The sequence below is a fragment of the Pseudomonas sp. LJDD11 genome (assembly GCF_024584215.1).
Classification (GTDB): Bacteria; Pseudomonadota; Gammaproteobacteria; order Pseudomonadales; family Pseudomonadaceae; genus Aquipseudomonas.
Genome location: NZ_JANJFL010000005.1, coordinates 153329 through 210999 on the forward strand (window position 1 = coordinate 153329; position 57671 = coordinate 210999).

A 57671-nucleotide genomic window follows, 5' to 3' on the forward strand; every position below is an offset into this window, starting at 1 on the left:
CGACAGCGTTGCTGTCGGGGGCTTTTCAAGTGCCCATCACAAGCATGGGCCAACAGCGCCAAGCCTCAGAAGTCGAGGTTGGCGACCGCCAGTGCGTTGCTTTCGATGAAGTCCCGGCGTGGCTCCACCGCGTCGCCCATCAGGGTGTTGAAGATCTGGTCCGCCGCGATGGCGTCTTCGATCGTCACTTTGAGCATGCGACGGACAGTCGGGTCCATGGTGGTTTCCCACAGCTGGTCCGGGTTCATCTCGCCCAATCCTTTATAGCGCTGGATGGTGTGGCGCTTGGTGCTCTCGGTCATCAGCCAGTTCAGGGCATCCTTGAACTCGGTCACTGCTTTCTTGCGCTCACCCCGTTGCACGTAGGCGCCTTCATCCAGCAGCGAGCTGATCTGCGCGCCCAGGGTCGTGATGCTCTTGTAGTCATTGCTGCCGAAGAAGTCACGGTTGAAGGTGACATAGCTCGACAGACCATGCGAGATCAGCTCGACTTCCGGGAGCCAGATATTGCGCTCACGGTCTTCGCGCAAGCTGGCCTTGTAGACCAGACCCGACTTCTCGACAGAGCGCAGACGTTCTTCGAACTTGCCCAGCCAGGCTTGCATCGCGGCGTGATCCGAGAGCTGCTCCAGCGACACTGCCTGCAGGTAGATGAAGTGCTCGGTCAACTCCTGAGGGTACAGGCGCGACAAGCGCTTGAGGGTCTTCATCACCCCACGGAACTCATTGACCAGGCGCTCCAGCGCCTCGCCGGAAATACCCGGTGCTGATTCGCTGAGGTGCAGGCTGGCATCTTCCAGAGCCGACTGGGTCATGTATTCTTCCATGGCGTCGTCGTCTTTGATGTACTGCTCTTGCTTGCCTTTCTTGACCTTGTACAGCGGCGGCTGAGCGATGTAGATATAGCCGCGCTCGATCAGCTCTGGCAACTGACGGAAGAAGAACGTCAACAGCAGGGTACGGATGTGCGAACCGTCGACGTCAGCATCGGTCATGATGATGATGTTGTGATAACGCAGCTTGTCGATGTTGTACTCTTCGCGGCCGATACCGCAGCCCAGCGCGGTGATCAGCGTGCCGACTTCCTGCGACGAGATCATCTTGTCGAAACGTGCTTTCTCGACGTTGAGGATCTTGCCCTTGAGCGGCAGGATTGCCTGGGTCCTGCGGTTACGACCTTGTTTGGCCGAGCCACCCGCAGAGTCACCCTCCACCAGGTACAGTTCGGAGAGGGCAGGGTCTTTCTCTTGGCAGTCGGCCAGTTTGCCCGGCAGGCCGGCGATGTCCAGCGCGCCCTTGCGGCGAGTCATCTCACGGGCCTTGCGCGCCGCTTCACGGGCACGGGCAGCATCGAGCATCTTGCCCACGACAGCCTTGGCTTCGTTGGGGTTTTCCAGCAGGAAGTCAGAGAAGTACTTGCCCATCTCCTGTTCCACCGCGGTCTTGACCTCGGACGAAACCAGCTTGTCTTTGGTCTGCGAACTGAACTTCGGATCCGGCACCTTGACCGAGATGATCGCGGTCAGGCCTTCACGGGCATCGTCACCGGTGGTCGCGACCTTGTGTTTCTTGGCCAGACCTTCCTGCTCGATGTAGTTGTTCAGGTTGCGCGTCAGGGCCGAACGGAAACCCACCAGGTGAGTACCGCCGTCGCGTTGCGGGATGTTATTGGTGAAGCACAACAGGTTCTCGTTGAAGCTGTCGTTCCACTGCAACGCAACCTCAACGCCCACGCCATCATCGCGCTGGACGTTGAAATGGAAGACCTGGTTCACGGTGCTCTTGTTGGTGTTCAGGTATTCAACGAAAGCACGCAGGCCGCCTTCATATTTGAACAGTTCTTCCTTGCCGGAGCGCTCGTCCTTGAGGACGATACCCACGCCGGAGTTCAGAAACGACAGCTCGCGAATACGTTTGGCGAGAATGTCCCAACTGAAGTGGATGTTCTTGAAGGTCTCAGCCGAAGGCTTGAAGTGGATCTGGGTGCCGGTGGTTTCACTTTCACCGACGATTTTCATCGGCTCTTGTGGAACACCGTGGACGTAGGTCTGCTCCCAGATTTTGCCGCTGCGGCGGACGGTCAGCTGCAGTACTTCGGACAGGGCGTTAACCACCGACACACCCACACCGTGCAGGCCGCCGGAAACCTTATAGGAGTTGTCGTCGAACTTACCGCCGGCGTGAAGCACGGTCATGATGACCTCTGCTGCCGAGACGCCTTCTTCTTTGTGGACGTCTACCGGAATACCGCGACCGTTGTCGCGTACGGTAATAGACTCGTCCGGATGGATGATCACACTGATGTCGTCGCAATGGCCAGCCAGCGCTTCGTCGATCGAGTTATCAACCACCTCGAATACCATGTGGTGCAGACCGCTGCCATCGTCCGTATCGCCGATGTACATCCCGGGACGCTTGCGTACGGCATCCAGTCCTTTCAGTACCTTGATACTGGAGGAGTCGTACGTTTGGTTTTCGCTCATGCAATCACTCCCGATGGTCGTGGGTCTGGGTGATACGACCTTGTTCCACGTGGAACAAAGCAACTGGCGTTTCCGTTTGCCAGCCTTCGCTCAATAATTCGTGATCTACACAGGTGATGAACACCTGGCAGCGTAAGTCTTCCAGCAAGCGGCAAAGTGCACGGCGATGCTGGTCATCCAATTCAGATGGCAAATCATCTACCAGATAGATGCACTGGCCTCGGCGCGCCTGGCTAACCAGGTGTCCTTGGGCAATCCGTAAAGCGCAGACCACCAGCTTTTGCTGTCCGCGGGAGAGAATGTCTGCCGCGTTGTGAGCGCCCAGCCTCAGGCGCAGATCTGCTCGTTGCGGGCCGGCCTGGGTATGGCCCATCTGCTGGTCGCGGTGCAAAGAGGCGGCGAGCACCGTGCTCAGCTCTTTCTCTTTGTCCCACCCGCGGTAATAGCTGAGGGTCAGACCTTCCAACTCGACAAGATCGCTCAATGTCTTTTCAAAGACCGGTTTGAGTGCCTTGATATAAGCACGCCGGAATTCATCGATCTCGTTACTGGCCAGGCACAGTTCCCTGTCCCATGCTGCTTGCGAAGCGGTGTCAAGTGTACCACGCCGCAGCCACGAGTTTCGCTGCCGCAGGGCTTTCTGCAGGCGCTGCCAAGTGGCCATAAAGCGAGGTTCCACGTGGAACACTCCCCAATCGAGAAACTGCCGACGTATCTTCGGTGCGCCCTCAAGCAGGCGAAAGCTGTCCGGATTGATCAACTGCAAGGGCAGAGTTTCGGCCAGTTGCGCTGTGCTGCGCGCATTCTGACCATCAATACGAATCTGAAATTCCCCTTGCCGATCACGAGAGATACCCAGGTTGCTATGGCCACCTTCAGCCAGTTCGACCTGACCAAAAACCGTGCAATTGGGTTGCTCGTATTGAATGACCGGAAGCAGCCGGGTGCTGCGAAACGAGCGAGCCAGACCCAGCAGGTGAATGGCTTCCAGGACGCTGGTCTTGCCGCTGCCATTGGCGCCGTGAAGGATGTTGATACGTGCGGAGGGGGAGAAGGTCACCGGGTGCAGATTGCGCACCCCGGTGACCGAGACGCGGCTGAGAGACATCGACTGAGTCTGGGGTCAGTTACAGACGCATCGGCATGACGACATAGGCAGAGTCATCGTTATCCGATTCCTGCACCAGCGCACTGCTGTTGGAGTCGGAAAGGATCAGACGAACCTGTTCAGTGGTCATGACACCCAGCACATCGAGCAGGTAGCTGACGTTGAAGCCAATCTCCAGCGCACTGCCGTTGTACTCCACGCTGATCTCTTCTTCGGCTTCTTCCTGCTCAGGGTTGTTGGCCTGAATCTTCAACTGACCGGCTGCCAGCTGCAGGCGGATGCCACGATACTTCTCGTTGGAAAGAATCGCCGTACGGCTGAACGCTTCGCGCAATGCCTGACGGTCACCCAGTACCAGCTTGTCACCACCCTTGGGCAGCACGCGCTCGTAATCCGGGAACTTGCCATCGACCAGTTTGGACGTGAAGGTGAACTCGCCGGTGGTCGCACGGATGTGGTGCTGGCCAAGAACGATGCTGACCAGACCATCCTGCTCGGTGAGCAGGCGCGCCATCTCCAGAATGCCTTTGCGTGGCACGATGACCTGGTGACGCTCGGTCTCACCGATCTCTGCTGCCATCGAGCACATGGCCAGGCGGTGACCGTCGGTGGCCACGGCACGCAGGATGCCGGTGCTGACTTCCAGCAACATGCCATTGAGGTAGTAACGAACATCCTGCTGAGCCATGGCAAAGCTGGTGCGTTCGATCAAACGGCGTACCTTGCTCTGCACCAACTGGAAAGTCAGCGAGCCAGGGCCTTCTTCCACCGCCGGGAAATCATTGGCTGGCAGCGTAGAAAGCGTAAAACGGCTACGGCCAGCCTTGACCAGCAGTTTGGCGTCATCAAGCTTGATATCGATGAGCGCGTCGTTAGGCAGACTCTTGCAGATATCCATCAGCTTGCGCGCCGGTACGGTGATCTCACCCGGCTCGGCAGGCTCTTCCAGCTGGACGCGGCCAACCAGCTCTACTTCCAGGTCAGTACCGGTCAGCGACAGTTGCTGGCCTTCGACGACCAGAAGCACGTTGGAAAGCACCGGCAAGGTCTGACGGCGTTCGACTACGCCGGCGACCAATTGCAGAGGTTTCAACAAGGCTTCGCGTTGAATGGTGAAATGCATGGTCTAGTCCCTTGCCTCGATAAACAGCACTGGCGTCATCATGTGGTCAATGTACGCAGCAGGTTCTTGTAGTCCTCGCGGATATCCGCGTCGGATTCCTTGAGTTCGTTGATCTTGCGGCAGGCGTGCAACACCGTGGTGTGGTCACGCCCGCCAAATACGTCGCCAATCTCGGGCAGGCTGTGGTTGGTCAGCTCTTTGGAAAGCGCCATGGCCACCTGCCGTGGTCGGGCCACCGAGCGCGAACGACGCTTGGACAACAGATCAGAGATCTTGATCTTGTAGTACTCGGCGACAGTGCGCTGGATGTTATCCACACTGACCAGTTTGTCTTGCAGCGCCAGCAGGTCCTTCAGCGACTCGCGGATCAGCTCGATGGTGATGTCGCGGCCCATGAAGTGCGAGTGCGCAATAACGCGCTTGAGCGCGCCTTCGAGTTCCCGAACGTTGGAACGAATGCGCTGGGCAATGAAGAACGCAGCATCATGCGGCAGGTCGACCTTGGCCTGATCGGCCTTCTTCATCAGGATCGCCACCCGGGTTTCCAGTTCCGGCGGCTCGACCGCGACGGTCAGACCCCAGCCGAAACGGGACTTGAGCCGCTCTTCCAGCCCTTCAATTTCCTTGGGGTAACGGTCGCTGGTGAGAATCACCTGCTGCCCACCCTCAAGCAATGCGTTGAAGGTGTGGAAAAACTCTTCTTGGGAACGCTCCTTGCGGGCGAAGAACTGAATATCGTCGATCAGCAATGCGTCGACCGAGCGATAGAAACGCTTGAACTCGTTGATTGCATTGAGCTGCAGCGCCTTGACCATGTCGGCCACGAAACGCTCCGAATGCAGGTACACAACCTTGGCATTGGGATTCTTTTTCAGCAGGTGGTTGCCCACCGCATGCATCAAGTGAGTCTTACCCAGGCCGACCCCACCATAAAGGAACAGCGGGTTATAGCCGTGCTTGGGATTATCGGCGACTTGCCAGGCCGCGGCGCGCGCCAGCTGGTTCGACTTGCCTTCAACGAAGTTCTCGAAGGTGAAGGTGCGGTTCAGGTAGCTGGTGTGCTTGAGCGCGCCTTCGACCTGCACGGTGCGCTGTTCAGTGCGTACCGGAGCCTGTGGCGGGTTGGCACCGGCCAGCGGATCGAAACTGTCACGCGACGGTTCATCAAGACCATCGAGTGGCGGGGCCTGCACAGGTGCGGGCGCTGCCACAGGTGCCGGGGCTTGTACCGACGCAGATCCTGAATGGCTCGCCGTGTCGACGCTCGCCTGGGCGTTGTGCGAAGCAGCGGCAGCAGCAGCCGCTGCCAAAGGCGCGTTGGGTGCCGCACGGGGCGCCGAACTGCGCTTGCTGCCTATTAATAAGGAAAGCGCAGGCGCCATGCCTTGACCACGCTCGCCGAGAAGCTCGAGCAGACGCCCCAGGTACTTTTCGTTGACCCAGTCGAGTACGAAGCGATTCGGTGCATAGACACGCAGCTCGTCGCCTTCGGCTTCGACCTGTAGTGGACGGATCCAGGTATTGAATTGCTGGGCAGGCAGCTCATCGCGCAAAAGCTCCACGCACTGCTGCCAAAGTTCCACTGACACGGATATCCCCTGAGTTGAAAGCCGCTGAGGCAAAAACAGCCGCCATTGTAACGATCAGCCGCTGACTTATCCACATGTAGGTGGCTGCCGCTTCGTAAGAAATGATCATCGGAGCCATACATCAGCCGACGACCGGTGCCGGCTAAGCTCTGTGGATAACTGCCATTCAGCTCTTTGCATAACTCAGGGTCGAGCCCTGTGCATAACCTGGCTGTGCATAAAAAGCGCTTTCACACACAGCTTATGCGCACGCGCAGCACAGTCACAGCACCGTTTCTCGACAGACTTATGAATCGCTGTACATCATGATTTACGTGGCCTGTAATGAGTTATCCACAAACAAGGCGTTGACTAAACTTAACAAGCTTTGCAAAAAAGCTTTATATAGGTCCTCTTTTATTTCTATAGCTGAGTGGATCACCAAAGCGATCAGAATGATCCTGGTCATGGCTAATAAAGGAAAATGACCAGATAGAAGGAAAAGCTGGTTGGAAATTGACCTGCACGCCGGCTTTCACTAGAATCGCCGGTCTCTAAAAACGGGGCCATTCCGGCCTTCAGTGCACAAACCAGGTAACACGCCATGAAACGTACTTTCCAACCCAGCACTATCAAGCGCGCCCGCACCCACGGTTTCCGCGCCCGTATGGCCACCAAGAACGGCCGTGCAGTCCTGTCGCGTCGTCGCGCCAAAGGCCGTAAGCGTCTGGCTATCTGATTTCCGCGGCACAGGTGGTGAGTCAGGACTTCAGTCGGGAAAAGCGTCTGCTTACACCCCGGCATTTCAAGGCAGTCTTTGACTCCCCAACCGCCAAGGTTCCGGGGAAAAATCTCCTGATCCTTGCACGCGACAACGATCTGGATCATCCCCGTCTAGGGCTTGTGATCGGAAAGAAGAGCGTCAAGCTCTCAGTACAGCGCAACCGTTTGAAGCGCCTGATTCGCGACTCATTTCGCCTGCACCAACACAATCTGGTGGGTTGGGATATCGTGATCGTCGCGCGTAAAGGCATGGGTGACCTGGATAACCCTGAATTGATCCAGCATTTCGGCAAACTCTGGAAACGTCTGGCCCGTAGCCGGCCTGTTGCACCAGTCCAAACCGAACCTGCAAGGGTAGACAGTCCAGATGCGTAAGCTGGCACTCGTACCGATCCAGTTTTACCGCTATGCCATCAGTCCTTTGATGGCCAGTCACTGTCGTTTCTTCCCCAGTTGCTCCTGCTACGCCTACGAAGCCATTGATAATCATGGTCTTGTGCGCGGTGGATGGCTGACCCTGAAACGTCTTGGTCGCTGTCATCCGTGGAACCCCGGTGGTTATGACCCGGTTCCACCAGTTTCCAACCCCCGTTCTTCTTCGATGGCCGAGTAATCATGGATATTAAACGCACGATCCTGATCGGCGCCCTGGCAATCGTGACCTACGTCGGCGTTCTGAAATGGAACGAAGACTACGGCCAGGCTGCCCTGCCGAACCAGACTGTTGCTGCCAGCACCAATAGTGCAGCCGATGTACCTGCGGCCAGCAATGCGCCCGCGAACACCGACGTTCCTACCGCTCCAGGCAGTGCTCCGGCACCTGTCGAAACACCGGCGGTGGTCAGCAAGGATCTGATTCAGATCAAGACCGATGTGCTCGAAGTGGCCATCGACCCGGTCGGGGGTGATGTCGTCCAGTTGCGGCTGCCGCTGTACCCACGCCGTCAGGACCGCCCGGATGTTCCTTTCCAGCTGTTCGACAATGGCAATGAGCGGGTTTTCCTCGCGCAAAGCGGTCTGACCGGCACCAATGGTCCGGATGCACGCTCCATTGGTCGTCCTGTTTACACTTCGACACAGAAAAGTTATCAACTGGCTGATGGCCAGAAAGAACTGGTCGTCGAGCTGAAGTTCTCCGACAACGGCGTCAACTACACCAAGCGCTTCACCTTCGAGCGCGGCATGTACGACCTCAACGTCAACTACGTTGTGGATAACCAGAGCGCCCAGGCGTGGACCGGTAACCTCTACGGCCAGCTCAAGCGTGACGCCAGCTCCGATCCATCGTCGACCACTGCCACCGGCACTGCCACTTATCTGGGGGCGGCCCTGTGGACCCCATCGGAACCTTACAAAAAGGTCTCGATGAAGGACATCGACAAAGGCCAGGTGCGTGAAAACGTACAGGGCGGCTGGGTTGCCTGGCTGCAGCATTACTTCGTGACGGCCTGGATTCCAGACCATAACGCCAACAATGCCATGCAGACCCGCAAGGACAGCCAGGGTAACTACATCATTGGTTTCACCAGCCCGGCGCTCAACGTAGCACCTGGCACCCAGGGTGAAACCGGCGCGACGCTGTATGCCGGTCCGAAAAGCCAGGCGGTGCTCAAAGAGTTGTCCCCAGGCCTGGAGTTGACTGTCGACTACGGCTTCCTGTGGTTCATTGCCCAGCCGATCTTCTGGTTGCTGCAACATATCCACAGCCTGCTGGGTAACTGGGGCTGGTCGATCATCGTCCTGACCATGATCATCAAGGGCTTCTTCTTCCCGCTGTCGGCCGCCAGCTACAAATCCATGGCCCGCATGCGCGCCGTGGCACCGAAGCTGACCGCGCTGAAAGAGCAATACGGTGACGATCGCCAGAAGATGTCCCAGGCGATGATGGAGCTGTACAAGAAAGAGAAGATCAACCCGCTGGGTGGATGCTTGCCGATTCTTGTCCAGATGCCGGTATTCCTGGCCCTGTACTGGGTTCTGCTGGAAAGCGTCGAGATGCGCCAGGCGCCATGGATCCTCTGGATCACTGACCTGTCGATCAAAGACCCGTTCTTCATCCTGCCGATCATCATGGGCGCGACCATGTTTATCCAGCAGCGTCTGAACCCGACGCCTCCGGATCCGATGCAGGCCAAGGTGATGAAAATGATGCCAATCATCTTCACCTTCTTCTTCCTGTGGTTCCCGGCTGGTCTGGTTCTGTACTGGGTTGTGAACAACACCCTGTCGATCATGCAGCAGGCTTACATCACGCGTAAGATCGAGGCCGCTACCAAGAAGGCCGCCGCTTGATCTAACCTGTGATCGTGTTTGACAAGACGCCCCCTCGTGGGGCGTTTTGCTATCTGTCAGTTTTTCAGGAGTCCGCATGAACGCCCCCCGTGAAACCATCGCTGCTATCGCCACCGCGCAAGGACGGGGAGGCGTCGGCATTGTGCGGATTTCCGGCCCGTTGGCGGCCAAGGCCGCGCAAGCCATCACCGGCCGCGAACTCAAACCGCGCTACGCCCACTACGAGCCTTTTGCCGATGAACAAGGTCAGGTGCTCGACGAGGGCATCGCCCTGTACTTCCCGGGGCCCAACTCGTTCACCGGCGAAGATGTCCTGGAACTTCAAGGGCATGGCGGCCCGGTGGTGCTGGATATGCTGCTGCAACGCTGCGTGCAACTGGGCTGCCGTCTGGCCCGCCCCGGTGAATTCAGCGAGCGGGCTTTTCTCAATGACAAACTCGACCTGGCCCAGGCCGAGGCGATCGCTGACCTGATCGAAGCCAGCTCGACCCAGGCGGCACGCAACGCATTGCGCTCACTGCAAGGCGCCTTTTCCCAACGTGTGGATAACCTGACTGAGTTGCTGATTGGCCTGCGTATGTACGTCGAGGCCGCGATCGACTTCCCGGAAGAGGAAATCGACTTCCTGGCTGACGGCGTGGTGCTGGGCAAGCTTGATGCAGTACGTGCAATGTTATCCACAGTCCTGCATGAGGCCGGGCAGGGCGCCTTGCTGCGTGACGGCATGACCGTGGTCATCGCCGGTCGCCCCAACGCCGGCAAGTCCAGCCTGCTCAACGCATTGGCCGGTCGAGAAGCGGCCATCGTCACCGACATCGCCGGCACCACCCGCGATGTGCTGCGTGAACATATCCACATCGACGGCATGCCGCTGCATGTGGTCGACACCGCCGGGTTGCGCGATACCGACGATCAGGTCGAACTGATCGGGGTACAGCGCGCCCTCAAGGCCATTGGTGAAGCGGATCGCATCCTGCTGGTCGTCGATGCCACGGCGCCGGAAGCCACCGATCCGTTTTCTCTGTGGCCGGAGTTTCTAGAGCAGCGCCCAGATCCGGCCAAGGTCACCCTGATTCGCAACAAGGCCGATCTCAGTGGCGACCTGATCGGCCTGCAAACCAGTGACGACGGGCATGTCACTATCAGCCTCAGCGCCAAATCGGCCGGCGAAGGCCTGGATCTGCTGCGCGAGCACCTCAAGGCCTGTATGGGTTATCAACAGACCTCAGAAAGCAGCTTCAGCGCCCGCCGCCGCCACATTGATGCATTGAATCGCGCCAGTCGCCTGCTCGAACACGGCCACGCACAGCTGACCCTGGCCGGTGCCGGCGAACTGCTCGCAGAGGACCTGCGCCAGGCTCAGCAGGCACTCGGCGAGATCACCGGCGCGTTCAGTCCGGATGAATTGCTGGGCAGGATCTTTTCCAGTTTCTGTATTGGTAAGTGAATAGAGAGCCTTACGAGAAGAAATGCAGCGCATGTTCCAGCGTGCCGGGTTGGTGTATGCCGATGTAGTGCCTGTAACGAACACATCCGCTGTAGATATTGATGAAAAGGCCTTTCAGGCCTATTTCAATCGGCGTTATGGCCAGCAACAAGAGTGGATTGGCCTGCCGCTGGAGCAGTTGCTGCAGAATATCGGGCTCGGCGATGGCCAAGAGTTGAATCTCGCCGGGCTGATGCTGTTCGGGCGTTATCCACAACGTTGGCGCCCTGCGTTCGGCATCAAGGCCGTAGCCTTTCCAGGCACCCAACTGGCCGACACACGGTATCTGGACAGCGAAGATATTGGCGGCACGCTCGCCGAACAGTTCCGGGACTGCTTTGCATTCATCCGCCGCAACCTGCACCACGTACAACGCGGCCGTGGCTTCAATACCCTGGGTGAACTGGAGATTCCTGAAGCTGCTCTGGAAGAACTGTTGGTCAACGCCTTGATCCATCGTGATTACTTCACCAGTGCCTCGATCCGGCTGATGATCTTCACTGATCGCATCGAGATCGCCAGCCCTGGGCATTTACCCGACAGCCTCGATGTCACAGCCATCCTTCAGGGGCGGACCAATCGTCGTAATCCAACCCTGACAGAACATGCAGCGCATCTGCTGCCTTATCGCGGCATGGGCAGCGGCATTGCACGAGCACTGCAACAATGGCCGCGCATCGACTTGCTCGACGACCCGCGCGGCAATCAGTTCAGTGCCGTTATCTGGCGTCCTGAAGCCGAGTGGCAAGGGGCTACCCCCCAAGTCACCCCCCAAGTCACCCCCCAAGTCACGGACGAAGTTCAACGTCTGCTCGGTGTGCTTCAAGGTGAACTGACCCGCGCTGAAATTCAGACAGCTCTGGGCCTGAAAGACAGAAAGCATGTGCACAACGCCTATCTGCGTCCGGCACTGGAGGCGGGTCTGGTGGCCATGACCTTACCAAACAAGCCGCTCAGCAGACTGCAAAGCTACTACCTGACCGAGTTAGGCAAGAGCGCACTACAGCGTTAAGAAGTTATCCACAAGTCATGTCAAACACCGGCTTATGGGAATGGATTTTATCCTCGCTGTGGCTATTCGCGGCTGAAGCCGCTCCTACGGTGGGGGCTGCAGCCGCGAGCTTTCTCGTACCCTACAAACACCCGCTCATTGCTGACGCATCAGCCGCTCAAGCTCATTGAGCAATGCCGGAAACTCACTGTAGCCATCGTCCTTGAGAAAATGCCCACCTTGCGGCAGAAGAACAAACTGCGCGTCAAGCTGCCGGGCCAGTCGCTGGCTGAAGGGCGCGGGCACCACGACATCGTTCGCGGCTGCGATCACCATCCGCGTGTGGGTAACTCTGATGATCTTCGCGTAGTCCAGATCTGGACGCAGGAACGGGCCCAGCTCGGGGATATTCGACAAATGTTCATTGAAGCCAGAGACCAGCACGATGCCGCCAATTGTGGATAAGTCCTGGCGGTCAGCCAGATAGCGCAGCACCGCGATACTTCCCAGGCTATGGGTCACGAACCAGGTATTGCGGTCGGCGTGGATAACTTGCTGTTGCAGGGTCTGCTGCCATTGGTCGGGCCGGGGAGCAGCGGAGTTCGGCATATCGAGCACCGACACCTTCACGCCCTGACTTTGCAAACGCTGCTTGAGCCAGGCAAACCAATGGCTGTCAGGCGATGCGCCATAGCCGTGGACGATGTAGACCTGCTTGTATTGCGTCGGGGTCTCGGCAAAAACCGGCATGGCCAGCAACAAAGCCAACAAGGCAGTAATGATCCGCATGATTGGCACCTCGTGTGGATAACTTGAATGCTATTGACCACCGAGATTGAAAAATCGCCAATTGCAGAAAAATATCGCTACATTCCTGATCTTTAAGGACCATAGATCCTGAATCGAGGATGCTGAATGAACAGCCTGAACGGCTTTGGCGTGTTTGTGCAGGTGGCCGAAACCCGCAGTTTCGTCGCTGCGGGCCGTGTGCTGGGTTTTCCGCTTCTGCGGTGGGCAAGAGTGTGGCCCGGCTTGTGGAAAAACTCGGCGTGCGGCTGTTTCATCGCAGTACCCGCGGTATTGCCCTGAACGCAGAAGGGGCGATGCTGCTGGAACTAAGTCAGACGACTGCATAGCCTCAAGGTCGCCTGCGAATCAGCCTGCCGATGCTGGGACCGAGGTTCTTATCCACATTGAGCGATTTCGTGGCCTGTTATCCACAGATCGAACTGGATCTGGATTTCAGCGACCGGATCGTCGATGTCATTGAAGAAGGCTGTGATGCGGTGATCCGTACCGGTACGCCTGCAGGATTTTGCCGTGCAACAACCATTGGCCGACGGTCGGCTGTGCAGGGTGCCGCCCGATTACCTGCAGCAGACCCGCACCTTTCATATCCTGTGGCCGGCCAGCCGGCATTTGTCCCCTAAGGTGGGTGCCCTGGTGGACTTTCTTTGCGCCCGGCTGGCGGCCTGACAGTTATCCACAGTTACCAGTTATAAGACATCGTACCGAGCAATGTGCGGCTGTCGCCCCAGTAGCAACGACCCGCATCGTTACAGCCCGAGACGTACTCTTTGTCGAACAGGTTGCGGGCATTCAGATCCAGCGACCAATGGCGGTCGATCTGGTAGCCGATGGCGGCATCGACCAGGGTGACTTCACCGGCGTTCAGGCGGCCATACAGTGCGGGCTGGGTATAAGCGAAGGTGCTGTCAAAGTAGCGCACGCCACCACCCACCGACACACCGCGCAATGAGCCTTCGAGAAAGCGGTATTTGGCCCACGCCGAGGCCTGGTTACGAGGTACACCGGTCATCTGATGGCCTTCGATCAACGAACCTGGCGCGTCTTTGGTGACGCGCGCATCGGTGTAGGTGTACGAGGCGGTGAGATTCAGGTTGCGGCTGATATCACTGTTGATTTCCAGCTCCACGCCTTTGGAGCGGCTTTCGCCCACCTGCCGGTAAGTCGAGGTGGTTGCATCCAGGTAAGTATCGTCTTCTTTGCGCAGGTCGAACACCGATGCGGTCATGGCCGTGTTCCAGCCAACCGGCTCGTACTTTATCCCCAGCTCGACCTGGGAACTGGTGATCGGGTCCAGCGGTGCACCGCCATTGGAGATTTGCTGAACCGGCACGAACGCTGTGGAATAACTCGCATAAGGGGTCAGACCGTTGTCGAAACGGTACATCAGCCCGCCCTGCCAGGTGAACTTGCGGTCATCGCCGTTGACCCCGCCAGCCGGAGCCAGTTTGTTGCGAAAGTCGCTTTCAACCCAGTCCTGACGACCGCCCAGCAGAAAGATCCAGTTGTCCCAGATACTCTGCAGCTGGGTGTAAACGCCCTGCATCTGCTGGGTGAGCAGGGTGTTCTGCACGGCTATGGAGGTTACCGGGTCACGGGCGTAGACCGGGTTGAAGATATTGATCTGCCCGGCGGCACCGGCATTCCAGTCCTGATTGAACGAGGTCCGATCGTAGCTGGCGCCGACCAGCAGCGTATGGTCCACGGGACCGGTGCTGAATTTGCCCTCAAGCTGGTTATCCAGCGAGTAGACCATGGACTTGTTGAAGCGATCGTAGGCGGTAACGTTGAGCTGGGTGCCGTAGCCGCCGTTGTTCAGGCTGCCTGGCCAGGTTTCATGACGCGTGATGCGCGACTGCAGGTAGCGTGAATTCTGGCGGAACTGCCAGTCATCGTTGAAGCTGTGGATAAATTCGTAACCCAGACTCCAGGTTTCCCGCTCGAAGGTGTTCCAGCCTGGTACGCCCAGCATGGTGTCCTTGTCGAGCTTGCCGTTGGGGTTGCGCAGCAGGGTGCCAGCCGCCGGCAGCCCCAACTCCATGTTGGTATGGTCCTTCTGATAGTGGCTGAGCAGCGTCAGATGCGTCGCGTCGTCAATATTCAGGGTCAGGGAGGGGGCGATGTAGATACGATCATCCGGCACATGGTCGGTCTGGGTATCAGCCTTGCGCCCCAGCATCACCACGCGGCCCTGCACATTGCCGGCCTCGTTCAACGGCCCGGAGATATCCACAGCCAACTGGCGGCGGTTGTTGGAGCCGTAGCTGAGCTGTACTTCACCCTGTGGGGTGGCGGTCGGGCGTTTGCTGACCAGGTTGACCAGCCCGCCGGGGGCGTTTTCGCCATACAGGATCGAGGATGGCCCGCGGAAGATTTCCACACGCTCCAGCCCATAGGTATCGGTGGTGGTGTCATAACGATTGCCCTGCACCCGCAAGCCATCGCGTAACAGCCCATAGCCGTAGTCGGTGGCATTGAAGCCACGAATGAAGAACAGATCACCGGCCAGGCTGTCGCCGGCGGCGAAGGGCGGGGCGAAAATGCCTGGCACATAGCCCAGTACTTCCGTGAGGGTCTGGGCTTTCTGGTCTTTAATGCGTTGCTGGGTGACCACCGACACCGAGCGCGGCGTTTCGCTCAACGGCGTACTGGTCTTGGTCCCGGCGCGACTGTTCTGTGCCTTGTAGCCGGTATCGCTGGCGCTGTCCTGTGCATAACTGCTCAGCCCGGTGCCATGCACGTCAGTGTCGGCCAACACCACAGAGCCACCGGTCGGGATGGCTTGCAGCACATAGCTGCCCGGCGCCTGAGCAACGGCCTGCAAGCCGGTACCTTGCAGCAACAGGGCAAACCCTTGCTCGATCGAATACTGACCTTGCAGTCCCTGGGTACGGCGATTACCGGTTTGTGTCGGCGAGAACGACAGAATCACATTGGCCTGGGAGGCAAACTGGCTCAGCGCGTTATCCACAGGCCCGGCGGCCACTGCAAAGCGTTGTACGGTGCTTTCGGCCATGGCCTGACTGGCGAGCAGTGGATAAACAAACGTACCGCCCAGCAGCAGGCTGTAGGTGAAGCAGTGGCGACCCAAGTACTGACGACCATAAAACGGTATCGAAGCGAAGCGCATGCGTATGACCCTGAGAGTGACGAAAGTCCGCGGTGACCGCGATTAATGGAAGGGCCGGGCCAGAATCGAAAAAGATCACCTGCTGCAGAAATTTTTTCAGGTGGTGTGGCGCACCGTGATCAAGTAGCGGGTGAAGTAGAGCACTTCTATAGGCAAAGTCGCTTGCAGATTGGCCAGCACGGCATCAATGGCATCCAGACGCAGGGTGCCGGAAACCCTCAGCAGCGCCGCACGCTCGTCGCAGCGCAGCAGGCCTTGGCGATAACGTCCAAGCTCGGCCAGCACATCGCCCAAGCGGGCGTTGAGCACCACCAGTTGTTTATCGACCCAGGCCACATCCGAGGCGCGGTAGATACCCACAGCACGGCAGGCATGGCGGTCAAAGTCAGTGCTTTCACCAGCCTTGAGCATCAGCGGTTTATCCACAGTGGCATCAGGATGAATGCTGACCTGATCCTGCAGAACACCGACATGGGTCAACCCTGACAGCTGACGTACGGTAAACCGGGTCCCCAAGGCCTGCACATGGCCCTGGGCAGTGCGTACCCGCAGCGGTCGCGGATCGCCACGTTTGCTGGTCTGCAGCAGAATTTCGCCGCTGCGCAGATGAATCAAGCGTTGCTGTTGATCGAAATACACGTCGATGGCGGTATCGGTATTGAGATAGATCTGACTGCCATCGGCCAGTTCGATACGTCGCTGCTCACCCGTTGCAGTACGGTAATCGGCCCAATAGTCCAGATGCTGACGGGTATTCCAGCCCAGATAACCGGTGGCCGAGGCCAGCAGTACCAGCTTCAACACCTGACGGCGCTGACGGGTTGTGGATAACGCCCGACGGGTCATGTCACCGGGGATAACCCCCAGGCTGTGCTGCAATTGTTCGATCTGATTCCAGGCCATCCGATGGGCAGGATCACTGGCCAGCCAGCACTGCCAGGCCAGGGTCTGCTCTGCCGTGGCCGGTTGCGACTGGAACTGCACATACCAGGTCGCCGCTGCTTCCAGAGTCTTGCGATCCATGCCCTTGGCCATCACAGCTCAGCCATGACCAGCGAACACTCGGTAAGCGCCCGGACCATGTGTTTCTTGATCGAGGTCAGCGACAATCCCAACTGATCGGCGGCTTGTTGATAAGTCAGCCCGTCGACCTGGGTCAGCATGAAAATCTTCTGGGTCCGAGCGCCCAGGCTGGCCAGCGCCTTATCCACTGCCATCAGTGTTTCGATAATCAACGCTTTCTCTTCTTCGCTGACCACCAGCACCTCAGGCATTGCCGCCATGCTGTCCAGCCACGCCTGTTCAATGGCCCGACGCCGGTAGCGGTCGATCACCAGGCCTCTGGCAATCGTCGCCAGATAGTCACGAGGCTCACGAATCTGCCCCGCATTGCGTGCAGCCAAGACCCGCACAAAAGTGTCATGGGCCAGGTCGGCGGCATCGCTGGTGCTGGAAAGCCTACCTTTGAGCCAGCCATACAGCCACGAGTGATGCTGTTCGTAGATCAATCGGACGGCAGCCATGTGGATGGAAGAGGACATAAGCGGGCATCAGCAAGAGGGTTAATGATAATGGCTATTATTAGCCTCTGAAGGGCAGTGGAACAATAGCCGATAATGCAGGTTTATCCCCAATGCGCTTATGCACAGCCACCCAGTGGCCCACTCCGTCCTACCCGTGAGAAAAACTCAATCTGTTATCCAGAGGCCAAAATAAGCCCTGTGAATAAGTCGGCCTTAGCCCAGTTGATAAGCCTGCTCGAAACCTGAAGAAAACTGCCCCTGTGGAAAAGAAGCACTTTAATCCACAGGCTCAAACAGGTTATCCAAGCCCCTCAAGGCCACATGGTCACAGACTTCAAAACCTCTGTACAGTACGGATTACAATGCCTACAGAGCTTTATCCACAGAAAGGGCGGTGCATAACATAAGCATTAAAAACAAGGTTTTATAAACTTTCTTTCTTTTTTATTTTTTTAATCTCATGTCTCGTCAGCACAGCTGGTCATTTTTTGGTCACCGGGTTTCATAGAAGGGCGGGAAGTCTCTATACTTGTCAGTTCCCTATTTCTCATCACAACAGGCACGAGGTGCGTGGTGGATTTCCCTTCCCGTTTTGAAGTGATCGTCATCGGTGGCGGTCATGCCGGTACCGAAGCGGCACTGGCTGCGGCACGCATGGGCGTCAAGACCCTCCTGTTGACGCACAACGTCGACACCCTTGGTCATATGAGCTGTAACCCCGCCATTGGCGGTATAGGTAAAAGCCATCTGGTTAAGGAAATCGATGCACTCGGCGGTGCGATGGCAACGGCCACCGACCTGGCCGGTATTCAGTTTCGTGTGCTTAACAGCCGCAAAGGCCCGGCCGTACGTGCCACAAGGGCTCAGGCTGACCGCGCCTTGTACAAGGCGGTGATCCGCGAAACCCTCGAAAATCAGCCCAATCTGTGGATATTCCAGCAATCGGCGGATGACCTGATTGTTGAACAGGATCAGGTGCGCGGCGTTGTCACTCAGATGGGGCTGCGGTTCATGGCCGACTCTGTCGTGTTGACCACCGGTACCTTCCTGAGCGGCCTGATCCACATTGGCATGCAGAATTATTCCGGCGGCCGGGCAGGTGATCCGCCGTCGATTGCCCTGGCTCACCGCCTGCGTGAATTGCCGTTGCGCGTTGGTCGCCTGAAAACCGGTACGCCGCCACGAATCGATGGCCGTTCGGTCGATTTCTCGGTAATGAGCGAGCAACCGGGCGATACGCCTATCCCGGTGATGTCGTTTCTTGGCAACAAGGAGCAGCATCCACGTCAGGTCAGTTGCTGGATTACCCACACCAACGCCCGGACCCACGAGATCATTGCCGCCAACCTGGATCGCTCGCCGATGTATTCGGGCATGATCGAAGGGATCGGCCCGCGCTACTGTCCATCGATCGAAGACAAGATTCACCGGTTCGCCGACAAGGACAGCCACCAGGTGTTCATCGAGCCCGAAGGCCTGACCACCCATGAGCTGTATCCGAACGGTATTTCCACTTCGCTGCCGTTCGATGTGCAGTTGCAGGTGGTGCGCTCGATTCGTGGTATGGAAAACGCACACATCGTGCGTCCTGGCTATGCCATCGAATACGACTACTTCGATCCGCGCGACCTGAAATACAGCCTGGAAACCAAAGTCATTGGCGGGTTGTTCTTCGCCGGGCAGATCAACGGCACCACCGGTTACGAAGAGGCCGGTGCGCAAGGGCTGCTTGCCGGAACCAACGCCGCATTGCGCGCCCAGGGCAAACCAAGCTGGTGCCCGCGCCGCGATGAAGCGTACATCGGTGTACTGGTCGATGACCTGATTACCCTGGGAACCCAGGAACCGTACCGGATGTTCACCTCCCGGGCCGAGTACCGCCTGATTCTGCGCGAAGACAACGCCGATCTGCGCCTGACCGAAAAAGGCCGTGAACTGGGCCTGATCGACGACAGCCGCTGGGCCGCCTTCTGCGCCAAGCGCGAAAGCATCGAACGCGAAGAGCAACGGCTGAAAACCACCTGGGTTCGTCCGGGCACCGAGCAAGGTGATGCCATTGCTGAACGATTCGGCACACCGTTGTCTCACGAATACAATCTGCTCAGCCTGCTGACCCGTCCGGAAATCGACTACGCCAGCCTGGTAGAACTGACCGGCGCCGGTTGTAACGATCCACAGGCTGCCGAACAGGTCGAGATCCAGACCAAGTACGCCGGTTATATCGAGCGTCAGCAGGAAGAAATCGCTCGTCTGCGGGCCAGCGAAGATACCCGTCTGCCGCACGACATTGACTATTCGAACATTTCCGGGCTGTCCAAAGAGATTCAATCCAAGCTGGGGATAACTCGTCCCGAGACGCTTGGGCAGGCATCGCGTATTCCCGGCGTCACACCGGCGGCGATTTCGCTGTTGATGATTCACCTGAAAAAACGCGGTGCAGGCCGCGAGTTGGAGCAAAGCGCTTGAGTGCCATGGTGACACCGCAACATGCCGAGGAATTATCCACAGGCGCCCGGCAATTGGGCATCGAGCTCAGTGAAACCCAGCACAGCCAGTTGCTGGCGTACCTGGCCCTGTTGATCAAATGGAACAAGGCCTACAATCTCACCGCGGTGCGCAACCCGGACGAGATGGTTTCCCGGCATCTACTCGACAGCCTCAGCGTACTGCCCTTTGTTGACTCAACGTCGATCAACGCCGAACGCTGGCTGGATGTGGGCAGCGGTGGTGGCATGCCCGGCATCCCGCTGGCGATCATGTTTCCAGATACCCGCGTTGCGCTGCTGGACAGCAATGGCAAGAAAAGCCGCTTCCAGACTCAGGTAAAACTTGAATTGAAACTGGATAACCTTGAGGTTATCCACAGCCGTGCCGAAAGCTATCAGCCTGCCGAGCCGTTCACCGGTATCATTTCCCGGGCGTTCAGCAGTCTTGAAGATTTCACCGGCTGGACCCGTCATATGGGTGACACGGATACACGCTGGCTGGCAATGAAAGGGCTGCATCCGACCGATGAGCTGGTAGCATTGCCAGCAGATTTTCGCCTCGATAGCGCACAGGCCCTGGCCGTTCCAGGTTGCCAAGGCCAACGCCATCTGCTGATACTGCGCCGCACGGCATGATTGGGAACACAAGCAAGAATGGCTAAGGTATTCGCGATTGCGAACCAGAAAGGTGGTGTGGGTAAAACCACCACCTGTATCAACCTCGCAGCGTCGCTGGTCGCCACCAAGCGTCGGGTGCTGTTGATCGACCTCGATCCACAGGGCAACGCCACCATGGGTAGCGGTGTGGATAAACACAACCTGGAAAACTCGGTGTACGACCTGCTGATCGGTGAATGCGATCTGTCGGCTGCCATGCAGTTCTCCGAACACGGTGGTTATCAACTGCTGCCGGCCAACCGTGACCTGACGGCGGCCGAAGTGGTACTGCTGGAAATGCAGATGAAGGAGAGCCGTCTGCGTAATGCGCTGGCGCCGATCCGTGAAAGCTACGATTACATTCTCATCGACTGCCCGCCGTCGCTGTCGATGCTGACCCTCAATGCCCTGGTTGCAGCCGACGGGGTAATTATCCCCATGCAGTGCGAATACTTCGCGCTCGAAGGGTTGAGTGACCTTGTGGATAACATCAAGCGTATTGGAGAGCTGCTCAATCCGCAGCTGAAGATCGAGGGGTTGTTGCGCACCATGTATGACCCACGCCTGAGCCTGAGCAACGATGTTTCCGCACAGCTCAAGGAACACTTTGGCGATCAGCTCTACGACACCGTGATTCCACGCAACATCCGCCTGGCCGAGGCGCCGAGTTTCGGCATGCCGGTGCTCACCTACGACAAGTCATCGCGTGGTGCCCTGGCTTACCTGGCCCTGGCCGGTGAACTGGTCCGTCGTCAACGTCGCAGTGCAAAAGCTGCCAAACCAGCCTGAGGAAACCATGGCCGTCAAGAAAAGAGGTCTCGGACGCGGGCTGGATGCACTGTTGAGCAGCCCGAGCGTGCCCAGTGTCACCGTGCTGGAGCAACAGGCCAGCAAACTCGACCAGAACGAGCTGCAACACGTGCCGCTGGACAAGATCCAGCGTGGCAAATACCAGCCACGCCGCGACATGGACCCGCAGGCGCTCGAAGAGCTGGCGCAGTCGATCCGCAAGCAAGGGGTCATGCAACCGATCGTGATTCGCCCGATCGGTAACGATCGTTTCGAGATCATTGCCGGTGAGCGCCGCTGGCGTGCCAGCCAGCAGGCCGGGGTCGAAACCATTCCGGCCATGGTCCGTGACGTCCCTGACGAAGCGGCCATTGCCATGGCGCTGATCGAGAACATCCAGCGCGAAGACCTCAACCCGGTCGAAGAAGCCATTGCCCTGCAGCGGCTGCAGCAGGAATTCCAGCTTACTCAGCAGCAAGTGGCCGATGCGGTCGGCAAGTCGCGGGTCAGTGTGGCCAATCTGTTACGCCTGATTACCTTGCCTGAGGTGATCAAGACCATGCTCTCGCATGGTGATCTGGAAATGGGGCATGCCCGTGCATTGCTCGGTTTGCCTGATGATCGTCAGGTTGAAGGGGCGCGACACGTTGTCGCACGCGGGCTCACTGTGCGCCAGACCGAAGCACTGGTCAGGCAGTGGCTGAGTGATAAACCTGAACCTGTCGAGCCCCCCAAGGCCGACCCCGACATCAGCCGGCTGGAGCAGCGCCTGGCAGAGCGGCTGGGCTCTGCGGTGCAGATTCGCCACGGGCAGAAGGGCAAGGGGCAACTGGTGATCCGTTACAACTCCCTCGATGAGCTGCAAGGCGTTCTTGCTCACATCCGCTGAAACAATTGACCTGTAACGTGTAGTCGGAAATCGACTCCTTGGAGTTGAACGGGGGCTGAACCGCCCCTATACTCTGCGCGCATTTTGTCGGCACAAATTATGCCAAGTTAACGATGATGGCGACCGCCGACCGAGGAGCTGTAGCGATGGAATCACGCAAGCCAGACCGCCTGCCGTTCCACCGCCTTGCGGTTTTCCCGGTACTGATGGCGCAATTGATCGTCGTTGTACTGGCTGCCTTGGCGCTGTGGCAGTGGAATGGAGTCGTAGCCGGGTATTCGGGGCTTTGTGGGGGCCTGATAGCTTGGCTGCCCAATATGTATTTCGCTCACAAGGCGTTCCGGTTTACCGGAGCCCGAGCCGCCAAAGCCATCGTCCGGTCGTTCTACGCCGGCGAGGCGGGCAAACTGATTTTGACCGCAGTGCTGTTTGCACTGACGTTCGCAGGTGTGAAGCCTTTGGCGCCGCTGGCTGTATTCGGCGTGTTCATGTTGATCCAGGTGGTCAACTGGTTCGCTCCCCTGTTGATGAGAACAAGACTTTCCAGACCTTAGGGCGTTTGAGGCAACCATGGCAGCAGAAACCGCTTCGGGCTATATCCAGCACCACTTGCAGAACTTGACCTTCGGTCAGCTCGCTGATGGCAGCTGGGGCTTTGCCCACACCGCAGCAGAAGCAAAGGAAATGGGCTTTTGGGCCTTCCACGTCGATACCCTCGGGTTTTCGGTGCTTCTGGGCATCCTTTTCGTACTGATCTTCCGTATGGCAGCCAAGAAGGCCACTTCCGGCCAGCCTGGTGCACTGCAGAACTTCGTTGAAGTGCTGGTCGAGTTCGTCGACGGCAGCGTAAGAGACAGCTTCCACGGCCGTAGCGCCGTGATCGCGCCTCTGGCACTGACCATCTTCGCCTGGGTGTTCCTGATGAACGCCGTCGACCTGGTACCGGTAGACTGGATCCCGGTTCTGGCCGCCAAAATTGCCGGTGACGAGCACCTGTTCTTCCGTGCCGTACCTACAACCGACCCGAACGCGACCCTGGGCATGGCCCTGTCGGTGTTCGCGCTGATCATTTTCTACAGCATCAAGATCAAGGGCTTCGGCGGCTTCATCGGCGAGTTGACCCTGCACCCGTTCAGCAGCAAGAACGTTTTCGTTCAAGCGCTGCTGATTCCGGTCAACTTCCTGCTCGAGTTCGTGACCCTGATCGCCAAGCCAATCTCGCTGGCACTGCGTCTGTTCGGCAACATGTACGCCGGCGAGCTGGTCTTCATCCTCATTGCCGTGATGTTCGGCGCCGGCCTGCTGTGGCTGAGCGGTCTGGGTGTCGTTCTGCAATGGGCATGGGCGGTGTTCCACATCCTGATCATCACCCTGCAAGCGTTCATCTTCATGATGCTGACCATCGTCTATCTGTCGATGGCTCACGAAGATAACCATTAAGATCGCCTCGCGGCGTATCTGATGACCCTCGCGTCGGCTGTAATGGCCAGGATGCGAGGGTGCCCGCAAGGGCTGATGTAAATAACGATTCTGTTTCACGCTTCAATCTAAAAACTAACCAATACGACGTAAAAGTCGGGAGGAAAGATGGAAACTGTAGTTGGTCTTACCGCTATCGCTGTTGCTCTGCTGATCGGCCTGGGCGCTCTGGGTACTGCTATCGGCTTCGGCCTGCTGGGCGGCAAATTCCTGGAAGGCGCTGCTCGCCAGCCAGAAATGGTGCCAATGCTGCAAGTTAAAATGTTCATCGTTGCCGGTCTGCTCGACGCCGTGACCATGATCGGTGTTGGTATCGCTCTGTTCTTCACCTTCGCGAACCCCTTCGTTGGTCAACTCGCTGGCTAATCACTCGACTTGTCGAGTTGATGGGTGGGATGGAAAACGTAACAGCGAGGTGTTGGCGTGAACATTAATGCAACCTTGATTGGCCAGAGCATTGCGTTCGCGATCTTTGTACTGTTTTGCATGAAGTATGTGTGGCCTCCGGTCATCACTGCCTTGCGCGAACGTCAGAAGAAGATTGCGGATGGCTTGGACGCTGCCTCTCGAGCTGCTCGCGACCTGGAGCTGGCCCAAGAAAAAGCGGGTCAACAACTGCGCGAAGCCAAGGCTCAGGCAGCTGAGATCATTGAGCAGGCCAAGAAACGCGGTAACCAGATCGTCGACGAGGCCCGTGAACAGGCTCGCGTTGAAGCTGACCGCGTGAAGGCTCAGGCTCAGGCCGAGATCGAGCAAGAACTGAACAGTGTCAAAGACGCCCTGCGTGCCCAACTGGGTAGCCTGGCTGTCAATGGCGCCGAGAAGATCCTGGGCTCCACAATCGATCAAAACGCGCACGCAGAGCTGGTCAACAAACTGGCTGCTGAAATTTAAGCGAGGGCGATCATGGCAGAACTGACCACGTTGGCCCGACCTTACGCAAAGGCGGCCTTCGAGCACGCTCAGGCCCACCAGCAACTGGCCAATTGGTCAGCCATGCTCGGCCTGGCAGCTGCGGTGTCACAAGATGACACCATGCAGCGCCTGCTCAAGGCCCCGCGACTGACGAGCGCACAAAAGGCCGCCACTTTTATTGAAGTGTGCGGCGACAAGGTTGATGAAAAGGCACAGAACTTCATTAACGTCATTGCCGAGAACGACCGTCTCCCGCTGTTGCCGGAGATTGCCGCCCTGTTCGAGCTGTACAAGGCTGAACAGGAAAAATCGGTAGACGCTGAAGTCACCAGTGCTTTTGCATTGAACCAAGAACAGCAAGACAAACTCGCCACGGTTCTCAGTGCTCGGCTTGGCCGGGAAGTGCGACTGCACGTTGCGGAGGATGCCAGCCTGATTGGTGGCGTCGTAATCCGCGCCGGTGACCTGGTAATCGATGGCTCGGTTCGCGGCAAAATCGCGAAACTGGCCGAAGCACTGAAATCTTGAGTTTGAAGGGGCAGCAGAGCAATGCAGCAACTCAATCCTTCCGAAATTAGCGAAATCATCAAGGGCCGCATCGAAAAGCTCGATGTGTCCTCCCAAGCCCGTAACGAAGGCACTGTCGTCAGCGTGTCTGACGGTATCGTGCGGATTCACGGTCTGGCCGACGTCATGTACGGCGAAATGATCGAGTTCCCGGGCGGCGTCTACGGTATGGCACTGAACCTGGAGCAAGACTCCGTAGGTGCTGTAGTTCTGGGCGCGTACACCACTCTGGCTGAAGGCATGAGTGCCAAGTGCACCGGTCGCATCCTGGAAGTTCCGGTTGGTAAGGAACTGCTGGGTCGCGTTGTCGACGCACTGGGTAACCCGATCGACGGCAAAGGTCCGCTGAACAACACCGAGACCGACGCGGTCGAGAAAGTTGCTCCAGGCGTGATCTGGCGTAAGTCGGTAGACCAGCCTGTACAGACTGGCTACAAGTCGGTTGACGCCATGATCCCGGTCGGCCGTGGCCAGCGTGAGCTGATCATCGGTGACCGTCAGATCGGTAAAACCGCGATGGCGATCGACGCCATCATCAACCAGAAAGACAGCGGCATCTTCTGCGTCTACGTAGCGGTTGGTCAGAAGCAATCGACCATCGCCAACGTGGTTCGCAAGCTGGAAGAGAACGGCGCACTGGCCAACACCATCATCGTCGCCGCTGGCGCTTCGGAATCGGCTGCACTGCAGTTCCTGGCTCCGTACGCTGGTTGCACCATGGGTGAGTTCTTCCGCGACCGCGGTGAAGACGCCCTGATCGTCTACGATGACCTGTCCAAGCAAGCCGTTGCTTACCGTCAGATCTCCCTGCTGCTGCGCCGTCCACCAGGACGTGAAGCGTACCCAGGTGACGTGTTCTATCTCCACTCCCGTCTGCTGGAGCGTGCATCGCGCGTTTCCGAAGAGTACGTAGAGAAGTTCACCAACGGTGCAGTGACTGGCAAAACCGGTTCCCTGACCGCTCTGCCGATCATCGAAACCCAGGCTGGCGACGTTTCCGCGTTCGTTCCGACCAACGTGATTTCCATCACCGACGGTCAGATCTTCCTGGAATCGGCCATGTTCAACTCGGGCATCCGCCCAGCAGTGAACGCCGGTGTTTCGGTATCCCGCGTTGGTGGTGCCGCTCAGACCAAGATCATCAAGAAGCTCTCCGGTGGTATCCGTACCGCTCTGGCTCAGTACCGTGAACTGGCAGCATTCGCCCAGTTCGCTTCTGACCTGGACGAAGCCACCCGTAAGCAGCTTGAGCATGGTCAGCGCGTTACCGAGCTGATGAAGCAGAAGCAATACGCTCCAATGTCGATCGCTGACATGGCGCTGTCGCTGTACGCCGCTGAGCGTGGCTTCCTGACCGACGTGGAAATCGCCAAGATCGGCAGCTTCGAACAAGCTCTGATCGCCTACTTCCACCGCGATCACGCCGACCTGTTGGCGAAGATCAACGTGAAGGGTGATTTCAACGACGAAATCGACGCTGGCATCAAGTCCGGTATCGAGAAGTTCAAGGCCACCCAGACCTGGTAAGCCGCGGCGGGGGCTTCACGCCCCCGCTTGCTAACCTGATAGGTGATACATGGCAGGCGCAAAAGAGATTCGCAGTAAGATTGCGAGCATTAAAAGCACGCAAAAAATTACCAGCGCCATGGAAAAAGTGGCGGTCAGCAAAATGCGCAAGGCTCAACTGCGCATGGCTGCTAGCCGTCCTTATGCGGAGCGTATCCGCCAGGTGATTGGTCATCTGGCCAACGCCAACCCGGAATATCGTCACCCGTTCATGGTCGAGCGCCCTGTCAAGCGTGCCGGCTATGTCGTTGTGAGCAGTGACCGTGGTTTGTGCGGTGGCTTGAACACCAACCTGTTCAAGGCTCTGGTCAAGGACATGAACGCCACTCGCGGGCAGGGCGTCGAGATCGACCTGTGCGTGATCGGCAGCAAGGGTGCGGCATTCTTCCGCAGCTTCGGCGGCAACGTCGTTGCAGCGGTCAGCCACCTGGGCGAAGAGCCATCGATCAATGATCTGATCGGCAGCGTCAAGGTCATGCTGGATGCCTACCTGGACGGTCGTATCGATCGCCTGTCCGTGGTGTCGAACAAGTTCATCAACACCATGACGCAACAGCCGACGGTCGAGCAACTGGTACCGTTGGTGGCAACCCCGGATCAAGGACTCAAGCACCACTGGGACTACCTCTACGAACCCGACGCCAAAGAGCTGCTGGACGGCTTGATGGTCCGTTACGTGGAGTCGCAGGTCTACCAGGCGGTGGTCGAGAACAATGCGGCTGAACAAGCTGCCCGGATGATCGCCATGAAAAACGCCACAGACAACGCCGGTGACCTGATCAGCGACCTCCAGCTGATCTACAACAAGGCACGTCAGGCTGCGATCACCCAGGAGATCTCGGAAATCGTCGGCGGCGCTGCCGCGGTTTAACGGTTCAAATATTCAGAGGATCCAGCTATGAGTAGCGGACGTATCGTTCAAATCATCGGCGCCGTCATCGACGTGGAATTCCCACGTGACGTCGTACCGAGTGTTTACAACGCGCTGCAGGTTCAAGGCGCAGAAACCACCCTGGAAGTTCAGCAGCAGCTGGGCGACGGCGTGGTTCGTACCATTGCAATGGGTTCGACCGAAGGTCTGAAGCGCGGTCTGAGCGTTACCGACACTGGCGCAGCGATTGCTGTTCCGGTCGGCAAGGCGACTCTGGGCCGTATCATGGACGTTCTGGGCAACCCGATCGACGAAGCTGGCCCGATCGGTGAAGAAGAGCGCTGGGGTATCCACCGCGCCGCTCCTTCGTTCGCTGAACAGGCAGGCGGCAACGACCTGCTGGAAACCGGCATCAAGGTTATCGACCTGGTTTGCCCGTTCGCCAAGGGTGGTAAGGTTGGTCTGTTCGGTGGTGCCGGTGTCGGCAAGACCGTAAACATGATGGAACTGATCCGTAACATCGCCATCGAGCACAGCGGTTATTCCGTGTTCGCCGGTGTGGGTGAGCGTACTCGTGAGGGTAACGACTTCTACCACGAGATGAAGGACTCCAACGTTCTCGACAAAGTAGCATTGGTCTACGGTCAGATGAACGAGCCACCAGGAAACCGTCTGCGCGTTGCGCTGACCGGCCTGACCATGGCCGAGAAGTTCCGTGACGAAGGTAACGACGTTCTGCTGTTCGTCGACAACATCTATCGTTACACCCTGGCCGGTACCGAAGTATCCGCACTGCTGGGCCGTATGCCTTCGGCAGTAGGTTACCAGCCGACTCTGGCTGAAGAGATGGGCGTGCTGCAGGAGCGTATTACCTCCACCAAGCAAGGCTCGATCACTTCGATCCAGGCGGTATACGTACCTGCGGACGACCTGACTGACCCGTCGCCAGCCACCACCTTCGCCCACTTGGACGCCACCGTCGTACTGTCGCGTGACATCGCCTCCCTGGGTATCTACCCAGCGGTCGATCCACTGGACTCGACTTCGCGCCAGCTGGACCCGAACGTGATCGGCAACGAGCACTACGAGACCGCTCGCGGCGTTCAGTACGTGCTGCAGCGCTACAAAGAGCTCAAAGACATCATTGCGATTCTGGGCATGGACGAACTGTCCGAGACCGACAAGCAACTGGTATCGCGTGCTCGTAAGATCCAGCGCTTCCTGTCCCAGCCGTTCTTCGTAGCTGAAGTCTTCACCGGTTCTCCAGGCAAATACGTTTCCCTGAAAGACACCATTGCTGGCTTCAAAGGCATCCTCAACGGTGACTACGACAGCCTGCCAGAACAAGCGTTCTACATGGTTGGCAGCATCGAAGAAGCGGTCGAGAAAGCCAAGAAACTGTAATCCCGGCGCCCCGCAAGGGGCGCTAATCAGGTTGAGGCAAGCACATGGCTATTACAGTCCATTGCGATATCGTCAGCGCGGAAGGAGAGATTTTCTCCGGTCTGGTCGAGCTGGTAGTTGCGCACGGCAACCTGGGTGATCTTGGTATCGCCCCAGGCCACGCCCCGCTGATTACCAATCTCAAGCCGGGTCCGATCACGCTGACCAAGCAGGGCGGCGACCGTGAGGTGTTCTACATCTCCGGTGGTTTCCTCGAAGTGCAGCCGAACATGGTCAAGGTGCTTGCCGATACTGTGCAACGTGCTGGTGACCTGGATGAGGCTTCTGCTCAGGACGCCGTCAAGGCGGCCGAGAAGGCGCTGAACGAGAAAGGCGCGGACTTCGACTACAGTGCCGCTTCTGCTCGTCTGGCCGAGGCCGCAGCCCAGCTGCGTACCGTCCAGCAGATCCGCAAGAAGTTCGGTGGTTGATACCGCTGTGCTTCACGTGTGATTGAAAAAAAAGGGTAGCCTCGGCTACCCTTTTTGTTTTTCTGCGGCCTGGTTCCGCTCAATGGGTAGTCTTCATGTCTCTCGATATCGTCATTCTCGCCGCAGGCCAGGGCACCCGCATGCGCTCGGCGCTGCCCAAAGTGCTGCATCCGGTAGCTGGCAACTCCATGCTTGGTCACGTCATCCACAGCGCACGACAGTTATCCCCGCAGGGTATTCATGTAGTGATTGGCCACGGCGCCGATGCGGTACGTCAGCACCTGGCCGCCGATGATCTGAATTTCGTCCTGCAAGACAAACAACTGGGCACCGGCCACGCCGTGGCCCAGGCACTGCCGGCGCTGAGCGCCGAAACCGTGTTGATCCTCTACGGTGACGTACCGCTGATCGAAGTCGAAACCCTGCAACGTCTGCTCAAGCAGGTCACCCCGGCGCAACTGGGTCTGCTGACCGTCAACCTCGATGACCCGACCGGCTATGGCCGCATCGTGCGTAACGAACAGGGCCAGGTCAGCGCCATCGTCGAACACAAAGATGCCTCTGAAGCGCAGAAAGCGATCAAGGAAGGCAACACCGGCATTCTCGCTGTACCGGGCAAGCGCCTGGCCGACTGGCTGGGCCGACTGTCCAACAACAATGCGCAGGGCGAGTACTACCTGACCGACGTGATCGCCATGGCGGTCAACGATGGCCTGGTGGTTGCCACCGAACAACCGGTTGACCCGATGGAAGTGCAGGGCGCCAATGACCGCAAGCAGCTCTCGGAACTGGAGCGTCACTACCAGCTGCGCGCTGCCCGTCGTCTGATGGCTGCCGGCGTGACCCTGCGCGACCCGGCGCGCTTTGATGTGCGTGGTGAGGTCAGTGTCGGCCGCGATGTACTGATCGACATCAACGTGATTCTCGAAGGCAGCGTAGTCATTGAAGACGATGTGGTCATCGGCCCGAACTGCGTCATCAAGGACAGCACCCTGCGCAAGGGTGTGATCGTCAAAGCCAACAGCCACATTGAAGGTGCAGTACTGGGCGAGGGCAGCGATGCCGGTCCGTTCGCCCGCCTGCGTCCGGGCAGTGTGCTCGAAGCCCGCGCCCATGTGGGTAACTTTGTAGAGCTGAAGAACGCCAGGCTGGGCGAGGGCGCCAAGGCCGGTCACCTGACCTATCTGGGCGACGCCGATATCGGTGCACGCACCAACATCGGCGCCGGGACCATCACCTGCAACTACGATGGCGCCAACAAGCACAAGACGGTACTGGGCGAAGACGTGTTCATCGGCTCGAACAACTCGCTGGTCGCCCCTGTGGATATCTCGTCGGGCGCCACCACCGCCGCCGGTTCGACCATCACCCAGAACGTACCCGCCGAGCAACTGGCTGTGGCGCGGGCGCGTCAGCGCAATATCGATAGCTGGAAACGTCCGGTCAAAGCCAGCAAAAAGTAAGTTATTCACAGCCCTTGGTTCGTGCAGCTTCGCGGTTATTGCCGCGAAGTTATGCACAGCGTCAGGTACGGCGGCCGTCAAAAAAGTTATTCACACCCTTGACGGCAGACTTTCGATGAGTTTTGATTGCGTCACTTAAATTTCGAATCGAAACTTAACCAAAAATGTCGAAACGTAACACGCCGCAACGCCGCCATCAGATCCTCGCTTTGCTCAATGAGCAGGGCGAGGTCACTGTGGATGATCTGGCCAAGCGCTTCGAAACCTCAGAAGTTACGATTCGAAAGGATCTGACGGCGCTGGAGAGCAATGGCCTGCTGCTGCGCCGTTACGGTGGCGCGGTGACCCTGCCGCAGGAATTGATCACCGATCAAAGCCAGCCGGTATCACGTTATAAACAAGCCATCGCCCGTGCAGCGGCTGAGTGCATTCGTGAGCATGCGCGGATCGTGGTCGACAGCGGCAGCACCACCGCTGCGTTGATCGGCGAACTGGGGGCCAAGCCTGGCCTGGTGGTGATGACCAACTCCCTTAACGTCGCCCGTGCCCTGACCGAACTGGAGCAGGAACCGGTGGTACTGATGACCGGCGGCACTTGGGACCCGCATTCGGAGTCATTCCAGGGGCAGGTCGCCGAGCAGGTCCTGCGCTCTTACGACTTTGACCAGTTGTTCATCGGCGCCGATGGCATCGATTTGCAGCGCGGCACCACAACCTTCAACGAATTGCTGGGTCTGAGCCGGGTCATGGCCGAGGTCGCCCGCGAAGTCGTGGTCATGGCCGAGGCCGACAAGGTTGGCCGCAAAATTCCCAATCTGGAACTGCCCTGGAGCGGTATCCATACCCTTATTACCGATGAACGCCTGCCCCTTGAGGCACGCGAACAGATACAGGCTCGTGGCATCACTGTCATTTGCGCCGCTGTCAGCTAGGAGATCAACCATGTGCGGAATCGTTGGCGCCGTTGCCGAACGTAATATCACGGCCATCCTCGTCGAAGGCCTCAAGCGTCTGGAGTACCGTGGCTATGACAGCGCGGGCGTGGCTGTTTTCAGCAACGACGGCCAGCTTGAGCGCCGCCGCCGGGTCGGTAAGGTCAGCGAACTGGAACAGGCCCTGGCCGCCGAACCGCTGGCTGGCCGTCTGGGCATTGCCCACACCCGCTGGGCGACCCATGGCGCACCGACTGAACACAACGCCCATCCGCACTTTTCCGCACATGACCTCGCAGTTGTCCACAACGGCATCATCGAGAACCACGAAGCCCTGCGCGAGCAGCTTCAGGGCCTGGGCTATGTGTTCAGCTCCGACACCGACACTGAAACCATCGTCCACTTGCTGCACCACACCCTCAAAAGCATTCCGGAACTGGCCGATGCGCTCAAGGCGGTAATCAAGCAACTGCACGGTGCCTATGGCCTGGCGGTGATCAGCGCCAGCCAGCCGGACCGTATCCTGGCTGCGCGCAGCGGCAGCCCGCTGGTGATCGGTCTGGGTCTGGGCGAGAACTTCCTGGCCTCCGACCAATTGGCACTGCGCCAGGTCACCGACCGCTTCGTCTACCTGGAAGAAGGCGATATCGCTGAGATTCGCCGCGACAGCGTGCAGATCTGGTCGGTAGACGGCCAGCCGGTGACCCGTGAAGTGGTGCAGTACCACGAGGGCGCAGAAGCCGCTGACAAAGGTGAGTATCGCCACTTCATGCTCAAGGAAATCCACGAGCAGCCCAAGGTCGTACAGCGCACCCTGGAAGGCCGTCTGGGTCAGCAACAGGTGCTGGTCCACGCGTTCGGCCCACAGGCTGCCGAGTTGTTCGCCAAGGTGCGTAACGTGCAAATCGTTGCGTGTGGCACCAGCTACCACGCCGGCATGGTCGCCCGTTACTGGCTCGAAGGTCTGGCGGGTATTCCATGCCAGGTCGAAGTCGCCAGCGAATTCCGCTACCGCAAGGTGGTGGTGCAGCCTGACACCTTGTTCGTGACCATCTCCCAGTCCGGCGAAACCGCCGACACCCTGGCGGCCCTGCGCAACGCCAAGGAATTGGGCTTTCTGGCCAGCCTGGCGATCTGTAACGTCGGCACCAGCTCGCTGGTACGCGAATCAGACCTGACCCTGCTGACCCAGGCCGGCCCGGAAATCGGCGTGGCCTCCACCAAAGCCTTCACCACCCAACTGGTTGCGCTGCTGCTGCTGACCCTGTCGCTGGGTCAAGTCAAAGGCAGCCTGCAAGCCGGTGTCGAAGCCGAACTGGTCGAAGAACTGCGCCGCCTGCCGGTGCGCCTGGGCGAAGCCCTGGCCATGGACAGCATTGTGGATAAAGTCGCCGAACTGTTCGCCGAGAAGCACCACACCCTGTTCCTCGGCCGGGGCGCGCAATTCCCGGTGGCCATGGAAGGTGCGCTCAAACTCAAGGAAATCTCCTACATCCATGCTGAAGCCTACCCGGCCGGCGAGCTCAAACACGGCCCGCTGGCCCTGGTCGACGCCGACATGCCGGTGGTCACCGTGGCGCCGAACAACGAACTGCTGGAAAAGCTCAAATCCAACCTGCAGGAAGTCCGCGCCCGTGGCGGTGAGCTGATTGTGTTTGCCGACGAGAAGGCTGGCTTGAAGAGCGGCGAAGGCATCCACGTGATCGGTATGCCGCACATCAGCGACACCCTGGCCCCGATCCTCTACACCTTGCCGCTGCAGTTGTTGTCGTATTACGTGGCGGTGCTGAAGGGCACTGATGTGGATCAGCCGCGTAACTTGGCGAAGTCGGTGACTGTGGAATAGGTTATCCACAGGTTGCGGGCGACTGGCCAGAGCGAATAAAGGCTCCCCTTAAGGGGGAGCCTTTCATTCATCTCGATCATTTAGTTATCGATCAGGATTTCTTCATAGCCAGCCTGGCGGCCTGCTGTGCCTCCCCGGCTGACAGGGTTCCATTTCTGGACTGCTTGTCCAACGTGTTGTTAGCAGTCATCAGATTGGCGGTGAGGGTGGCGAGTTCGGACTGCAGGGAGCCGACCTGAGACTGTTTGATCTCTGGGCTAAGGCTTTGATCAGCGATAACTTCCTGCATCTGCGCCTGCTTTTCTTCGATCTTCTTTTGCAACTCGCGAATCATCTTCAGGAGCTTTTGTGTCTGGTCCGGAAGCCCGCTCGATTCAATGTCTGCGTTGGGGTTGGCATTTTTTTCATCGGACGATTTCTGGAGCCCTTCGCCTGAAAGCGAGACCTTCACACCTTCAGGTCGTTCGACGGCAGGCGAGCTGGCAGAAAGGGTGTTCTGGGTATCGTTCGCCTGAGCTTTATCCACCGCTGCATTAGAAAGCAGAGTCATGCTGGCAGACGTCGATGTGCCTATGATCATCTTCTCATCCGTTGATCAGGTTTGAGGGTTATATGCAGCTACCATCGGCCTGGATTGGTGGTTCTTTAGCTCATAGATACAATCTATCTACAGGACGGTGACCAGCACTGGCGTCGATACGCGCTCGCCTGTTTCTGTTGCTCTTAGCGCCTGATTGCCTCACCCGCTCAACGCCCGGCCAAACTCTGCCGCCGTCGGGCTCTCTTGCCACTGTGGGACATCTTCGGGCAGCACCAGCCAGGGTTGCTTGCGTCGGGTCCAGAGATGCGCCACGGGTACGAACTTCTCGCTGCCCTCCAGGATCCCTGCGCGTACCACCCGCATACCGGGTGCAGCGCTGGTTTCGTTCATCAGACGGGTATGGCATCGGCCACAGACATACTGCGTGCTGGTGTGTCCGTTATGGTCGTGTACGTAGGTGGTATGTTCACCCACCACCTGCACCGCCGATGCAACGCACAGCACATGCAAAGCAAACGCGCTGCCGCTCCAGCGCTGACAGTTGAGACAGTGGCAGGCATACAAGGGCGGCAGGGTCTGGGCTTGGACCTCAAGGCTGACCTGCCCGCAGCGGCAGTGGCCGGTAAATCGCATATTTGTGATCCTTACAATGCTGGGTGTGGATAAGTCGGGGCGAATGATCCCCGGTTACCTGTCTGGGCAGAAGAGCAACAATGAAGCAATCATTGGTCAGGAATCTATGAGCGGACTTGAATGGGAAAGCCAGCGGGTGTTCCTGGCGGTGCTGCGCAGCGGCAGTCTGAGCGGTGCGGCCAACTGCATACTGGTCTCACATGCTTATAAAAAGTTGCAGTAGGGCAGCCATGTCTGAATCGAGACTTCGATGTTACTGCGCCTGACCAGATTTGGTGTGGCGACTCATCCGACTGACGATTTTCAGTTTAGCCTCCACTTTCGACCACAAACTAATGCTGGACAATCAACGCTGTTCAGCGCTCATCTATATCTTTGCTCTGAACAAACCTGAGCTTTTCGACTTCGCTGATTATTTCGCAAAAAGCGTCACTCAAAACAGGATCAAAATGGCTACCGGCATGCTCTTTGATGTAAGTCGTGGCCGTTTCGATGTCCCATGCTGATTTGTAAGGGCGGACCATACGCAAGGCGTCATAGACATCGCAGAGGGCGACAATTCTTGCGCTCAGGGGAATGTCTTCGCCCTTCAGTCCCGAAGGATAGCCAGTACCGTCCCATTTTTCGTGATGCCCCAAAGAAATTTCTGCGGCCATATCGGTTAATCCCGAGCCGTGAGGGTCGTGCAGGATTTCGTAACCTATGCGGGGATGGGTCTGCATATGTGTACGCTCTTCGCAAGTCAGCGGACCAGATTTTTGCAGAATGCTATCTGGCACACCGATCTTGCCCACATCGTGCATGGGCGCTGCTTGCCTAATCAGATTGCACCAGTTAGCTGGCATGCCGATTTTTTTGGCCAGCAGTGCTGCCGACTGTCCGATGCGGTCGATGTGGTCACCGGTGTCGTTGTCTCTATAGCTTGCCGCGCGGCTCAGGCTGCGTAACATCGCGCGGTAGCTCTCTTGGAGTTGTACCGTACGTTGCTCCATCTTGAGTTCTAGTTCGTGCTTGGCAATCTGTAAGAGGCGACTACTTTGTGCCTGCATCAGGCAGCCACGAACTCTCAACAGGACCTCAGGCATGTCGATTGGCTTGCAGATGTAATCATTGGCACCTTTTTCAAGGCCGATACGCCGACTATGCGGGTCATCTAGGGCGGTGACGATAATGATCGACGAGGCGGTACGGTTTCTGCCCTGTAAGGCGTCGAGTATGTCGAAGCCATTTGGCGCAGGCATATCAATATCCAGCAGCAGCAGGTCCCAATCGTTGTCCTGACACCACTGAAGACCCGCAGCAGAGTTTGAGAAGGTTTGGATGTGCTGGAGGTTGAAGGCGCGCAGACAGGATTCCAGCAGGAGGATGTTGGTAGCTACATCGTCGATAATGACGATAACGGCATCGTCTCTGATGGATGAGAACATCTTTCACTCCCTCCGATAAGTCTGTGCGAAAAAGTCTTTTCAATTTTTACCGGTGATCTTTGCTTAAATTCTTACTTTGTCTGGTTGAAAGCCATCGGCAGCTCTATCCAGAACCGACTTCCTGCTGAGACCTTGCTGATGACTCCCATTCTGCCGCCCATGAGTTCCGCCAGCTCCCGGCACAGGGCAAGGCCGATCCCGGTCCCCTGGATTTTTGAGTTCTCCTTACCCAAGCGTTGAAATGGCTGGAACAGTTGTTCCAGCAGATCAGGATCGATGCCTTGTCCACAGTCTTCGACAAAAAGACGGACAACCTGCAGCCCTTCATCAACCTCAGCCCCCATAACGATAGACCCATTCGTTCGATTGTATTTGGCGGCGTTCGTTAACAAGTTGATAAGCACTTGCTTGGTACGTCTGCCATCGGCCATAACGAAACAAGGCTGTGACAGGGACTCGATTTTCAGTGATAACCCTTGAGCCAAGATCTGCGGAGTGATCATCGCGAGGCATTCTTGAAACAATGTATCGACATCAACAGGTTTGAGCGTGAGACGTGGTGCTTCAGCTTGCAGGCTTGACCATTCCAGCAGAGCATCGACCAACTGGTGAAGATGTTTACTGGCGTTCATGATCTCTTGGGTGTACGCGTGCGCTTGGGCGGGGTTTATGTTGGGGTGCAGTTGGCTGAGTTGGGCGAACCCTAGAATCGCGTTCAGTGGCGTCTTGAGTTCGTGACTCATACTTGAGATAAAGCGCGATTTCGTCTGGCTTGCTGCTTGGGCTTCGATGGTTTTTTCGCGTAGATCTTGCTCGACCCGTTTTAGAGTATCGATGTCGACGCATGTGCCGACCACGCAGGGGAGGCGAGTGGTCGGACTGCTCAAGGTGCTGGCGCGACAAAGCAGCCAGATCAGTTCTCCTTGCCGGTCAGGCAAGCGGAATTCAACTTCGGCTACACAGGCCTCCTTGGATTGTGCGACTTCCAGCAAGCGCCAGAAGCCCTGCCGATCTTCCTCTGGCATGAGTCCCAGCAAGTACTGGGGCGAGACGTTTTGTGCTGGTAACCCAAAGCGCGTGCAGAGCGGTCCTTTGAACATAAAGGTGTCCGTTTGGGGAGCGTACTCCCACATGCCTTCTGTGACGCTTTCCAGCACCATTTGCAGCCGTTGCTGGGCTGCTTTTTGACGAGTATCGCCTACGGCCAGTTGTCTGCCCATCTCCAGGGTCTGACTGGACATAGCGTTAAATTCATTAATGCTTGAACGAGTTGCTTGCGGCGCCCAATTGCCTTGACCAATTTCGTGCATCATATTGGCCAAGCCGATCATAGGGACGCTGAGTTGCTGGCTCAGATTACGCGAGCGCAGCCACAGGCAGGCGAAAAAAACGGCATAGAAAACCAGCAGGCCAGCTACCATCAAATATCCAACATGTTGGAAGTGTCTTGCCTGATGCTGGATTTCCTGCATGACGATATGTTCCTCAACCACTGCCAGCAGGCTCCACTCTGCCGAGAGGATCGTGCTCCAGGCCATCAGGTGGGTGCGTTTGTCCAGTTCTGCGGAAATCAGCCCGTCTGGATGGAGATTTAGTGCCAAATCAAGAGCGCGAAGGTCAGGATGGGATGTCAGGGAAAACTCTGAGGACTTGAAGTTTTCGTGCCTGATGTTTGTGTAACCGGTTCGGATTTCCTGCGGCGGTATGCCAAAGTCGCTTTCGGCCTCAACTGGCAGAGCAATGATGCTGTGTTCCTTGCTCACCAGCGTCAGGTAGCCAGCCCATGGGACATGGAGCTTGGCAATTTTTTGCAGAATGGCATTCACTGTGACGTCAATACCTACAACGCCTTTAAGGGTGTCACCGCCATAGACCGGTGCGACCACGGACATCATCCAGCCCTTGCCCGCCGGATCCAGATAGACTTCGGTCCACACCGGTTTACGAAGGGGATTATGTTTGCTGTCTGCCAGGTAGTAGAAGTTGAACAGCGGTATGTTCATGTCATGGGGGTACTGGGTCAGGGTATCGATCCAAGGGAAAATGTGGTTGTAGCTGTCGGCACTGTTGAAGTACACGCTGGTGATCAGCGGGTTGCCTTGCTGGAGTGCCTTCATCATGTAGTCGACACGCTTGAGGCGAGAGACCATGTCCAGGTTTTGCCGATCCAAAGGCGTGATATTGGAATAGAAAGACGCCGCGCCTCCATCATTAACATCGCTATATCGGACGCCGTCTGGGCTGATGGCCAGTCTGGCGGGTTCGTAGACCAGCGTCTCGGCAAGCTCTGTTCCGACAGTGCTGGCCAGCAGCCGAGCTAAAGAACTGATCTGATCTAGCTCACTATCAATAATGTGGGCGTTCTGTTTTACCGAGGCTTGCAGTTCCCGAGTGGCATTTTGGTGTAGATAGTCGCTTTGCGAGTCGAGGATTGATTGATTGGCCAGAAAATAAGCAGTCAGCAAGGCGAACTCGACCACCACCAAGGGCACCAGGCTCGTTCGCAAAAAAGCCCGCCAAATCCAGTGGCGGAAATCAATGCTGGGCTTGACCTGGCTCATCGCGTGCTCCCTGCCTTCGCGGCACTGTGAGCGAGTAATGTTGTTATGCCATCATTCTTGAGCCGGCTTCTCAAAATGTCCAGCTCATTGAAGAAAAGCGGATTACGTTTTGCTGCGCGATTTCTCACGCACAAATTCCGGGGGAAAAGCTAGCTGTCCTTGCTCATTCGCAATTGGCTTTGACTATCATCGCCTCAGCTCGTCTATGGATACCGGACGTATGGAATTGATCCCGACGCATGAAAAGCGTGAACACAGCGAACCCCGTTATAGGGAAATCTTTGAGCACTCGCTGGATATGATGTGCCTGTTGGAGGTCGGGCCGACGTTGGGGTTGACCTGTCTGGAGGCCAACCCTGCTCTGTATCGCCGCCTTGCTCGTGCTCAGGACGAACTGATCGGTAAAGCCATCAGGCAATTTCTGACACGCGAAGTCGCCAATATCGTGGAAGCAATCTGTTTACACTGCATCGACGTCGCCGGGCCGATTGAGCTCGACACCCAATTACCCTGTGGTGCGCAGCCACTCTACCTGCATTTCAATCTAGTGCCGTTGAAGGACGATGCAGCTGTGCTTCGGCGGATTGTTTGTATTGCCCGTGATTTCACCGATCTCCGCGAGGTTCAACGCAAGGAGCGTGAGCGTCAGCAGGAAATCGGTACGTTGGTAGAAAACTCTCCTGATGGTATTGCTCGTCTCAGCCCGGACCGCCGACTGCTGTACGTCAATCCGACTCTGGAGCAGTGGCTGAACCAGCCCAAGGAAGACCTGTTACAACACTTGCTGGATGACGTCCTTTGGCCAGGTGTGCAATCGCGCATGCTGATTGAGGCCATCATTGAGGCCGCAGAGCATGGACGCGTTGTGGAGCACGAGTACGTGCGACAGCGCTCCCGGCGGGAACAGCGGGTATTTCAGATCAGTCTGGTACCTGAATGGGATATGCAGGGACGATTGACCAGTTTGCTGGCAGTCATTCGTGACATTTCTATATTGCGCAATGCTCAGCGCAACCTGGCATCGTCCAATGCCCAATTGCATGAGTTGTTGAGTAGCCGAGAGAATGCACGTGAGGAAGAACGCAAATTTATCGCCAGAGAGATTCATGACGAACTAGGCCAGTACCTGACCGCGATCCGGATGGGCATATCGCTGCTCAGATTTCAGTATGGCGTGCAACTGCCGGCTCTTGGAGAACAGGTTGGCAACCTTCTGCAGTTGGCAGACAGGACGGTACAGGTCGTACGCAATGTTTCAAATTCTCTGCGCCCTTCGGCCTTAAACATGGGGCTGGCGGCCTCGCTGGAGTGGCTGACCGATGAGTTCACACGCCAATGGGCTATGCCTTGCACACTCGACTTGCCAGCAGAGTTACCGATCCTGAATGATGCCGACGCTACGGCGGTCTTCCGGGTGACCCAAGAGTCCCTGACCAACGTTGCCCGGCACGCCAATGCTTCGCGTGTGGACATTATGCTGACGCATGAAGCCGGACGCTGGTTGCTACAAATCGTTGATGATGGTCAAGGATTCGAACTAGGTAATCTGGGAGGCAAGACCCTCGGGTTATTCGGCATGCGTGAGCGCGCCCTCATGTTGGGGGGTAGCGCTGAAATTTCCAGTACGCCGGGCAGTGGTACTACCGTACGGCTTTGGATTCCAGATCACAGGAGTGCCTGAACATGATTCACTTATTGATAGCCGATGATCATCGGATCATGCGAGAGGGACTTAAACAATTGTTTGCTCTGGTTAAAGACCTTGAGGTAGTGGCAGAGGCCGAGAATGCTGCTCAGGTTCTTGATGGCTTGCGTACGCATCAGGTGAACGTACTTTTGCTGGACATGAATATGCCTGGGGAAAGTGGCGAAAGCTTAATCGCACGTATCCGTGCACATTATCCACAACTATCGATCCTGATTCTTACCATGCACAACGAGACCCATATAGCCCAGCGTGCCCTTCGCGCCGGAGCCTCTGGCTATCTGACCAAGGATCGTGACCCCGAGACCTTGCTGGCGGCCATTCGCAAGGTCGCTACGGGAGGGCGCTATCTCGATCCGGTGCTGGCCGAGAAGATAGCTCTGCAAAGCATGACGGCTGGTCCGACAGCACCCGGTGAGAGTCTCTCGGACCGCGAATTTCAGATTCTACGGCTGCTGGCCCAAGGATCGAGTGTCAATGAAATCGCACAACAGCTCATGATTAGCAACAAGACGGTGAGTACTCATAAAGCCCGGCTAATGGAAAAAATGAACTTTCTCTCCAATGCCGACCTGGTACGTTATGCCATAACCCACAACTGGATCTGAAAATAACGTGGCAGCCCATGTAGGAAAATCCCTACACGCTTCGCAAATCCTTAACACAAGATCATCATTGCCTGATGGCTTATAGCCACCGTAAGAGCGAGATTGATGGCAAGTCCCCATGAATTGTTGTTTCTCCAGCCCAACTGAGGCTGAGGGACACTTCAGAAAGGTGGAGTTCGCCATGAAAGTACTAATAGCCGACGACTCATCAATGTCCCGCAAGCTGGTCTTGCGCTCACTCCCCCCAGTATTGACCGAGGATATCCGTCAGGCCTGCAATGGCGCTGAGGTGATGGAGGCCTACCATGCAGGGTTGGTGGAACTGCTGTTTCTTGATCTGACCATGCCCATCATGGATGGCTTCCAGACTCTCGAAGCCCTTAAACGTGAAGACGCCAATGTAGTTGTTGTGGTGATCAGCGCAGATATCCAGCCTCAAGCCAGACAGCGGGTATTTGATCTGGGGGCTGCTGCATTTGTGGCGAAGCCGGTGACGGCTGAAGCTGTACTCAATGCTTTGCACTTCATAGGGGTGCTGTGATGGAAACCCTGGCCGCGCTCACCGAAGATCAACGCGACGCATTGCAGGAACTGATGAACATTGCCATGGGACAGGCTGCAGAGCGCTTGGCGCTGTTGACCGATACCATCGTTACGCTCTCGGTTCCTTTCATTCATCCATTGGTGCGGGAACAGAACAACCTGTCGATTCCGGAACATCTGCGCAGCATTTTCATGATCGTGACGCGGCAATCCTTTCTGGGCGAGTTGCGTGGGGAAGTGTTCGTTTGCTTTGGTGCCATGGGAGCCGATGAGCTGGCTGAACTACTGGGGTATGAAGGCAGTGGCCCGGAGCAACAGGAAGAGTTGATGCTCGATGTCACCAATATTCTCTCCGGTGCTTGCATTAGCGGGTTGGCCCGGCAGGTGGCAATCCAGGTGAGCTACGACGCGCCTTCGATTTTAGTACGTCGCGATGAACCGCAGAACTGCCTTGAAGAGTTGAACCTGAATGAGCACCTAGCGATGGTGCTGGAAATCCGCTTCGAGGTTGAGGCGCATCAGTTTTCCTGCGACCTGCTGATTTGCATAACTGAACGTACTGCCGGAATCGTCGTTCGCGCGATTGATCGTCTGCTTGACGGGCTTTGAAAGGAGCATCTTCATGACAGATAACAAGGCTATTTCTCGAGAAACCCTTGAGTCCATGCTCAAGGCCATCAACATGGGCGTGTTGCTGGTTGATAAGGAGTACAAGGTCCTGTTCTCCAATCACTTCATGTCCATTAATAGCGGCCGTCCTGCTGAGGCCTTGCTAGGGAATACACTGTTTGAAGCATTCCCGGAGTTGCCCGAGCGCTGGACCAGGCAAAAGATCAACAGTGTTTTCACTCTGCAGAATTTTGCTTTCACCTCTTGGCAGCAGCGGCCGCACCTCTTCAATTTTGGTAGTACTCGACCTATCAGCGGGTCAGTCAGGCACATGTATCAGAATTGCACCTTCTTTCCGGTACAGGACGCCGATGGCAGCTCTCTTGGGGTTGGTCTGGCGATCAGCGATGCAACCGACGCTGCTGCCCGGCAGTTGGAGCTGGCACAACTCAACGAGTTGCTTGAAACAGAAAAGAGCGCTCAAGCATGCCTGATTGCGCGCCTTGAGGAGGCCCAGGCGCAGTTATTACAATCCGAGAAAATGGCTGCGATAGGCCAACTCGCAGCAGGTGTGGCTCATGAGATCAATAATCCGATTGGTTTTGTTTCTTCCAACGTCAACAGTCTAAGTGGTTATCTCGCGGATCTGTTCGCTCTGATTGATGCCTACGAGCTGGCCTGCGATGAGAGCAACGACCAGAATCACCCTGAGCTTGCGATGCTTCGCGACAAGACGGACTACAAGTTTCTGCGCCAGGACATCGACGATCTGTTGGTTGAATCAATCGACGGGCTTGATCGGGTCAACCGGATTGTCAAGGACTTGCGCGAGTTCTCACATGTCGATAGCTGTGAGTGGCAACTTGCTGATCTGCACAAGGGGCTGGACAGTACTCTTAACGTTATCTGGAACGAGATCAAGTTCAAGGCGCAGGTGATCAAGTACTACGGTGACATCGAGCCGATCGAATGCATGGGTTCGCAGATCAATCAGGTCTTTATGAACCTGATCATCAATGCCAGCCATGCCGTTGGTACCCACGGTGAAATCATCATCAGCAGCGGCCGCGAAGGCAACGGGGTATTCATCGAAGTTGCAGATAACGGCCATGGTATCCCTGCTGATATCCAGAACCGGATATTCGAACCGTTTTTCACCACCAAGCCAGTCGGTATGGGATCGGGCCTTGGCCTGTCGCTATCTTACAACATCGTCGTCAAGCACCATGGAAAGCTCACTGTTGAGAGTGAGCCGGGCCGCGGCAGTTGCTTCCGGATATGGCTGCCATTGCGCCAACCTCAGGCAGCCACTCTCTTGACCTCTTCCGTAGAAGGAAACTGATCATGAATACGGTATCCGTAAGCGACAAACGCTATACCGTTCTGTTGGTGGATGATGAAGAAAATATTCTCAACAGCCTGCGTCGTGTGCTAAGGAACAAACCGTATGACTTGCTATTGGCGACCAGTGGCGAGCAGGCACTGGGCCTTTTTGAACTTCACCATATTGATCTAATTGTCAGCGATGCGCGCATGCCTGGCATGGATGGGCCAACCCTGCTCAGCGAGGTATATCAGCGTGATCCTGAGTGCATGAATATCCTGCTGACCGGTTATGCCGACATGAGCATGATTGCCAAGGCAATCAATGAGGGACACATTTTTCGCTACATTAGCAAGCCCTGGAATGATGAAGAACTGCGGCTCACGCTGGAGCAGGCTCTGGAAATGCAGAATGTGCGCCGTGATCGGGACAGCCTGCTGAAACTTAGCTGTGAGCAGAACGAAACTTTGCGTGATCTCAATGACAGTCTTGAACATCGAGTCAGGGCGCGTACAGCGGAGTTACAACAGATAGCAGACATGCTTGATCTGGCTTACGAGGAATTACGGCACAGCTACGTAACCAGTACAGAGGTGTTTTCGCTCTTGGTCAACCAGCGCCTGCCGCGTGCTCGCCAGACCAATCAACGAGTTATAGAAGTTGTTCGCACCTACTGTTCCCACCAAGGTTTCAGCGAGGCAGATACCCGTAACCTATCCATGGCGGCAGCCTTGTACAACATTGGCAAGCTGGGCTGGAGTGACCAAATGTTGCTGGACTCTGCCGATCTATTATTACGCACGCAAGCCGATGTCTACAAAAGTTATCCTGGCAAAAGTGAAGCTCTGTTGATGGCGCTTGAGCCATTGCAAGAGACTAACAACCTGATTCGTCATCACCAAGAACACTGGGATGGCAGCGGCTTTCCTGATCGCCTTATGGGGCAGGCCATTCCTTTAGGGGCGCGAGTCCTGAAGCTCGCGGTTGATTATGTGGAGCTGCAATGCGCACTGGTGCTGGATCGCTACCTCACCCTTGATGAAGTGCTGATGCATCTGCGGCACAATAAATCTCGTCTCTACGATCCCGGACTGATTGAGCCGTTTATCGAAGTTTGTACCCGTTATCTGCCGGAAAACTTTATCGACCCCTCTGTCAAGATAATGGATGTGCGGCGCCTACTGCCCGGGATGGTGCTCGACCGCAATCTAAACGCAAGCAACGGAATGTTGCTGTTGAACGAAGGTAAGGTATTGACAGCTTTGCTGATCGAAAAGTTGACAGCTTTTGAAGCTGTCGATGGTGGTCATTTCACTGTATTTATTCGGGCTGATCATTAGCCGAAGCGCCGCGTTGAGTTTTGTTTAACCGGTTCTGTTGGAGTGCATCCCATGGCTCAGTCGCTCTTGATTGTTAGTGACTCGTCTTCCCTCAGCCGAATGCTGACGATCACCCTTAAGGGGGGGGGGTACGACGCGATAAACTGCTGCGAGGCTAGCGACGCCCTAGCTTGGCTAAGTAAGAACAAAGCACATCTGATTCTGGTTGATATGGATATGGCGGCGATGGATGGGGTGTCCTTTGTGGAGAACGTCCGATCCTTGCCAGGCTGCAGATTCACGCCGGTTATCATACTTACAGCGGCCATTGACGATGGGGTTCGTCGGCACGCGCTTAATTCAGGGGTCAAGCACTGGGTATTAAAGCCATTCCAGCCCCACCATCTATTGGCGATGGTTTATGGAATGATCTTTCTATAAAGAGGGCTTTATTATGTGCGACGTCGATCGCCTGTTTCAGCGCATAGTCATCAAAGAAGGAGACCTGACCATGATCACGGCAGTTGCCCAACAGCAACTGTTGCTGGATTTGATCCCCATGGCCAGGGAAATAGAAATTGATTTATGTGATGTCGTGGAAATAGATGCTGCTGGTGTGCAAGTGCTAATTACTGCCAAGATTGAATCAAATCGCTTGGGGCGCCATCTTTTGCTGAGCAACGCCAGCGAGGTCATGATCAATATGTTGGAAACGCGCGGTTTGAGTCGTCTATTGAAGACGGATGCTTGAGTTGGCAACGTGCGTAAATAAAAGATACAGAGTGGAGATTGCCTAAAAACTGACAAATGTCTGTTCCAATCTTTCCGTGGCTCAGAGTGTATCGATAATAAAGAACGGTCAATGGTGCGAGTATGATGTAACGAATGCCGAGGCTTGTTATTTTTTGGATAGAATTTTAGGGAAAAAATTGGCTGATCGCTCATCAGGTTCGTTGCCCATAAGGTAGAAAATGCGGAGTATAAGCCATGTTCTCATTTAATAAAAAAAACGAAATTCTAGGCTACCAGAAAAAAATAACTGAGCTTCAATGTCGTGCTTCATCCTTGGAGCAAAGCCTGGCAGTTATTCGTTTCAAAACCGATGGGCACATTATTGACGCGAGCGATATTTTTCTGGAAACCATGGGTTATGCCCGTGAAGAATTAATAGGTAAACACCATAGAATTTTTTGTGAAAGCTCTTACTATAGCGCTGGTGAGTATAAAAAATTCTGGCAAAGCCTAGCGAGTGGCGAGTCACAAAAAGGGACGTTCAAGCGGCTAAAAAAAGATGGCTCTTTCATTTGGCTGGAAGCTACTTATTTTCCTGTGAAAGATGAAGAGAATAAAACGATCGAGGTCTGCAAAATTGCTTCTGATGTTACATGCAATCAGGAGAACCTTTTGCTTCTTGATTCAGCATATGCCGCTATAAATCGATCAATGGCCGTTATCGAATTCACCCCTGATGGTGTGGTGCTAACGGCAAATGATAATTTTCTCAGTGCTATGGGTTACCGATTGAAGGATGTAAAAGGTCGACATCATAGAATGTTTTGTTTCGACGAATTTTACCAAAAAAACCCCAGCTTTTGGCAGAGTCTAAAAAGTGGGACGTTTTTCGCAGGTCAGTTTGAGCGTAAAACCTCATCAGGGAATATCATTTACCTTGAGGCCACCTACAATCCGGTTATTGATGGAGATGGCGAGGTAATAAAAATAATTAAATTTGCAACTGACGTAAGCGCCCAGAGACACAAGACAGAAGAAATTCGTAAGGCCGCAGAGCTGTCCTTTACGACCGCTGAAGAGACCTCACAAATTTCATTGCGTGGAATTGATTCTCTTGGAAGCTCTATTGCGCAATCCCAAAATACAGTAGGTCTCATTAATGATGCAGTTGCTTTAATTAATCAGCTAAATACCCAGGCCCAAGATATAGAGAAAATAGTCACGACTATTCAAAGTGTGGCAGAGCAGACTAATCTGTTAGCGCTAAATGCCGCCATTGAAGCGGCTCGTGCTGGCGAGATGGGTCGAGGTTTCGCTGTTGTTGCCGATGAGGTTCGTTTGCTGGCAGCTCGTACTAGCCGCGCCACCGTGGAGATTCAGAGTGTGGTTACTGAAAATGGGAAGCTGACTCAGCAACTCAACGTTAACATGAATAGCATCGCCAGTAGCGCCGATGAAAGCAACGATCAGATTGTATCGGTTACTACGATAATGCGTGAAATAAGCGACGGTGCCGACCACGTTGCACGTACAGTATCTACGCTGTTTAAAGAAAATCGTTAGTTTTTGCGTTATTCAAGGCTGATGACGTGATCAAAAAATTGGCCGTTCTATACTGACGGACCACTTCGGAATTAATTTCTCTTATGCCCGCGAGGTCATCGCCGCGCGGGCTCACTTTATTTTTAAGATGTCTTCTTATTTGACGCTCCAGACCTATCGAGTAGGTCTAGGTTTTCGTGGCGTCAGAAATTTAGAGGTCGAGCCTTCCAATTTGCAGACCGAAACGCCCCTTGCACACTAGCGAGTATCGAGTCCGACCGAGCCGTAGCGGAACTGCTGGTCGACCCCATTCGGGTCGGTCAGGGCACAGTACCGCAGTAGCGGTCGCAAACACCACGGTCAATCCACCACTGCTGACGGTCTTGTAGCACCAGTCAACGACACTGACCGGAAATGGAATTTGCGTCTGAATATCCTTAAAAATGCTGTTCCGTTCGGCGCCTGCGAACTCATGCAGCCAAGTGGTAGCCACCGCCTGCGCTAAACAAAATAGCGGAAAAGTCCGCCAACTGACTCGCGCCCCACAGCGCGCCATGGTCTTCGATGATTGCGGTGCTAGAAGGGGCGTCGTCGCGGCAGAGCACCGTCACCGGATCGCCCACCACTCAGCCGAAAATCATCCCGCTCTTGAAGTGATTGATCGCTTTGCCCGCCGCGTCGACGGAGTCGATTTGTAGAAGGTCGCATCTGGGCAAGGTGATTCGCTCGGCCCACCCGATGGATCACTTCGATGCTGTCAACCAGATGGCCGGCATCACCAGTTGGAGCGTGAACCGGGTCGGGTTGTACCTTGAGCAGGAGCAAAGGCTCTTAAGCGCATAGGGTATGATGCCGCGCCCCATTCTCCCTGCCCAACCTGCCGGTTCTCTATGACCTCCAATGCGCTGTATACCGATCTGTCTGGCTACTACGACCTGATGTGCGCCGACATCGACTATCAGGCGCAAAGCCGGGGTATTGGCCGGCTTCATCAGTTGTTCGGCAATCGCGGGGTCAATCATCTGGACCTGGGTTGTGGCACCGGGCCGCATATTCGGCATTTTCTCGATTCCGGCTACCGCAGCGCGGGTCTGGATATCAATCAGCCGATGCTCGATATCGCGGCGCAGCGTTGCCCCGAGGCCCGCTTCATGTGTCAGGACATGGGCGCTTTCACGGTCAGCGAACCGCTGGATCTGGTCACCTGTTTTCTCTACTCCATCCACTACAACGCCGACGTCGAACGGCTCAAAGCCTGTTTTGCCCGGGTGCATGCCGCGCTGGGCGACGGGGGTGTGTTCTGTTTCAACTCGGTGGACAGACAACGTATCGACAACGGCTCGTCGGTGGGCCACACGGCGACTCAAGGCACTAGCCAGTTTTCCTTCGGCTCGGCCTGGCACTACCCAGGCGAAGGTCAGCGGCAGTCGCTACGCCTGCGTATCGACAAGACCTGTGATGGGGTGACCCAGACCTGGCGCGATGAACACCCGATGGTGGCCACCAGTTTCGCCGAGTTGCAGGCATTGCTGCAGCCATGGTTTAAGGTGCATATGTTTGAACACGACTACGAAAAGATCGCCGCCTGGGATGGGGTTTCTGGCAATGCGATTTTTGTTTGTATGAAAACCACTGATTGAACGCGCATTGCTGGCGGGCATGGACGGCGGGGTGAAGGAAACGACAGCTCCAGGAAACTGCGCAGGCAGCATGGCCTGCGGCAGATTCCCGGAGCCGGGGTTTATGTCTGTGCCTGGGTATTTACGCCGGCGCGGCCAGTTTCTCTTCCTTGCGGGGGCGCATGCCCAGTAGCGAAGCGATGACGATCAGCATACCGCCGGTCCACGACACCAGGGTCAGTTGTTCATTGAGCCAGAGGACCGCGAAACAGGCACCGAACAGCGGTTCCATGCCCATCAGCAAGGACGCCCGCGTGGGACTGGTGTGTTTCAGTGCGTAGTTCTGGGCAAAGAATGCGAACAGTGTGCAGAACACCACCAGGTACACGGTTGCTATCCAGAACGACGGCGCATCGGGCAGCGGCGGGATAGCCCCTGCGGTGATCAACAGCAGGAGCAGGCTGCCGAACCCGACCACGCCCACTTGCACTGCAGTAATCGCCAGCGCTGGTATCTTCGAGTTCTGCAGCAGAATCTTGGTGAGGCAGACCATGAAGGCACGCAAGACTGCCGCCATGATCATCAGCCAGTCACCCGGGTTCATCTGCATCCCTTCGGCCCCGGTCAGAAGCACCGCACCCAGCAGCGAAACCCCGGTGATGACGAACATCTCGACGCTTGGGCGTTGGCGAAAGATCAGCCATTCCACAAACGGGGTGAACACCACGCACAGGCTGATCAGAAAGGCCGCATTGCTCGCCGAGGTCTGCGCCATGCCGAAGGTTTCGCAGAGGAAAATACCTAGCAGCAACGTGCCAAGGATAAGCCCGGAAGGCAGCGCGCTTCTCAGGTGTCCGCGCAGCGTGGGCAACAACAGAACGAAGGTCATGATGAAGCGCACACTAAGGAACCCGATCACCGGATAGAACGCCAGCGCGCCTTTGGCGACACCGTAACTGGTCCCCCAGACAATCGCCACGCTGAGCAGCATCAGTTCGGAAACTCTCATTTTTGACAGCGTCATGCTGGCGACTCCATACGGGTGAACGCGATGATCAGGGCATCTCGATAGCCTTCCTCACCCGACTGCGCGCAATCTATTGGCGACACCTCGTGCAGAACCTGCCGGTCGTCAGCGACGATCATGTCCAGGCATCTGGCAAGCATGCCTTCAAATAGCGTGGTGTTGTCTGGTGAAGAGACGCGCGTGATGCCGCCGGTAATGCCGACCCGCCGCACCAGCATCATGATGATGTAGTCCACCCCGTCGCGGTGACGGCCTTCAGGCGTGGGCTTACCCTGCTCGTAGTCATTGGTGACGATACGATAAGGATGCAGGCGGATGTTCCACCGGCAGCGTTGCCCTTGCGCCTCGTCGAATATGCCCGCCATACCGGCGAGCAGTGCGCTGAAGAAAGGGTGGTCGACAAAGCCTTGCTCCAGAGGCGGAAATTGACGTGCGACGCCACCATTGAGCGTGTTGATGTTCTTGGGCTGCTCGTAAGGCGTGTGCGGCAGTTTCTTCAGGCTGCCGCCCTTCTGGAATTCAAATTCGCTGTAACGCCGGTAACGATATGTGCCGTGATCGGCCATGTGCTCGTCGAGCGCAAGCCCCTCCCAGTAAGCGGCAAACTCCTGCCAGCTTTCGTCGTCCAGGTTGAACCAGCGGGCCACATCGGTACTGCGGCCAAATGCCCAGCCTTGGCTACGCAGGTCGGTTCCGAGAATCAATTGCCCGGCGTGGCTCAGGCAAATCTCTGTCGTGAACACAGTCATCAGGCCACTCCTTGCAGTTTACGCACCGGTTGTGGCACGTGCGCACCATGCATATCCGCCAGGCTGCGACTGGCGCGCTCCTGTGCAGTTTCCTTTTCCCAACCGTCCCGGTCGGTCAGATAGAGCGCCGACGAGGCCTGGATAGCGGCAAGCTGAGCGCTGCCGGTGCTGAGCTTGAGCCTTACCTTGCCGTTGATTGCCTTGCTGGTTTGCTGGATGAAGGCATCAATCGAAGCCTTCAGCGGCGAGAACCAGCGCCCTTCGACGGCTTCACGCACCCAAAGCTGCTCAAGGGTGATCTTTTCCCGAATCAGGTCGGCATCCAGTACCGCCGTTTCCAGAGTTCGATAGGCCAGCATGAGCACTGATGCTGCTGGCGCTTCCCTGACTTCGAATACCTTTTCACCACCTTCCAGATGCTCAAGACCACTGTAACGGCCAATCTGGAAGCTGCCGGCCAGATAGTTGGCTTTATGAATAAGCTCCTGCAACGGCAGTACCTGACCATTGAGCGAGAGCGGTCGGCCACCGCGGAACTCGATTTCCATCTCGTCGCACACACGGGGATGGGATGTGCTGGTCCAGGAGTAGATGTCTTCGGTAATGCAGAAATCTTCAGGATTATCCAGCTTGCCGGATTCATACTCGCGTACCCAGAGGTTGGCATCGCCACTCATGCTGCGTGACTGGAACCCGCCTAGCCCGATTGCATTGAGCTCTGCGATCTTTTCCTCTCGGGTAAGCGCCGAATACTCATACGGACTTCCGCTGAAGCCGGTAAAACCGAGTTGCTTGATGGCGCCGTTAAGGCGGCGCAGGCTGTTCTGCGACTGATTGGCGGTATGCAGGATGGCGCCGCAGCCCAGTTTATGCGCCGTCTCCACCGCTATCTGGGCAATGATCGGTCGCGAAAGGGAAGAACTGATCGGGTACATGCCCAGATACTGAGCGTTTGACTGAAGTGCCGGCAGGACTGCTTGCTCCACGAAAGTGCTGCAGCCATCCACCTGCTTCAGCGTTACGCCAAAAAAACCGGTAATTCTCGACAGCTCTGCGTGGTCAATGCCTTCGCCCACATCCACGGCCAGTGCGGTGACTTTGCAGCCGAGCGAGGACAGCTTGTGCAGCAGGTAGGTGCTATCCAGGCCACCGCTAAAAAGAGTCAGGATGTGTTGAGTCCGATGCGATACGAACAGCAGGTCTTCCAGACTACGAACATCCATTCCACGGGCCATTCCAATTATCCTCAAGGCGGGCTGATCTGGACTTTCCTGTCCAGTGCCGGAATTATTGGCGTGACCCGGGCTGATAATTAGCCCTACCTTCAGGACAACAGTTTTGCGCTACGAGAACGAATCTCCTCTTCGGCTGATGCCGCACATGCTGGTATTCGCGAGGGTCGTGGAGCTGGGCAGCTTTTCTGCAGCGGCCGGATCGCTGGGGCTTACACCTTCTGCGGTAAGCCGACAAATCACGGCACTGGAGCAGGCGCTGCGGGTCAAGCTGCTGGAACGAACCACGCGCAAGCTACGGCTTTCCGAAGCCGGTACCGAGATTTTTGCCCACTGCCTGGAAATGGCCAAAGCCGCCCGTTGTGCACAGGATGTGGCGGAGCGCTTTGTCAGCAGTCCACAGGGCCAGGTGAAGATCAGTGCACCGAAAGCCTTCGGCAAGATCCTCATCAGCCCGCTGATTCCTGAGTTCCTGCAGCGTTATCCCAAAGTGGACGTGCAATTGATGCTGACCGATCAACCCGGCCACTTGCTCGACGACTTCGACCTACTGGTGCGGATCACCGACATGCCACCCTTGGGCCTTGCCGCCCGCCCGCTGTGCGATGTGCAGCACGTACTTTGTGCAAGCGAGCACTATCTGGCGCAGGCCGGAACGCCTGCCCATCCGGCAGACCTGGCTTCTCATAGCTGCATCTATCTGGGAGAAACGCCCAGTGATAGTCGGTGGCAACTCAGGCATCTGGAAACGGGTGAAAAAGTCACTGTCGGCGTCAAAGGCAGGTTCTCCAGCAACCATAGCGAGGTACGACTGGGCGCCGTTCGCGCCAATCTCGGTATTGGTTGCCTGCCGATATTCACGGCGGCCGAGAGTCTGTCGAGCCATCGCCTGGTCGAGGTCTTGCCCGAATGGCGGTATGAGACGACTTATCATGGAAGGGCCTGGATTCTCTATCCTCCAAACCGTTACCTGCCGCCCAAATGCCGGGTATTGATCGACTTTCTGGCGGAAAAACTCGCTGAACCCTTGCCTTGCTGAGCAAGCTACCCCAGGTATGCGGCGCTTATCCGAACGGTATTGGTTTTAACTGTGGATAACCCGAAGAGTCGAGTTTTCCACAAGTGAGTTCACTCTCATCCTTACAAATGAACTCGTGGTTCTGATCAATCAGTTGGATCTGGAGGGGGCAGCAGAAAAAATTCAGGTATTGCGCTTACGCCAAGCGACATCTGAGAAGGGCGTACTTAGCTAGCTAACGGTTTGAAATATAAGACATTAGTAAGCTATTCATATCGACGCGGCGATGCCCGCAGAGACGTTTTAATTCCAGAAAGGAATAAAAAACTCGATATCTATTTTTAAATCTAAATAGGCGAGGGTGTCTTAGAGTGCTAATCTAATTGAAAGAAATAAATTTCGCAATCCGAAAAAACAAAAAAAGGTGCGAACATGAGTTCCAAAGCCGCAAAAGAAGCAGGGTCCACACAAGAGCTGGACGACAAGAAAGCCCGTAGTACCGTGCAATCCCTGGCCAAAGGGTTTCGTGTGCTTGAGGCATTTTCTGCCGAGAATGAAGAGCTGACGTTAAGCCAGATTGCCGCTGCGGCTGATCTGGACCCTGGCACCACGTTTCGGATGCTCAATACGCTGGTTGATCTGGGTTACGTGTCACGCATCCCTGAAAGCAGACGTTTCGCGTTGACGCTGAAGATCCTTGATCTGGGTTTTCACGCCATTGCACGCACTGACCTGCGCAGTATTGTCAGGCCTATCCTGCGTACGCTGGTCGGTGAAGTGGGGGAGGCGGCCAGTTTTGCTGTTTTACAGTCGGCTGACGTGCTTTATCTGGAGCGGGTCAGGGCCGGCGTCACGCGGTTGGGTGTCGACATTCGAACAGGCACCACTGTGCCTGCTGCTCAAACTGCAATAGGCCAATCGATCCTGGCCTTTCTTCCCGAAGTTGAAGTCAACCGTATCCTGGCCATACCGCAACTGGCCCCTTTCATCATGAAGCCACATGCCTCGGACGTTCCACTGCATGAACAACTGAGCCAGATCCGTGAACGCGGGTTCATCCTGACCAACTCCTTGTTTACTGAGGGATTGCGAATACTCGCTGTTCCGGTTCTGGACGTGGACGGTTATCCCGTCGGCGCAATCAGTATTGCGGCGCCGACGGTTCGTTGCACGGCTGAAGAACTTGAACTCCGTGCGCTGGCGTTAACCCAACGCGCGGCGAAGTCCATAGGTAAAGCACTTGAAGCCAATGGCAGTGTGGGTGCCAGTACCTACGGGTAGATAAATAGAGCGCTTCTCGCGCTCATCAAAACAACGTGTGAGTGCTCTGTGTTTTTCACGGTGTGTAGGCGCTCGCCCTCTGAAAGTAAAAATAATAAGAGGAAGGATCATGTTGATACAGCAAGTCGCTTCATCGCCTCACGCCGAGGTGGACAGTAAGACGCACGTGATAGAAGGGCAGGCAGGCATTAGTGCCCGGCTTGAACGGTTACCGGTTACCCGCCAAGTGTTCTGGGCACGCAATGTGATCGGCGCGGCCACGTTTTTCGATGGTTACACCGTCATTGCTATTGCCTATGCCATGCCGGTATTGGCCAAAGAGTGGAGCCTGACACCGGGTCAGATTGGCTTGATTCTGTCGGCCGGCTATTTGGGGCAGTTATTCGGGGCGTTGTTCTTTGGCTGGCTGGCTGAGCGTATTGGCCGGATGAAAGTCCTGACCTTCACCATCTTGCTATTCGTTGCCATGGACGTTGCCTGCCTGTTTGCTTCCGGTGCGGTGGCAATGATGGCGTTCAGATTCATACAGGGCATAGGCACGGGAGGAGAGGTACCGGTGGCGAGTGCCTACGTCAATGAGCTGATCGGCTCCAAGAAACGAGGACGTTTCTTTCTGCTCTATGAGGTGATGTTCCTGCTTGGTCTGGTCGGCGCCGGCATTATCGGTTACTTCCTGGTACCGGTGTATGGCTGGAAAGTCATGTTCGCTGTCGGTCTTGTACCTGCTGCGCTGTTGATCCCGCTGCGCTTCTTCCTCTTTGAATCGCCACGTTGGCTGGCATCCAAGGGCCGTGTTGAAGAGGCCGATCGCATCGTGAGCCGGTTGGAGCAGAGCGTTATCAAGTCTGGCAAAACCCTGGCTCCGGTCGTCGAAATGCCCATGGCTGCGCGGCCAAATGCGGCCCAAGGCTGGCGTGAGCTGTTCAAGGGCATGTACTTCAAGCGTTCGCTGGTGATTTGGGCCATGTGGTTCGGTTCCTACATGGTTGCCAACGGCCTGATTACCTGGTTGCCGACGCTGTATCGTCAGCATTTCCATCTGCCGCTTGAAACCAGTCTTGCCTACGGTTTCATGACTTCGGCTGCCGGGGTGGTGGCGGCTGTCATCTGCGCGCTATTGATCGATAAGGTCGGGCGGCGCCGCTGGTACATCGGAGCATTGTTCTGCGCTGCCATACCTCTGGGGCTGCTGGCCGCCACCGGCGCTACTACGCCCTTGCAGATTCTGATGATGGCCGGCCTGGGTTATGCCATGTTGCAGACCGTAACGTTCTCGCTTTATCTGTACTCGGCTGAACTCTTTCCAACGCGTTTGAGAGCACTGGGAACAGGCATTGGCAGTGCCTGGCTGCGCCTGGGGTCGGCCATGGGCCCCTTGGTCGTGGGCGTCGCGATATCCGGAGCCGGTGTGCATTACGTATTTGGCACGTTCGCCATTGTACTGTTGATAACCGGGTGTATTACGGCACTGTTTGCAATTGAAACCAAGGGACGAGTTCTTGAGGAACTATCACCTTGACGCTGTAAGTGATCGTTAAACGCTGTCTTGTAATAAACAACGAAAATTCAAGAAATGCATTGATGTGTTTCTTGCGCCCCTGCACGCGTAGCTGTGGACTATTGGTAAATAAAGAGGAAATAAAAATGAGCACTAAAAATACCATCGACCTTAAAGGCCTTGTTCCTGCCCCTATTACACCCTTTACTCGTGATGGCAAACTTGATTTTGCCGCCATTCAAAAGCTGGGTAGCTGGCTGGGCAGTTTCGAAGGCGTCAAAGGTCTGGTTGTGTTGGGCCATGCCGGTGAGGGCACTTTCTTGACTCAGGCTGAACAGGCTCAGGTGATCCGCGCATTCAGCGAGTCGGTTGAAGGTCGCTTGCCAATTATCGCCGGCATCACTGGCGAGGGCACTCAGGTGGCGGCCGAAGAGGCCAAGCGTGCGGTGGATAACGGCGCTGCCGCAGGCCTGGTTTATCCTTCCCACGGCTGGTTGCGCTTCGGTTATCAAAAAGGTGCTGCCCAAGACCGTTACCGGGCCATTTATGAGCACAGCGGCCTGCCACTGATTCTGTTCCAGTACCCGGATGTCACCAAGGCCACTTACGACCTGGAAACCCAACTGGATATCGCCCGTCAGCCAGGCGTATTCGCCATGAAGAACGGCGTGCGCAACATGCGTCGCTGGGATACCGAAATCCCGGTAATCCGCAAAGAAGTGCCAGACCTGCAAATTCTGACCTGCCATGACGAATACTTGCTGCACACCATGTTCGATGTAGACGGTGCGCTGGTCGGTTACGGTGGCCTGACCCCTGAGCCGTTGATCGAACTGATTGCCGCAGGCAAACGCAGGGACTACCCGGCAGCCCGTGCCATCCACGACAAGCTGCTTCCTGTTACCCGCAATGTCTACCATCGCGGTTCGCACATGGAAGGTACTGTGGCCCTCAAACATGGCCTGGTGACGCGCGGCATTCTGGACCATGCGACCGTACGCTCGCCGCTGCTGCCCCTGGCTGAGGGCGCCGATCAGGAAATCGCGGCTGCTCTGCGTTCTGCTGGCCTGGTTTAAGCGCTGACGCAATGCTGTGCAGGCATTGCGTGACGTCGTGCCATCTGGACGGGGCCTTGTTGATACGAGGCCCTGCCCATAATTCCAAGTTTCACTCGCGACTTTATCAATAGCTCCGTTCTCCCAGAGAGACGAAGTGATATTTGCCCTTCTGGCGTTCAGCGGTTGCCCACTCCCTTAAATAACAACAACAGGGGATATCATGATCATGAACATTCGTCGTTGCCAGGCCATCAGCGTGGCACTTGCGGTCTTGCTGTTTCAATCTCACACGCTGGCGCAAGGTCTTATTGAAGACAGTCGCGCCACTCTTAATTTTAGAAACTTCTACTTTGAGCGTGATTTCACCTCGGCCGCCGCGCGCCCTCAGGAAGCCCGAGAGTGGACCCAGAGCTTTATTCTGGATCTGCGTTCGGGCTTCACCCCTGGCACTGTCGGGTTCGGCGTCGATGTATTGGGTAAATATGCGATCAAGCTCGACGGAGGTGCCGGTCGTTACGGCGCGCTGTTATTACCCAGGGATGCCGATGGTGATCCGGCTGGCAGCTTTGGCCGATTGGGCGTAGCGGTCAAGGCTAAAATCTCGGCCACCGAACTTAAAGTCGGTGAATGGATGCCGAACCTGCCTTTGGTTACCGCTGACGACTTCAGAGCGCTGCCGCAAACCTTCAAGGGGGCGCAACTCTCGTCGCAGGACATCAATAACTGGACGTTGTATGCCGGTGAGTTCACCAAAACCAGCCTGCGTAATGACTCCTCGATGGAGGATCTGGCTTACGCGGGAGCATCCAGCGACTCGTTCAAATACCTCGGTGGTGACTATCGCACCCCATCAAAGAACACAACGCTGCGTCTGTGGGCGGGTGAACTGAAAGATATTTATCAACAGCAATATATCGGTCTGAATCAACGCTTCGCGCTCTCTGAAGGCATCAACCTGAACGCCAACCTGGGCTACTTTCGCGGCCAGGATGACGGCAGTGCCAAAGCCGGTCGGCT

Annotated in this window: 54 protein-coding genes and 3 pseudogenes (1 of these 57 cut by a window edge); 41 read left to right on the plus strand and 16 right to left on the minus strand. The window is 56.4% G+C overall.

The window, feature by feature from the left end; genetic code table 11:
- Positions 1–65: 65 nt before the first annotated feature.
- From gyrB to dnaA, 4 genes are read right to left on the minus strand one after another with little or no spacing between them, the layout of a single operon-like run.
- Positions 66–2483: a DNA topoisomerase (ATP-hydrolyzing) subunit B gene (gene gyrB, locus NRB16_RS08935; protein ID WP_253140964.1), complete on the minus strand. Its 2418-nt coding sequence runs from the start codon at positions 2481–2483 to the stop codon at positions 66–68.
- Positions 2484–2487: 4 nt separating this feature from the next.
- On the minus strand, positions 2488–3591 hold the full coding sequence (gene recF / locus NRB16_RS08940) for a DNA replication/repair protein RecF (protein WP_045485309.1): 1104 nt from the start codon (positions 3589–3591) through the stop codon (positions 2488–2490).
- A 19-nt stretch (positions 3592–3610) separates the two neighbouring features.
- Positions 3611–4714 carry a DNA polymerase III subunit beta gene (gene dnaN, locus NRB16_RS08945; RefSeq protein WP_045485312.1) on the minus strand — a complete coding sequence of 368 codons (1104 nt, stop codon included), beginning with the start codon at positions 4712–4714 and terminating at the stop codon, positions 3611–3613.
- A 38-nt stretch (positions 4715–4752) separates the two neighbouring features.
- Complete coding sequence (gene dnaA, locus NRB16_RS08950; protein ID WP_257105987.1) at positions 4753–6303, minus strand: chromosomal replication initiator protein DnaA; 1551 nt, start codon at positions 6301–6303, stop codon at positions 4753–4755.
- 583 nt (positions 6304–6886) lie between these two features.
- Here dnaA and rpmH point away from each other — a divergent pair.
- From rpmH to NRB16_RS08980, 6 genes are all read left to right on the plus strand, one after another.
- Complete coding sequence (gene rpmH, locus NRB16_RS08955) at positions 6887–7021, plus strand: 50S ribosomal protein L34 (RefSeq protein ID WP_003253163.1); 135 nt, start codon at positions 6887–6889, stop codon at positions 7019–7021.
- 14 nt (positions 7022–7035) lie between these two features.
- The gene (rnpA, locus tag NRB16_RS08960) at positions 7036–7440 is read left to right on the plus strand and encodes a ribonuclease P protein component (protein ID WP_373568444.1); all 405 of its coding nucleotides are present in this window, start codon (positions 7036–7038) and stop codon (positions 7438–7440) included.
- The gene (gene yidD, locus NRB16_RS08965) at positions 7433–7678 is read left to right on the plus strand and encodes a membrane protein insertion efficiency factor YidD (RefSeq protein WP_084709900.1); all 246 of its coding nucleotides are present in this window, start codon (positions 7433–7435) and stop codon (positions 7676–7678) included. The genes rnpA and yidD overlap by 8 nt, the downstream gene beginning before the upstream one ends.
- A 2-nt stretch (positions 7679–7680) precedes the next feature.
- Positions 7681–9357 (plus strand): membrane protein insertase YidC, encoded by a 1677-nt coding sequence (gene yidC / locus NRB16_RS08970; protein WP_045485322.1) that lies wholly within the window; start codon positions 7681–7683, stop codon positions 9355–9357.
- A gap of 76 nt (positions 9358–9433) precedes the next feature.
- Positions 9434–10804, plus strand: coding sequence for a tRNA uridine-5-carboxymethylaminomethyl(34) synthesis GTPase MnmE (gene mnmE, locus NRB16_RS08975; RefSeq protein WP_257105988.1), 1371 nt, complete (start codon positions 9434–9436; stop codon positions 10802–10804).
- 22 nt (positions 10805–10826) lie between these two features.
- Positions 10827–11855 (plus strand): Fic family protein, encoded by a 1029-nt coding sequence (locus NRB16_RS08980; protein ID WP_257105989.1) that lies wholly within the window; start codon positions 10827–10829, stop codon positions 11853–11855.
- Positions 11856–11990: 135 nt separating this feature from the next.
- On the opposite strand, the gene NRB16_RS08985 is transcribed toward NRB16_RS08980, so the two are convergent.
- Positions 11991–12623: an alpha/beta hydrolase gene (locus tag NRB16_RS08985; protein WP_257105990.1), complete on the minus strand. Its 633-nt coding sequence runs from the start codon at positions 12621–12623 to the stop codon at positions 11991–11993.
- 126 nt (positions 12624–12749) lie between these two features.
- Between NRB16_RS08985 and NRB16_RS08990 the strand changes: the two are divergent.
- Positions 12750–13141, plus strand: a pseudogene (locus NRB16_RS08990) (LysR family transcriptional regulator); the annotation flags it as partial.
- 13 nt (positions 13142–13154) lie between these two features.
- Positions 13155–13310, plus strand: coding sequence for a hypothetical protein (locus NRB16_RS29620; protein ID WP_373568445.1), 156 nt, complete (start codon positions 13155–13157; stop codon positions 13308–13310).
- A gap of 13 nt (positions 13311–13323) precedes the next feature.
- Here NRB16_RS29620 and NRB16_RS08995 read toward each other — a convergent pair whose 3' ends face one another.
- From NRB16_RS08995 to NRB16_RS09005, 3 genes are all read right to left on the minus strand, one after another.
- Entirely contained in the window at positions 13324–15771 is a 2448-nt protein-coding gene (locus tag NRB16_RS08995) for a TonB-dependent siderophore receptor (protein WP_373568446.1), read from the minus strand.
- A gap of 96 nt (positions 15772–15867) precedes the next feature.
- On the minus strand, positions 15868–16806 hold the full coding sequence (locus tag NRB16_RS09000) for a FecR domain-containing protein (protein WP_373568447.1): 939 nt from the start codon (positions 16804–16806) through the stop codon (positions 15868–15870).
- Positions 16806–17312, minus strand: coding sequence for a sigma-70 family RNA polymerase sigma factor (locus NRB16_RS09005; protein ID WP_257105992.1), 507 nt, complete (start codon positions 17310–17312; stop codon positions 16806–16808). Before NRB16_RS09005 ends, NRB16_RS09000 begins: the two co-directional genes overlap by 1 nt.
- A gap of 555 nt (positions 17313–17867) precedes the next feature.
- Here NRB16_RS09005 and mnmG point away from each other — a divergent pair.
- The 16 genes from mnmG (at position 17868) to glmS (ending at position 33628) form a co-directional block, all read left to right on the plus strand.
- Complete coding sequence (mnmG, locus tag NRB16_RS09010) at positions 17868–19760, plus strand: tRNA uridine-5-carboxymethylaminomethyl(34) synthesis enzyme MnmG (RefSeq protein ID WP_253140957.1); 1893 nt, start codon at positions 17868–17870, stop codon at positions 19758–19760.
- Positions 19757–20416: a 16S rRNA (guanine(527)-N(7))-methyltransferase RsmG gene (gene rsmG / locus NRB16_RS09015; RefSeq protein ID WP_045485332.1), complete on the plus strand. Its 660-nt coding sequence runs from the start codon at positions 19757–19759 to the stop codon at positions 20414–20416. Before mnmG ends, rsmG begins: the two co-directional genes overlap by 4 nt.
- An 18-nt stretch (positions 20417–20434) precedes the next feature.
- Positions 20435–21226, plus strand: coding sequence for a ParA family protein (locus tag NRB16_RS09020; RefSeq protein ID WP_045485333.1), 792 nt, complete (start codon positions 20435–20437; stop codon positions 21224–21226).
- 7 nt (positions 21227–21233) lie between these two features.
- Positions 21234–22115, plus strand: a complete 882-nt coding sequence (locus tag NRB16_RS09025; RefSeq protein WP_253113713.1) for a ParB/RepB/Spo0J family partition protein — start codon at positions 21234–21236, stop codon at positions 22113–22115.
- Between the two features lie 146 nt (positions 22116–22261).
- Positions 22262–22669: a F0F1 ATP synthase subunit I gene (locus tag NRB16_RS09030; RefSeq protein WP_045485335.1), complete on the plus strand. Its 408-nt coding sequence runs from the start codon at positions 22262–22264 to the stop codon at positions 22667–22669.
- A gap of 16 nt (positions 22670–22685) precedes the next feature.
- Positions 22686–23555, plus strand: coding sequence for a F0F1 ATP synthase subunit A (atpB, locus tag NRB16_RS09035; protein ID WP_045485336.1), 870 nt, complete (start codon positions 22686–22688; stop codon positions 23553–23555).
- A gap of 147 nt (positions 23556–23702) precedes the next feature.
- Positions 23703–23960 carry a F0F1 ATP synthase subunit C gene (atpE, locus tag NRB16_RS09040; RefSeq protein WP_002555987.1) on the plus strand — a complete coding sequence of 86 codons (258 nt, stop codon included), beginning with the start codon at positions 23703–23705 and terminating at the stop codon, positions 23958–23960.
- Between the two features lie 57 nt (positions 23961–24017).
- A complete protein-coding gene (locus tag NRB16_RS09045) occupies positions 24018–24488 on the plus strand; it encodes a F0F1 ATP synthase subunit B (RefSeq protein WP_045485338.1) in 471 nt (156 codons plus the stop codon).
- Positions 24489–24500: 12 nt separating this feature from the next.
- Positions 24501–25037, plus strand: a complete 537-nt coding sequence (locus NRB16_RS09050; RefSeq protein WP_045485340.1) for a F0F1 ATP synthase subunit delta — start codon at positions 24501–24503, stop codon at positions 25035–25037.
- 21 nt (positions 25038–25058) lie between these two features.
- A complete protein-coding gene (gene atpA, locus NRB16_RS09055; RefSeq protein WP_045485342.1) occupies positions 25059–26603 on the plus strand; it encodes a F0F1 ATP synthase subunit alpha in 1545 nt (514 codons plus the stop codon).
- Between the two features lie 49 nt (positions 26604–26652).
- On the plus strand, positions 26653–27513 hold the full coding sequence (gene atpG / locus NRB16_RS09060; RefSeq protein WP_045485344.1) for a F0F1 ATP synthase subunit gamma: 861 nt from the start codon (positions 26653–26655) through the stop codon (positions 27511–27513).
- 27 nt (positions 27514–27540) lie between these two features.
- Positions 27541–28917 carry a F0F1 ATP synthase subunit beta gene (atpD, locus tag NRB16_RS09065; RefSeq protein WP_045485346.1) on the plus strand — a complete coding sequence of 459 codons (1377 nt, stop codon included), beginning with the start codon at positions 27541–27543 and terminating at the stop codon, positions 28915–28917.
- A gap of 44 nt (positions 28918–28961) precedes the next feature.
- Entirely contained in the window at positions 28962–29387 is a 426-nt protein-coding gene (locus NRB16_RS09070) for a F0F1 ATP synthase subunit epsilon (RefSeq protein WP_045485348.1), read from the plus strand.
- A gap of 95 nt (positions 29388–29482) precedes the next feature.
- Entirely contained in the window at positions 29483–30850 is a 1368-nt protein-coding gene (gene glmU, locus NRB16_RS09075) for a bifunctional UDP-N-acetylglucosamine diphosphorylase/glucosamine-1-phosphate N-acetyltransferase GlmU (protein WP_253140956.1), read from the plus strand.
- A gap of 164 nt (positions 30851–31014) precedes the next feature.
- A complete protein-coding gene (locus tag NRB16_RS09080) occupies positions 31015–31782 on the plus strand; it encodes a DeoR/GlpR family DNA-binding transcription regulator (RefSeq protein ID WP_045485352.1) in 768 nt (255 codons plus the stop codon).
- A 10-nt stretch (positions 31783–31792) separates the two neighbouring features.
- The gene (glmS, locus tag NRB16_RS09085; RefSeq protein WP_257105993.1) at positions 31793–33628 is read left to right on the plus strand and encodes a glutamine--fructose-6-phosphate transaminase (isomerizing); all 1836 of its coding nucleotides are present in this window, start codon (positions 31793–31795) and stop codon (positions 33626–33628) included.
- A gap of 91 nt (positions 33629–33719) precedes the next feature.
- On the opposite strand, the gene NRB16_RS09090 is transcribed toward glmS, so the two are convergent.
- Together NRB16_RS09090 and NRB16_RS09095 are read right to left on the minus strand one after the other, a co-directional pair.
- Positions 33720–34178, minus strand: a complete 459-nt coding sequence (locus tag NRB16_RS09090) for a hypothetical protein (protein WP_144403222.1) — start codon at positions 34176–34178, stop codon at positions 33720–33722.
- Between the two features lie 189 nt (positions 34179–34367).
- Positions 34368–34802 (minus strand): GFA family protein, encoded by a 435-nt coding sequence (locus NRB16_RS09095; RefSeq protein ID WP_257105994.1) that lies wholly within the window; start codon positions 34800–34802, stop codon positions 34368–34370.
- Between the two features lie 16 nt (positions 34803–34818).
- Here NRB16_RS09095 and NRB16_RS09100 point away from each other — a divergent pair, with 16 nt between their 5' ends.
- The gene (locus NRB16_RS09100) at positions 34819–35025 is read left to right on the plus strand and encodes a hypothetical protein (protein ID WP_257105995.1); all 207 of its coding nucleotides are present in this window, start codon (positions 34819–34821) and stop codon (positions 35023–35025) included.
- 133 nt (positions 35026–35158) lie between these two features.
- On the opposite strand, the gene NRB16_RS09105 is transcribed toward NRB16_RS09100, so the two are convergent.
- Together NRB16_RS09105 and NRB16_RS09110 are read right to left on the minus strand one after the other, a co-directional pair.
- Positions 35159–36229 (minus strand): HD domain-containing phosphohydrolase, encoded by a 1071-nt coding sequence (locus NRB16_RS09105; protein ID WP_253117804.1) that lies wholly within the window; start codon positions 36227–36229, stop codon positions 35159–35161.
- Between the two features lie 71 nt (positions 36230–36300).
- A complete protein-coding gene (locus tag NRB16_RS09110; RefSeq protein ID WP_257105996.1) occupies positions 36301–38790 on the minus strand; it encodes an ATP-binding protein in 2490 nt (829 codons plus the stop codon).
- Positions 38791–39010: 220 nt separating this feature from the next.
- On the opposite strand from NRB16_RS09110, the gene NRB16_RS09115 reads away from it, so the two are divergent.
- From NRB16_RS09115 to NRB16_RS29635, 10 genes and pseudogenes are all read left to right on the plus strand, one after another.
- Positions 39011–40471: a PAS domain-containing protein gene (locus NRB16_RS09115; protein ID WP_257105997.1), complete on the plus strand. Its 1461-nt coding sequence runs from the start codon at positions 39011–39013 to the stop codon at positions 40469–40471.
- A gap of 2 nt (positions 40472–40473) precedes the next feature.
- A complete protein-coding gene (locus NRB16_RS09120; protein WP_257105998.1) occupies positions 40474–41103 on the plus strand; it encodes a response regulator transcription factor in 630 nt (209 codons plus the stop codon).
- A 181-nt stretch (positions 41104–41284) separates the two neighbouring features.
- A complete protein-coding gene (locus tag NRB16_RS09125) occupies positions 41285–41644 on the plus strand; it encodes a response regulator (protein ID WP_257105999.1) in 360 nt (119 codons plus the stop codon).
- Positions 41644–42255, plus strand: a complete 612-nt coding sequence (locus tag NRB16_RS09130; RefSeq protein ID WP_257106000.1) for a chemotaxis protein CheC — start codon at positions 41644–41646, stop codon at positions 42253–42255. Before NRB16_RS09125 ends, NRB16_RS09130 begins: the two co-directional genes overlap by 1 nt.
- Positions 42256–42268: 13 nt before the next feature.
- Positions 42269–43597, plus strand: coding sequence for an ATP-binding protein (locus tag NRB16_RS09135; RefSeq protein WP_257106001.1), 1329 nt, complete (start codon positions 42269–42271; stop codon positions 43595–43597).
- Positions 43598–43599: 2 nt separating this feature from the next.
- Positions 43600–44919 (plus strand): HD domain-containing phosphohydrolase, encoded by a 1320-nt coding sequence (locus NRB16_RS09140; protein ID WP_257106002.1) that lies wholly within the window; start codon positions 43600–43602, stop codon positions 44917–44919.
- Positions 44920–44970: 51 nt separating this feature from the next.
- On the plus strand, positions 44971–45339 hold the full coding sequence (locus tag NRB16_RS29625) for a response regulator (protein ID WP_253117796.1): 369 nt from the start codon (positions 44971–44973) through the stop codon (positions 45337–45339).
- A 13-nt stretch (positions 45340–45352) separates the two neighbouring features.
- Positions 45353–45649, plus strand: coding sequence for a lipid asymmetry maintenance protein MlaB (locus NRB16_RS09145; RefSeq protein ID WP_253117795.1), 297 nt, complete (start codon positions 45353–45355; stop codon positions 45647–45649).
- A gap of 236 nt (positions 45650–45885) precedes the next feature.
- Positions 45886–46653 (plus strand): annotated as a pseudogene (locus NRB16_RS29630) (PAS domain-containing protein); the annotation flags it as partial.
- A gap of 72 nt (positions 46654–46725) precedes the next feature.
- The gene (locus tag NRB16_RS29635; protein ID WP_257106022.1) at positions 46726–47193 is read left to right on the plus strand and encodes a methyl-accepting chemotaxis protein; all 468 of its coding nucleotides are present in this window, start codon (positions 46726–46728) and stop codon (positions 47191–47193) included.
- 449 nt (positions 47194–47642) lie between these two features.
- Here NRB16_RS29635 and NRB16_RS29640 read toward each other — a convergent pair.
- Positions 47643–47867: pseudogene (locus NRB16_RS29640) on the minus strand (DUF3592 domain-containing protein); the annotation flags it as partial.
- 195 nt (positions 47868–48062) lie between these two features.
- On the opposite strand from NRB16_RS29640, the gene NRB16_RS09160 reads away from it, so the two are divergent.
- On the plus strand, positions 48063–48812 hold the full coding sequence (locus NRB16_RS09160; RefSeq protein WP_257106003.1) for a class I SAM-dependent methyltransferase: 750 nt from the start codon (positions 48063–48065) through the stop codon (positions 48810–48812).
- A gap of 121 nt (positions 48813–48933) precedes the next feature.
- Here the strand turns inward: NRB16_RS09160 and NRB16_RS09165 are convergent, their stop codons facing one another.
- Genes NRB16_RS09165 through NRB16_RS09175 form a run of 3 tightly spaced genes read right to left on the minus strand, consistent with a single transcriptional unit; the run spans position 48934 to position 51802 of the window.
- Positions 48934–49815: a DMT family transporter gene (locus NRB16_RS09165; protein ID WP_045485437.1), complete on the minus strand. Its 882-nt coding sequence runs from the start codon at positions 49813–49815 to the stop codon at positions 48934–48936.
- A complete protein-coding gene (locus tag NRB16_RS09170) occupies positions 49812–50567 on the minus strand; it encodes a 2OG-Fe dioxygenase family protein (RefSeq protein WP_045485439.1) in 756 nt (251 codons plus the stop codon). The genes NRB16_RS09165 and NRB16_RS09170 overlap by 4 nt, the downstream gene beginning before the upstream one ends.
- On the minus strand, positions 50567–51802 hold the full coding sequence (locus tag NRB16_RS09175; RefSeq protein ID WP_257106004.1) for an argininosuccinate synthase-related protein: 1236 nt from the start codon (positions 51800–51802) through the stop codon (positions 50567–50569). The genes NRB16_RS09170 and NRB16_RS09175 overlap by 1 nt, the downstream gene beginning before the upstream one ends.
- A 103-nt stretch (positions 51803–51905) precedes the next feature.
- Here NRB16_RS09175 and NRB16_RS09180 point away from each other — a divergent pair, with 103 nt between their 5' ends.
- The 5 genes from NRB16_RS09180 to NRB16_RS09200 all read left to right on the plus strand — a co-directional run.
- Positions 51906–52838 carry a LysR family transcriptional regulator gene (locus tag NRB16_RS09180; protein WP_257106005.1) on the plus strand — a complete coding sequence of 311 codons (933 nt, stop codon included), beginning with the start codon at positions 51906–51908 and terminating at the stop codon, positions 52836–52838.
- Positions 52839–53249: 411 nt separating this feature from the next.
- Entirely contained in the window at positions 53250–54098 is an 849-nt protein-coding gene (locus NRB16_RS09185; protein ID WP_257106006.1) for an IclR family transcriptional regulator, read from the plus strand.
- 109 nt (positions 54099–54207) lie between these two features.
- The gene (locus NRB16_RS09190; protein WP_045485446.1) at positions 54208–55617 is read left to right on the plus strand and encodes an MFS transporter; all 1410 of its coding nucleotides are present in this window, start codon (positions 54208–54210) and stop codon (positions 55615–55617) included.
- Between the two features lie 125 nt (positions 55618–55742).
- A complete protein-coding gene (locus NRB16_RS09195) occupies positions 55743–56672 on the plus strand; it encodes a dihydrodipicolinate synthase family protein (RefSeq protein WP_045485448.1) in 930 nt (309 codons plus the stop codon).
- Positions 56673–56880: 208 nt separating this feature from the next.
- Positions 56881–57671: the 5' portion of an OprD family porin gene (locus NRB16_RS09200; RefSeq protein WP_084710217.1), read on the plus strand. The gene runs 448 nt beyond the window's last position; the window shows 791 of its 1239 coding nt (coding positions 1–791); the start codon lies at positions 56881–56883; its stop codon lies off the right edge, out of view.

What these genes read in the sequence shown, in the direction of transcription:
- NRB16_RS09135 (WP_257106001.1), top strand. Translation starts at nt 42,269, where the DNA reads ATGACAGATAACAAGGCTATTTCTCGAGAAACCCTTGAGTCCATGCTC.
- NRB16_RS08985 (WP_257105990.1), bottom strand. Translation starts at nt 12,623, where the DNA reads ATGCGGATCATTACTGCCTTGTTGGCTTTGTTGCTGGCCATGCCGGTT.
- NRB16_RS09020 (WP_045485333.1), top strand. Translation starts at nt 20,435, where the DNA reads ATGGCTAAGGTATTCGCGATTGCGAACCAGAAAGGTGGTGTGGGTAAA.
- NRB16_RS09070 (WP_045485348.1), top strand. Translation starts at nt 28,962, where the DNA reads ATGGCTATTACAGTCCATTGCGATATCGTCAGCGCGGAAGGAGAGATT.
- mnmE (WP_257105988.1), top strand. Translation starts at nt 9,434, where the DNA reads ATGAACGCCCCCCGTGAAACCATCGCTGCTATCGCCACCGCGCAAGGA.
- glmS (WP_257105993.1), top strand. Translation starts at nt 31,793, where the DNA reads ATGTGCGGAATCGTTGGCGCCGTTGCCGAACGTAATATCACGGCCATC.
- NRB16_RS09160 (WP_257106003.1), top strand. Translation starts at nt 48,063, where the DNA reads ATGACCTCCAATGCGCTGTATACCGATCTGTCTGGCTACTACGACCTG.
- NRB16_RS09120 (WP_257105998.1), top strand. Translation starts at nt 40,474, where the DNA reads ATGATTCACTTATTGATAGCCGATGATCATCGGATCATGCGAGAGGGA.
- NRB16_RS09095 (WP_257105994.1), bottom strand. Translation starts at nt 34,802, where the DNA reads ATGCGATTTACCGGCCACTGCCGCTGCGGGCAGGTCAGCCTTGAGGTC.
- NRB16_RS09190 (WP_045485446.1), top strand. Translation starts at nt 54,208, where the DNA reads ATGTTGATACAGCAAGTCGCTTCATCGCCTCACGCCGAGGTGGACAGT.
- NRB16_RS09025 (WP_253113713.1), top strand. Translation starts at nt 21,234, where the DNA reads ATGGCCGTCAAGAAAAGAGGTCTCGGACGCGGGCTGGATGCACTGTTG.
- NRB16_RS08980 (WP_257105989.1), top strand. Translation starts at nt 10,827, where the DNA reads ATGCAGCGCATGTTCCAGCGTGCCGGGTTGGTGTATGCCGATGTAGTG.
- rpmH (WP_003253163.1), top strand. Translation starts at nt 6,887, where the DNA reads ATGAAACGTACTTTCCAACCCAGCACTATCAAGCGCGCCCGCACCCAC.
- NRB16_RS09005 (WP_257105992.1), bottom strand. Translation starts at nt 17,312, where the DNA reads ATGTCCTCTTCCATCCACATGGCTGCCGTCCGATTGATCTACGAACAG.
- atpG (WP_045485344.1), top strand. Translation starts at nt 26,653, where the DNA reads ATGGCAGGCGCAAAAGAGATTCGCAGTAAGATTGCGAGCATTAAAAGC.
- NRB16_RS09105 (WP_253117804.1), bottom strand. Translation starts at nt 36,229, where the DNA reads ATGTTCTCATCCATCAGAGACGATGCCGTTATCGTCATTATCGACGAT.
- NRB16_RS09100 (WP_257105995.1), top strand. Translation starts at nt 34,819, where the DNA reads ATGCTGGGTGTGGATAAGTCGGGGCGAATGATCCCCGGTTACCTGTCT.
- NRB16_RS09030 (WP_045485335.1), top strand. Translation starts at nt 22,262, where the DNA reads ATGGAATCACGCAAGCCAGACCGCCTGCCGTTCCACCGCCTTGCGGTT.
- NRB16_RS09000 (WP_373568447.1), bottom strand. Translation starts at nt 16,806, where the DNA reads ATGGCCAAGGGCATGGATCGCAAGACTCTGGAAGCAGCGGCGACCTGG.
- NRB16_RS08995 (WP_373568446.1), bottom strand. Translation starts at nt 15,771, where the DNA reads ATGCGCTTCGCTTCGATACCGTTTTATGGTCGTCAGTACTTGGGTCGC.
- yidD (WP_084709900.1), top strand. Translation starts at nt 7,433, where the DNA reads ATGCGTAAGCTGGCACTCGTACCGATCCAGTTTTACCGCTATGCCATC.
- NRB16_RS09115 (WP_257105997.1), top strand. Translation starts at nt 39,011, where the DNA reads ATGGAATTGATCCCGACGCATGAAAAGCGTGAACACAGCGAACCCCGT.
- dnaN (WP_045485312.1), bottom strand. Translation starts at nt 4,714, where the DNA reads ATGCATTTCACCATTCAACGCGAAGCCTTGTTGAAACCTCTGCAATTG.
- NRB16_RS09125 (WP_257105999.1), top strand. Translation starts at nt 41,285, where the DNA reads ATGAAAGTACTAATAGCCGACGACTCATCAATGTCCCGCAAGCTGGTC.
- NRB16_RS09050 (WP_045485340.1), top strand. Translation starts at nt 24,501, where the DNA reads ATGGCAGAACTGACCACGTTGGCCCGACCTTACGCAAAGGCGGCCTTC.
- NRB16_RS29625 (WP_253117796.1), top strand. Translation starts at nt 44,971, where the DNA reads ATGGCTCAGTCGCTCTTGATTGTTAGTGACTCGTCTTCCCTCAGCCGA.
- atpE (WP_002555987.1), top strand. Translation starts at nt 23,703, where the DNA reads ATGGAAACTGTAGTTGGTCTTACCGCTATCGCTGTTGCTCTGCTGATC.
- NRB16_RS09170 (WP_045485439.1), bottom strand. Translation starts at nt 50,567, where the DNA reads ATGACTGTGTTCACGACAGAGATTTGCCTGAGCCACGCCGGGCAATTG.
- NRB16_RS09195 (WP_045485448.1), top strand. Translation starts at nt 55,743, where the DNA reads ATGAGCACTAAAAATACCATCGACCTTAAAGGCCTTGTTCCTGCCCCT.
- NRB16_RS09140 (WP_257106002.1), top strand. Translation starts at nt 43,600, where the DNA reads ATGAATACGGTATCCGTAAGCGACAAACGCTATACCGTTCTGTTGGTG.
- NRB16_RS09110 (WP_257105996.1), bottom strand. Translation starts at nt 38,790, where the DNA reads ATGAGCCAGGTCAAGCCCAGCATTGATTTCCGCCACTGGATTTGGCGG.
- NRB16_RS09080 (WP_045485352.1), top strand. Translation starts at nt 31,015, where the DNA reads ATGTCGAAACGTAACACGCCGCAACGCCGCCATCAGATCCTCGCTTTG.
- atpB (WP_045485336.1), top strand. Translation starts at nt 22,686, where the DNA reads ATGGCAGCAGAAACCGCTTCGGGCTATATCCAGCACCACTTGCAGAAC.
- gyrB (WP_253140964.1), bottom strand. Translation starts at nt 2,483, where the DNA reads ATGAGCGAAAACCAAACGTACGACTCCTCCAGTATCAAGGTACTGAAA.
- atpD (WP_045485346.1), top strand. Translation starts at nt 27,541, where the DNA reads ATGAGTAGCGGACGTATCGTTCAAATCATCGGCGCCGTCATCGACGTG.
- NRB16_RS09145 (WP_253117795.1), top strand. Translation starts at nt 45,353, where the DNA reads ATGTGCGACGTCGATCGCCTGTTTCAGCGCATAGTCATCAAAGAAGGA.
- NRB16_RS09090 (WP_144403222.1), bottom strand. Translation starts at nt 34,178, where the DNA reads ATGACTCTGCTTTCTAATGCAGCGGTGGATAAAGCTCAGGCGAACGAT.
- yidC (WP_045485322.1), top strand. Translation starts at nt 7,681, where the DNA reads ATGGATATTAAACGCACGATCCTGATCGGCGCCCTGGCAATCGTGACC.
- NRB16_RS09130 (WP_257106000.1), top strand. Translation starts at nt 41,644, where the DNA reads ATGGAAACCCTGGCCGCGCTCACCGAAGATCAACGCGACGCATTGCAG.
- NRB16_RS09165 (WP_045485437.1), bottom strand. Translation starts at nt 49,815, where the DNA reads ATGACGCTGTCAAAAATGAGAGTTTCCGAACTGATGCTGCTCAGCGTG.
- recF (WP_045485309.1), bottom strand. Translation starts at nt 3,591, where the DNA reads ATGTCTCTCAGCCGCGTCTCGGTCACCGGGGTGCGCAATCTGCACCCG.
- glmU (WP_253140956.1), top strand. Translation starts at nt 29,483, where the DNA reads ATGTCTCTCGATATCGTCATTCTCGCCGCAGGCCAGGGCACCCGCATG.
- atpA (WP_045485342.1), top strand. Translation starts at nt 25,059, where the DNA reads ATGCAGCAACTCAATCCTTCCGAAATTAGCGAAATCATCAAGGGCCGC.
- NRB16_RS09185 (WP_257106006.1), top strand. Translation starts at nt 53,250, where the DNA reads ATGAGTTCCAAAGCCGCAAAAGAAGCAGGGTCCACACAAGAGCTGGAC.
- NRB16_RS09175 (WP_257106004.1), bottom strand. Translation starts at nt 51,802, where the DNA reads ATGGCCCGTGGAATGGATGTTCGTAGTCTGGAAGACCTGCTGTTCGTA.